General features: G+C 32.4%; 43 protein-coding genes and 1 riboswitch (1 of these 44 running past the window's edge). Of the genes, 25 read left to right on the top strand and 18 right to left on the bottom strand.

What is annotated here, in order from left to right; translation table 11 throughout:
* Positions 1 to 65: 65 nt before the first annotated feature.
* Both OM075_RS10500 and OM075_RS10505 read right to left on the bottom strand, forming a co-directional pair.
* Positions 66 to 575: a sigma-70 family RNA polymerase sigma factor gene (locus OM075_RS10500; protein WP_301190464.1), complete on the bottom strand. Its 510-nt coding sequence runs from the start codon at positions 573 to 575 to the stop codon at positions 66 to 68.
* A 690-nt stretch (positions 576 to 1,265) separates the two neighbouring features.
* Positions 1,266 to 3,494, bottom strand: a complete 2,229-nt coding sequence (locus OM075_RS10505) for a RelA/SpoT family protein (RefSeq protein WP_301190465.1) — start codon at positions 3,492 to 3,494, stop codon at positions 1,266 to 1,268.
* Between the two features lie 193 nt (positions 3,495 to 3,687).
* On the opposite strand from OM075_RS10505, the gene OM075_RS10510 reads away from it, so the two are divergent.
* The 3 genes from OM075_RS10510 (at position 3,688) to OM075_RS10520 (ending at position 4,702) form a co-directional block, all read left to right on the top strand.
* Positions 3,688 to 3,975 (top strand): YtxH domain-containing protein, encoded by a 288-nt coding sequence (locus OM075_RS10510; protein ID WP_301190466.1) that lies wholly within the window; start codon positions 3,688 to 3,690, stop codon positions 3,973 to 3,975.
* A gap of 108 nt (positions 3,976 to 4,083) precedes the next feature.
* Entirely contained in the window at positions 4,084 to 4,458 is a 375-nt protein-coding gene (locus OM075_RS10515) for a phage holin family protein (RefSeq protein WP_301190467.1), read from the top strand.
* The gene (locus OM075_RS10520; RefSeq protein ID WP_301190468.1) at positions 4,445 to 4,702 is read left to right on the top strand and encodes a hypothetical protein; all 258 of its coding nucleotides are present in this window, start codon (positions 4,445 to 4,447) and stop codon (positions 4,700 to 4,702) included. The genes OM075_RS10515 and OM075_RS10520 overlap by 14 nt, the downstream gene beginning before the upstream one ends.
* A gap of 75 nt (positions 4,703 to 4,777) precedes the next feature.
* Here the strand turns inward: OM075_RS10520 and OM075_RS10525 are convergent, their stop codons facing one another.
* Together OM075_RS10525 and OM075_RS10530 are read right to left on the bottom strand one after the other, a co-directional pair.
* Positions 4,778 to 5,830, bottom strand: coding sequence for a YncE family protein (locus tag OM075_RS10525; protein ID WP_301190469.1), 1,053 nt, complete (start codon positions 5,828 to 5,830; stop codon positions 4,778 to 4,780).
* Positions 5,831 to 5,841: 11 nt separating this feature from the next.
* Positions 5,842 to 7,743, bottom strand: a complete 1,902-nt coding sequence (locus OM075_RS10530) for a TonB-dependent receptor plug domain-containing protein (RefSeq protein WP_301190470.1) — start codon at positions 7,741 to 7,743, stop codon at positions 5,842 to 5,844.
* A 90-nt stretch (positions 7,744 to 7,833) separates the two neighbouring features.
* Positions 7,834 to 8,058: riboswitch (cobalamin riboswitch) on the bottom strand.
* A 97-nt stretch (positions 8,059 to 8,155) separates the two neighbouring features.
* On the opposite strand from OM075_RS10530, the gene ligA reads away from it, so the two are divergent.
* From ligA to OM075_RS10620, 18 genes are all read left to right on the top strand, one after another.
* Positions 8,156 to 10,192, top strand: a complete 2,037-nt coding sequence (gene ligA / locus OM075_RS10535; RefSeq protein ID WP_301190471.1) for an NAD-dependent DNA ligase LigA — start codon at positions 8,156 to 8,158, stop codon at positions 10,190 to 10,192.
* Between the two features lie 22 nt (positions 10,193 to 10,214).
* The gene (locus OM075_RS10540; protein ID WP_301190472.1) at positions 10,215 to 10,742 is read left to right on the top strand and encodes a DUF6913 domain-containing protein; all 528 of its coding nucleotides are present in this window, start codon (positions 10,215 to 10,217) and stop codon (positions 10,740 to 10,742) included.
* A gap of 59 nt (positions 10,743 to 10,801) precedes the next feature.
* Entirely contained in the window at positions 10,802 to 11,389 is a 588-nt protein-coding gene (locus OM075_RS10545) for a penicillin-binding protein activator LpoB (protein ID WP_301190473.1), read from the top strand.
* A gap of 82 nt (positions 11,390 to 11,471) precedes the next feature.
* Positions 11,472 to 12,869: a COG3014 family protein gene (locus OM075_RS10550; protein ID WP_301190474.1), complete on the top strand. Its 1,398-nt coding sequence runs from the start codon at positions 11,472 to 11,474 to the stop codon at positions 12,867 to 12,869.
* 110 nt (positions 12,870 to 12,979) lie between these two features.
* Positions 12,980 to 15,694 (top strand): PAS domain-containing hybrid sensor histidine kinase/response regulator, encoded by a 2,715-nt coding sequence (locus tag OM075_RS10555; RefSeq protein WP_301190475.1) that lies wholly within the window; start codon positions 12,980 to 12,982, stop codon positions 15,692 to 15,694.
* 143 nt (positions 15,695 to 15,837) lie between these two features.
* A complete protein-coding gene (locus OM075_RS10560) occupies positions 15,838 to 16,635 on the top strand; it encodes a YoaK family protein (protein WP_301190476.1) in 798 nt (265 codons plus the stop codon).
* A 427-nt stretch (positions 16,636 to 17,062) separates the two neighbouring features.
* On the top strand, positions 17,063 to 18,703 hold the full coding sequence (locus OM075_RS10565; protein WP_301190477.1) for a SulP family inorganic anion transporter: 1,641 nt from the start codon (positions 17,063 to 17,065) through the stop codon (positions 18,701 to 18,703).
* Positions 18,704 to 18,738: 35 nt separating this feature from the next.
* Positions 18,739 to 20,844, top strand: coding sequence for a tetratricopeptide repeat-containing sensor histidine kinase (locus tag OM075_RS10570; RefSeq protein ID WP_301190478.1), 2,106 nt, complete (start codon positions 18,739 to 18,741; stop codon positions 20,842 to 20,844).
* A gap of 146 nt (positions 20,845 to 20,990) precedes the next feature.
* A complete protein-coding gene (locus tag OM075_RS10575) occupies positions 20,991 to 21,545 on the top strand; it encodes a DUF1599 domain-containing protein (RefSeq protein WP_301190479.1) in 555 nt (184 codons plus the stop codon).
* Positions 21,546 to 21,553: 8 nt separating this feature from the next.
* Positions 21,554 to 22,786 carry a BT_3928 family protein gene (locus OM075_RS10580; protein ID WP_301190480.1) on the top strand — a complete coding sequence of 411 codons (1,233 nt, stop codon included), beginning with the start codon at positions 21,554 to 21,556 and terminating at the stop codon, positions 22,784 to 22,786.
* A gap of 24 nt (positions 22,787 to 22,810) precedes the next feature.
* Entirely contained in the window at positions 22,811 to 23,566 is a 756-nt protein-coding gene (gene tpiA / locus OM075_RS10585) for a triose-phosphate isomerase (protein WP_301190481.1), read from the top strand.
* 103 nt (positions 23,567 to 23,669) lie between these two features.
* Positions 23,670 to 24,512: a 50S ribosomal protein L11 methyltransferase gene (gene prmA, locus OM075_RS10590; RefSeq protein WP_301190482.1), complete on the top strand. Its 843-nt coding sequence runs from the start codon at positions 23,670 to 23,672 to the stop codon at positions 24,510 to 24,512.
* Between the two features lie 6 nt (positions 24,513 to 24,518).
* Positions 24,519 to 29,054 (top strand): hypothetical protein, encoded by a 4,536-nt coding sequence (locus OM075_RS10595; RefSeq protein WP_301190483.1) that lies wholly within the window; start codon positions 24,519 to 24,521, stop codon positions 29,052 to 29,054.
* Positions 29,055 to 29,178: 124 nt separating this feature from the next.
* Entirely contained in the window at positions 29,179 to 30,237 is a 1,059-nt protein-coding gene (locus tag OM075_RS10600; RefSeq protein ID WP_301190484.1) for a hypothetical protein, read from the top strand.
* Between the two features lie 15 nt (positions 30,238 to 30,252).
* Positions 30,253 to 32,031 (top strand): aminopeptidase P family protein, encoded by a 1,779-nt coding sequence (locus tag OM075_RS10605; RefSeq protein WP_301190485.1) that lies wholly within the window; start codon positions 30,253 to 30,255, stop codon positions 32,029 to 32,031.
* A 17-nt stretch (positions 32,032 to 32,048) separates the two neighbouring features.
* A complete protein-coding gene (locus OM075_RS10610) occupies positions 32,049 to 32,954 on the top strand; it encodes a glycosyltransferase family 2 protein (protein WP_301190486.1) in 906 nt (301 codons plus the stop codon).
* Positions 32,951 to 34,369 carry a TlpA family protein disulfide reductase gene (locus OM075_RS10615; protein ID WP_301190487.1) on the top strand — a complete coding sequence of 473 codons (1,419 nt, stop codon included), beginning with the start codon at positions 32,951 to 32,953 and terminating at the stop codon, positions 34,367 to 34,369. The genes OM075_RS10610 and OM075_RS10615 overlap by 4 nt, the downstream gene beginning before the upstream one ends.
* Before the next feature lie 8 nt (positions 34,370 to 34,377).
* Positions 34,378 to 35,373, top strand: a complete 996-nt coding sequence (locus OM075_RS10620) for a DUF4465 domain-containing protein (RefSeq protein ID WP_301190488.1) — start codon at positions 34,378 to 34,380, stop codon at positions 35,371 to 35,373.
* Here the strand turns inward: OM075_RS10620 and OM075_RS10625 are convergent.
* The 11 genes from OM075_RS10625 to OM075_RS10675 form a co-directional block, all read right to left on the bottom strand.
* Positions 35,363 to 37,558: a T9SS type A sorting domain-containing protein gene (locus tag OM075_RS10625; RefSeq protein WP_301190489.1), complete on the bottom strand. Its 2,196-nt coding sequence runs from the start codon at positions 37,556 to 37,558 to the stop codon at positions 35,363 to 35,365. The genes OM075_RS10620 and OM075_RS10625 overlap by 11 nt on opposite strands.
* 78 nt (positions 37,559 to 37,636) lie before the next feature.
* Complete coding sequence (locus OM075_RS10630; protein WP_301190490.1) at positions 37,637 to 38,920, bottom strand: cation:proton antiporter domain-containing protein; 1,284 nt, start codon at positions 38,918 to 38,920, stop codon at positions 37,637 to 37,639.
* Between the two features lie 102 nt (positions 38,921 to 39,022).
* Positions 39,023 to 40,099 carry a butyrate kinase gene (gene buk / locus OM075_RS10635; protein WP_301190491.1) on the bottom strand — a complete coding sequence of 359 codons (1,077 nt, stop codon included), beginning with the start codon at positions 40,097 to 40,099 and terminating at the stop codon, positions 39,023 to 39,025.
* Positions 40,100 to 40,198: 99 nt separating this feature from the next.
* A complete protein-coding gene (locus OM075_RS10640; protein ID WP_301190492.1) occupies positions 40,199 to 41,095 on the bottom strand; it encodes a bifunctional enoyl-CoA hydratase/phosphate acetyltransferase in 897 nt (298 codons plus the stop codon).
* Positions 41,096 to 41,241: 146 nt separating this feature from the next.
* Positions 41,242 to 42,459 carry an acetate/propionate family kinase gene (locus OM075_RS10645; protein ID WP_301190493.1) on the bottom strand — a complete coding sequence of 406 codons (1,218 nt, stop codon included), beginning with the start codon at positions 42,457 to 42,459 and terminating at the stop codon, positions 41,242 to 41,244.
* Positions 42,460 to 42,519: 60 nt separating this feature from the next.
* Entirely contained in the window at positions 42,520 to 43,476 is a 957-nt protein-coding gene (locus OM075_RS10650; RefSeq protein WP_301190494.1) for a 3-hydroxyacyl-CoA dehydrogenase family protein, read from the bottom strand.
* 106 nt (positions 43,477 to 43,582) lie between these two features.
* Positions 43,583 to 44,587 carry a phosphate acetyltransferase gene (gene pta, locus OM075_RS10655; RefSeq protein ID WP_301190495.1) on the bottom strand — a complete coding sequence of 335 codons (1,005 nt, stop codon included), beginning with the start codon at positions 44,585 to 44,587 and terminating at the stop codon, positions 43,583 to 43,585.
* A gap of 481 nt (positions 44,588 to 45,068) precedes the next feature.
* Positions 45,069 to 47,294: an NADP-dependent isocitrate dehydrogenase gene (locus tag OM075_RS10660; protein ID WP_301190496.1), complete on the bottom strand. Its 2,226-nt coding sequence runs from the start codon at positions 47,292 to 47,294 to the stop codon at positions 45,069 to 45,071.
* Positions 47,295 to 47,428: 134 nt separating this feature from the next.
* On the bottom strand, positions 47,429 to 48,028 hold the full coding sequence (locus tag OM075_RS10665) for a DUF8439 domain-containing protein (RefSeq protein ID WP_301190497.1): 600 nt from the start codon (positions 48,026 to 48,028) through the stop codon (positions 47,429 to 47,431).
* 38 nt (positions 48,029 to 48,066) lie between these two features.
* Positions 48,067 to 49,173 carry a DNA polymerase III subunit gamma/tau gene (locus tag OM075_RS10670; RefSeq protein ID WP_301190498.1) on the bottom strand — a complete coding sequence of 369 codons (1,107 nt, stop codon included), beginning with the start codon at positions 49,171 to 49,173 and terminating at the stop codon, positions 48,067 to 48,069.
* 94 nt (positions 49,174 to 49,267) lie between these two features.
* Positions 49,268 to 51,631 carry a type IA DNA topoisomerase gene (locus OM075_RS10675; RefSeq protein ID WP_301190499.1) on the bottom strand — a complete coding sequence of 788 codons (2,364 nt, stop codon included), beginning with the start codon at positions 51,629 to 51,631 and terminating at the stop codon, positions 49,268 to 49,270.
* A 174-nt stretch (positions 51,632 to 51,805) separates the two neighbouring features.
* Here OM075_RS10675 and OM075_RS10680 point away from each other — a divergent pair, with 174 nt between their 5' ends.
* From OM075_RS10680 to OM075_RS10695, 4 genes are all read left to right on the top strand, one after another.
* Positions 51,806 to 52,276 carry a hypothetical protein gene (locus OM075_RS10680; RefSeq protein WP_301190500.1) on the top strand — a complete coding sequence of 157 codons (471 nt, stop codon included), beginning with the start codon at positions 51,806 to 51,808 and terminating at the stop codon, positions 52,274 to 52,276.
* Positions 52,277 to 52,408: 132 nt separating this feature from the next.
* Positions 52,409 to 53,029, top strand: a complete 621-nt coding sequence (locus tag OM075_RS10685) for a DEAD/DEAH box helicase (RefSeq protein WP_301190501.1) — start codon at positions 52,409 to 52,411, stop codon at positions 53,027 to 53,029.
* An 89-nt stretch (positions 53,030 to 53,118) separates the two neighbouring features.
* Positions 53,119 to 53,586: a MaoC family dehydratase gene (locus OM075_RS10690; RefSeq protein ID WP_301190502.1), complete on the top strand. Its 468-nt coding sequence runs from the start codon at positions 53,119 to 53,121 to the stop codon at positions 53,584 to 53,586.
* Positions 53,587 to 53,715: 129 nt separating this feature from the next.
* Complete coding sequence (locus OM075_RS10695) at positions 53,716 to 54,900, top strand: MFS transporter (protein ID WP_301190503.1); 1,185 nt, start codon at positions 53,716 to 53,718, stop codon at positions 54,898 to 54,900.
* Positions 54,901 to 54,916: 16 nt separating this feature from the next.
* Here OM075_RS10695 and OM075_RS10700 read toward each other — a convergent pair whose 3' ends face one another.
* From OM075_RS10700 to folP, 3 genes are all read right to left on the bottom strand, one after another.
* Positions 54,917 to 55,774 (bottom strand): TIGR01777 family oxidoreductase, encoded by an 858-nt coding sequence (locus OM075_RS10700; protein ID WP_301190504.1) that lies wholly within the window; start codon positions 55,772 to 55,774, stop codon positions 54,917 to 54,919.
* 394 nt (positions 55,775 to 56,168) lie between these two features.
* The gene (gene cdaA / locus OM075_RS10705; protein WP_301190505.1) at positions 56,169 to 56,942 is read right to left on the bottom strand and encodes a diadenylate cyclase CdaA; all 774 of its coding nucleotides are present in this window, start codon (positions 56,940 to 56,942) and stop codon (positions 56,169 to 56,171) included.
* A gap of 7 nt (positions 56,943 to 56,949) precedes the next feature.
* Positions 56,950 to 57,671 carry the 3' portion of a dihydropteroate synthase gene (folP, locus tag OM075_RS10710; RefSeq protein ID WP_301190506.1) on the bottom strand. It continues 142 nt past the right edge of the window, so only the last 722 of its 864 coding nucleotides appear in the window; the start codon falls outside the window, past its right edge — the gene reads right to left on this strand; it ends in the stop codon at positions 56,950 to 56,952.

Here is a 57,671-nt window from a genome sequence, read left to right on the forward strand (position 1 = left end):
CTTCTCAATAAAGCTTTTGAGAATTGGTTTTAAGAAAAAAGATAATTTAATTTGAATAATCTAAATCAATCAGACAGAGTTATACTTACATATCCGTGATTGGCATTATTGATATGCTTTTTAACGGTATTGACCGAAATATCCAAGTCCTCAGCAATTTCCTTATACTTCTTCCCATTAAGCTTTTCAATATAAACCCTTTTGGTAGCATCAGACAGTTGACTAAAAGTTTGATTTACCAATGCATATATTTCAGATTCTATAATCTTGGAACTGATATCTTCCTCAAATTCATCAATAAGTATCCCGGCCTGATATTCACCTTTTTTAGTGGAGTTTCTGATCTGATTCAGAGCAGCGTTTCTTATGGATTGATATAAATAGGCTTTAAGCTGATGTTTATTTTCAAATACAGGTTTTTTATCCCACACTTTAATCCATACGTCCTGAATAATATCTTCAGCTTCGTCTTCTGAATTCAGTAATTTTGTGGCAAAGTACTTTAAGCCCGTATACATTTCAGAATACAATCGATGATAATTACTTTTCTTCCCTAAATCTAATTCATTACTCATACTTACATCAATATTTCTATAGCATCCCCAATTTCAGAAGACTCTAAAATTAAATATTCGATTATATTCCTGTTACATCCCATTTTTTTTTTGGAGCGTACAAAGTTTCTGAAAAAATACAATTATACAAAATCATTTATAAATGATTTTATAGGATATGTCATAACTATTTATTGCTTCAATAACCAATAAAACTATAAAGACCGCACTAGAACATATAATTTCTTAATCATTAAGCATAACCTAATCGCATTATCTACCTACCTGCAAAGGACCTGATACGTACCATAGTCGTATCAGATGCGGATGTCACTCACTATTCCCTCACTTATCATTCACTATTGGCTCACTATTGGCTCACTGATTAGTGAATCAGATGTGAATCATACCTGAATGATATGAACTATATATTTGTGGAATATCCACATTTGGTACGTTGCTGTTCCCTATTTGGTACGTCTCTGATTCATATCAAACTATACTAACAGCTTTTATACTTAGCTCCATAAACAATAATATTGGTGTTTTTCATTAAACCGTCTCCTTGCCAAGGCCTATCTGGAACATAATCGATCCTTTGGCTCAAAAAAAGAATTCTTACCAATACATTTATTTTTTTTCGGACTATTTGAATAAAAAAAAGGTTGCTTCGCTATCAGGAAACAACCTTTTTTAAAAACTATCTTTTGTTTATCTGGAGAATGAATCAATCCTTGCTACGGAATAAACTCCTTTTACATTCTTTATTTTCTTAATCATGGTGTCGAGCATACTTGTGTCATTTACAAATACAGTTACTGTGCCCTCAAAACTACCTTCCTGGGAGTCAATTGAAATTGATCTCATTTTTAAATGAAGATCTTTTGTGATCACCTGACTGATATTACTTACAATACCAATATCATCTGTTCCGGTAATTTTAAGTGTAGCCTGAAAATTAGCAGAAGCACCTGTAGTCCATTGAGCTTTTACAATACGATACCCGAATTTTGTACGCATATCCGGTGCATTAGGACAGGATTTTCTGTGAATCTTAATTCCACCTAAAACTGAAACAAAACCAAAAATCTCATCTCCAAATATAGGATTACAACATTTTGCCAATGAATAATCTACATTTTTAAGATTTTTATCAATCATTAAAACATCAGTCGCCCCTGTTAGCTCTTCATCTACATTGGCCACAAAGTTTGTAGCACTCTTTTGTAAAGCAACCTCGGCCACATCTTTCTCAACTTCTTTCTTTTCCAGACCAACGATATACTCCTTAATGCTGGAAACATCTATATTACCAATAGCTATTTCCCTGTAAAAGTCGTTAATGCTTTTCATTTTAAAATGCTTCACCATCTGATGCACTAACGAATCTGTTAATTCCAGCTTCCAGTTTTTAAGTCGCCTAACTAAGGTTTCTCTACCAAACTCCGATTCTTTATATAATAAATCCTTTAAAGCCTGCTTTAATTTTGATTTGGCTCTGGAGGTAACTACAACATTTAACCATTCACTTCTGGGCTCCTGAGTATTTGATGTAATTACTTCAATATGATCTCCATTTTTAAGCTCTTGCTTTATGGAAGCATGTTTACCATTTATTTTAGCTCCAATACACTTTTTACCTACTCCTGAGTGAATATCAAATGCAAAATCCAGAACGGTTGCTCCCTTTGGCAAACGTCTTAAATCTCCTTTAGGCGTAAATACAAAAACTTCTTCATCATAAAGATTAAGCTTAAAATCATCAATAAAATCAATGGCATTTCTTTCAGGGTTTTCAAGTACTTCACGAATGTTTCCTAACCATTGATCCATACCTTTCTCACCCTTTCCACCTTTGTATTTCCAGTGTGCAGCAAGACCTTTTTCTGCAACCTCGTTCATACGATTGGTTCGGATTTGTACTTCGACCCATTTTTTTTCAGGACCTAATACCGTGGTATGCAACGACTCATATCCATTTGATTTAGGAATGGATAACCAATCTCTCAATCGTGATGGATTTGGCTGATATTTATCGGTTACAATAGAATAAACTTTCCAGCAATCGGCCTTTTCATCTTTTTCCTTACTGTTTAATATTACTCTGATCGCAAACAAATCATACACTTTCTCAAAAGGTGTATTCTGCTTTTTTATTTTATTATGAATAGAGTGAATGGTTTTTGTTCTACCCTTAATTTCAAACTTCAAACCAGCTTCTTCCAATTCCTTTTTTAACGGTGCTATAAAGTCTTTAATATACTTATCTCTGGCTCTTTTGGTATCATTTAGCTTTTGTGCTATATCATCATAAACCTCTCTCATGGTGTACTTCATCACCATATCTTCCATCTCTGATTTAATGGTATATAAACCTAAACGATGGGCCATTGGAGCATACAAGTAACCAACCTCAGAAGCAATTTTCTGCTGACTTTCTATATCGTAAAGCTTAAGGCTACGCATTGTTTCAAGCCTGTCTGCCAGAATTATTAGAATAACACGAACATCCTTAGCAAATGACAGCAATAGTTTTCTAAAGTTCTCAGTCTCTATTGAGGTGTCTTTATCATACAGATCTTTTACCTTTAAAAGTCCGCTAATGATCTCTTCAACACTTTTACCAAAGATGGCAGACACTTCATTTAATACAATATCTTCGTGCTGAATAACATCATATAATAAAGCACAAATAATTGATGTACGCCCTAAACCTATTTCAGAAGCAACAATATTGGCCACTTCTAATGAATGTATAGCAGATAATTTACCTGAAGGTCGCCTGTATTCTTTTTTACGCTCAAGAGATATTTCTATAGCCTTTCGAATTTCAGTAACATCTTCATTACTTAAAATATTCCTACACGCTCTCAAAAGATTTCTGTAGTTTCTTTTGATTTCTATCTTTTCAGCGTCACTTATTAATACGGGGTTTTCCATAAAATTGATATAAGATGTAATAATCTTGTATAAATATTATTCATTTCAATCGTTAGTCTCCAAAAATATATCACAAATACGTTTAAACAAAACATTCTGTCAAATCCTTTTGCATAAAAGTTGACATTTGTTGCTATTTATGGTATATTAAATATCGATAACACATTGTTTAACAGCTTAAAAAATAGGAGTTATGAGAAATAGTGGTCTGTTTTTTGGAGGAATGATTGCCGGAGCAATAGTTGGAGCTGCTACCGCATTATTATTTGCTCCTCAAAAAGGTTCAGAAACTCGTGATCAATTAAAAAACAAGTTGAATGAACTAGAAAAAGAAATGCAAAACACCAAAGACAAACTAAAAGTTAAAGGTGGAGAACTAAAAGAAGAATTAAAAGAAAAAATTCACAACATTGAACAAAGAATTGAAAAACTTCTTGATGAGTACAAAAAAACTTTGGAACCAACCAGTAGTGCAAATTAGTAGAAAATTTGATTTTTTTATTGTAGCCTGAAACTAATTTCTTATTTTGAAAAAAGATTAGCTTCAGGCTTTTTTATCTCTATCATATTTCAATATATCTAATTTATTATGGACAGGAAAGAAACTATTTCAGAAGAGATTTCTGATATAAAAAAAGAGATCAACACCTATTTCCAAAGCAAACTTGATTTAACAAAACTTCAGGCTGCAGAAGATTTAAGTCGATTTGTTTCAGGCATTGCTGTAAAGGTGGTTTTATTTTATATCGCCATGTTTGTATTAATATTTGTATCAATGGCAGCAGCCTTTGCAATAGGTACTTACACCAAAAGTAATGAGCTGGGATTTTTAATTATTGCCGGAGTATATGTGCTGGTTGCAATAATCTTTTACTTACTCAAGAGATATTTAATTCAAACTCCGGTTATCAAAGCATTCATCCAAATATTTTTTCAAAATTTTAGTAAGTATGACAAGGAATAGATATAGCCACATCAAATCTTTTAAGGATTTTGAAAATGAAAAGATTCAACTACATTATCAAATCCGGCTTTCAGAAAAGAAATTACAGATAAAGCAACTTGAATTAAGAGAGTACTTAAATCCTTTCAGGTTTTTTTCTTCGATGCTAAACGAACTATATAAACCTGTTTTTGATTTAGCAAAATCAATTATTATGCATTTTGTAGAAAAGCATAAGGCAAAGAGCAATACTTCTGAAGAGTAAAAGTAAAATATAAAAAAACGGCTGTTCATTTATATCATGAACAGCCGTTTTACAATTATCTTATACTAGAATATCTTACCAAAACATACAAGAATTAGGACTCACTCCTACAGTATATTCAGCTTTAAATGCACCTTCTTTAGAATAACATTTAACAACACTTGGATCAGAATAACTTAATTGGTCACATACCCAAACATCTCCATTATCAGGATTTACATCAATACCATAAAAAGTATCATCAATAAATTTAGCAGATGGTAAAGTTGATGATGAAACCTCCATTGCATAAACTGCATCTGATACAAAATAAATTGTACTTCCATCAGGACTTACTGCCATATTTTTTACTGTTCCTGAAGGATTAGCAATTGGCCATGAAGTGACACTATTATCTTCAGTATTAATTTTTGATAACCCAGCATCTGTATATGATACATTTGGATAATTTGAGTAATCAGGAGCTCCACCACAATTAACCCATACATTTCCATCTGCATCTACAACCATATCCTTAGGACAAGCTTTTACCGTAATCGTGTTCTCTACAGTAAGTGTATTCAAATTAATAACCGAAACAGTATTATCATCATTTAACCATCCACCACTATTGGCTACATATAATTTATCATTAGAAACCACCATTTTTTCAGGTCCATGTCCAACAGCAATTGAAGTACTGTTCATTGTTAATGTTTTTAAATCAACAACATATACAACACCTTCTCCACTTCCATTTGTAACATATGCTTTATTATCATATATGGTCACTTCTCTTGGATAGCTTAATTCGGTAAATGCAGCAACACTCAACATTGTTTCCTTGTCAACAATTTCAATAGATCCGGCTCCATTTGAAGTGGTTACAACAATGACCAAATAGTCCTTAGAAAAAGCCATTGACTGTGGATATTGACCCAATGGAACACCATTATTAAGGGCAAATATTCCATTTGTAACATCATCGTTATCTGTATTTATATAGGATACGGAACCACTTGCAGAACCTTCATTTAGCACATAAACACCTTTTCCATATAATCCATAATTTTCTTCATCATCAGTACATGATACTACTAATAATGAAAAGATAAGGGCATAAAATGCCAATTTTGCAATCTTTCTCATTTTTATGTTTATTAAAATTTATAATTTATTCCGATATAATAGTTTCTACCCGGCATTGGATAAGCATAAACCATCTGATACGATTCATTAAAAACATTTTCAACCTTAAACTGCCCCTCTAAGTGCAATGATTTAAATCTGTAATTACAGATAACATCAGTTAAAAACACCTCTTTCATCAGCCACCCACTTGTAGCTTCTGTTTTCGACTGAAAAGAATTATTTAAAGACAAGTCCAAATTCTTCAGTCCATATACAACATTAGTTCTAATGATATGTTTTGGTTTATAAGCCAGATTTTGTTTATAATTTACATCTGATTCATCGTTATAATAACTATCATTAAAACCGTATCTTATATAGAAATTTAAATCTGACTTACCCAAAGTTTTCAACCAATGAAAATCAACTTCAATACCTCTTGACATTACCTCACTGGAGTTTTGAGGCTCTGAATTACCGCTTAGTGTAGGCATCCATAAAATCATTTCTTCATTATTAGTTAAAAAGAAGGATGTTTTTAGCAATACAAAATCTGATGCATTAATATTTTTCTTCCAGTCTGCTCCAAATTCAAATCCATAACCCTTTTCAGATTTTAGATTTACATTTCCTCCCGGAATCCAATAACGCTCATTAAATGTAGGTCTTCGATAATGTGTCCCAAACTTTCCTCGTAAAGTAATATGCTGAGATAATAGTTGGTGTAATCCTCCCAAACTAAACATAAGCGGAGGTGAAGTTTCTGTATTTAAATCCTGACTTAATGATATATTTATCTTTGAATGATCAAAAAGATATCTCCCGGAAACAGAAAGCCCACCCTCATGTTCATATACTTTTTTCTGATAAGCAGTAACATCACCAATTAAATAATTATATCTGAACAGCACATCAAAATCAAACCTGTCATTTAAGTAAAATCTAGTATTTATTGAATTTAGCCAACGATAAGATCCTATTTCGGAATAAGTTCTATAATTCATAGTTACAGGATCCTTATCTGTATATAACATATAATCTCTGATCCATCCGGATTGATATTCAGCTTTTATATTATTAAAAACCCTTTTGTAACCCCAGGCTATTTTTAAAGTTGAATCGATTTGATTCTGATAACTCACAGGCTTTCCTCTACCCATAGTGCCTGGAATATTATTATCCTTTACCTGATACCATAATCCGACGTTCAAATAGTTTTTTCCCAACTTAAAATTGGCATTATGAATCATTCCATAGCCCTCTGTTTGGTTATGCGTTAATGTCTCTGTTGGATGACCCAATTCAAGCTGATCGGTATACTTAAAATCATTCTTTATTTTAGAAACAAACAACTGACCGGAGTAGGTTACCTGACCACTGGCAACCCTGGCCTGAAAACCATATTTTTGGTTTGAGAAACTGCCATAACCGGCATTAACATTAAATTCTTTTTTCTTATGAAAATCTAAAAGATTATTTAGCTCAACCACACCACCAAAAGTACCACTACCATATACACTTCCTGAGGCTCCATAAATCACATTTATTTCATCAAATCCACGTACATTCACCATGGATAAATCTGCACCGCCTGTTGTTAATGAGTTAATAGGCAAACCATTCCACAACACACTTGTATGCGAACTTCCCCCACCTCTTATACTAATAGAAGACTGTGCTCCTTCTCCTCCATAATTTAAAATATTAACCAGTGAAGTTTTTGACAAAAGATAGGATACATCAGTAGATAAATAGTTGTGCATTTGGGAAGTATCTATTGTAATTTTCCTTTCTGTATCCGACAACAACTCTCTTCTGGACTCGATAATCTCAACTTCAACAATATGCATCGTATCCCTTGCCATATCCTGTGTTAATCCAACAGAATAGTGCCCAATAAAAATCACAAATAAAAACAGCCAGTTTTTCATCCCCTCAATAATAATTACATCAATTATTCACAACAATTTCAGGGATACAAAAGAAAGAATTGTACCATGATATCTATTCCGAATAACATGAACATACTAAACAAATTGGCAGGTCTTCTGACTTATTCCGACTTACTATCGCCTTCCCATCCATAAAACAGACAGTGGCATTTTGATAGTAAGCATACTATTTTGAATTAAACTCAAAATCGAAACTTACAGCAGCGGATACTGTTGTCGAATTTCACGACATTCCCTATTAAATTGATAATTATATAACTCTATAATTATCAAACCAATTTCGGAACAAAAATACAACTTATTCCATGATAAAAAACTATTAGTCACTTTTTAGTTTTATCCAAAGTTGTATTTTTACACTTTTCTAGGCATAGAAACTTATAAAACTACGATGGCAACAGATATTCAAGAAAAAATTAATCTTTTAAGAGATACTTTAAATAAACACAACCACAATTATTACGTACTCAATCAACCTCAAATAACTGATTTTGAATTTGATCAAATGATGAAGGAATTGATTGAGTTGGAAAAGTCACATCCGGAATTTGAAGATCCCAACAGTCCAAGTCACCGGGTTGGAAGCGATTTATCAAATGATTTTCAGCAAATCGTTCATCAATATCCTATGCTATCCTTAGGCAATACCTATAACGAAGGTGAAATTGCTGATTTTCATCAACGCATTACCAAAGCGATTGGAGAAGAGATTGAGTATGTATGTGAATTAAAATATGATGGTACATCTATAAGCTTAACCTATGAAAACGGAAGACTTGCACAAGCTGTTACCCGGGGAGATGGTGAAAAAGGTGATGATGTAACTGCCAATGTAAAAACAATTAAAAGTGTTCCCCTTAGTATTCAAGGAAATTATCCTGAGAGATTTGTGATACGTGGAGAAATCTTATTACCCAATGAGGAGTTTATTAAACTGAATGAGACAAGGGAACTAAATGGCGAATTACCATTTGCTAACCCTCGAAATGCAGCTTCAGGCTCATTAAAAATGAAGAAAAGCTCAGAGGTGGCACAAAGAGGATTAGATTGCTATTTATATTACCTTTTAGGAGAAAATCTTCCTACTGAAATACATTCAGAAAATTTAGAAACAGCACGTTCATGGGGTTTTAAAATCCCCACTCACTATAAGATATGTAAATCTCTGACTGAGATCAATGGTTTCATTGAATACTGGGATAAAGAAAGATTCAATTTGCCTTTTGAAATTGATGGTATTGTTATTAAAGTAAATAACATCAATCTGCAAAACGAACTTGGCTATACCGCAAAATCACCAAGATGGGCTATCTCTTATAAATTTAAAGCTGAGGAAGCATGTACTAAACTATTATCTGTGAGTTATCAGGTTGGCAGAACAGGAAAAATTACACCTGTAGCAAATCTTGAACCTGTTCAATTGGCAGGCACTACAGTTAAAAGAGCTTCACTACACAATGCAGATATTATTGAGCAATTAAACCTTCATGAAAATGATATGGTTTTTGTTGAAAAGGGTGGTGAAATAATTCCTAAGATTACAAGAGCAGATGAGAGCGCTCGTGATGCTCAAGCTCCCAAAATTGAATTTATAAATGAGTGCCCGGAATGCAGCACACCATTGATAAGACCAGAAGGAGAAGCTGCTCATTTTTGTCCAAACGATAAAGCCTGTCCTCCTCAATTAAAAGGAAAGATTGAGCATTTTGTGAGCAGAAAAGCAGTAAACATCGACTCTTTCGGAGAGCAAATAGTAGATCTTCTTTTTGAAAAAGGATTAGTAAAAGATGTCAGTGAAATTTACGATCTGACTTTTGATACATTGAATGGTTTATCAAGAATTGTTGAAGACCAGGACGAGAATAAAAAGATTTTTACTTTTCAGGAAAAATCCACTCAAAATCTTTTGGCAGGAATAGAAGCTTCAAAAAACATCCCCTATCCTAATGTGCTTTTCGGATTGGGAATCAAACATGTTGGTGCTACAGTAGCTAAAGTATTATGTAAAAACTTTAACACCATTGATAAATTAGCATCTGCAACATATGACGATCTTGTTGCTATTGATGATATTGGACCCAAAGTTGCCGAAAGTGTAATTACATATTTTAGTGATGAAGAAAATAAAAATTTAGTCACAAGACTAAAAAACACTGGTTTACAGCTGGAAATTGCTGAAGAAGCATTGGAAAGCGACAAGTTTAATGGCTTATCTTTCGTTGTAAGTGGAACATTTACTAATTTTTCACGCGATGAACTTAAAAGCATTATTGAATCTAATGGAGGAAAGAACCTGAGTGGTGTTTCTAAAAAAACATCGTATCTTGTGGCAGGAGAAAAAACCGGTCCCAGCAAACTTGAGAAAGCGGAAAAACTAAACGTTAAGATCATTAACGAAACTGATTTTATTGAATTATTAGAAAATTAAATCTGTGAATTACTTTAAAAAATTGAGGATAAAAATTGGTAACTATTTATTAAATCGTAAGCTTAAAAAGCGAAATTACAAACCTATTATTTGCAATTTAAAACATGCTAAAAAAATAGGAATTATATACGATTCATTATCTAACGAGGATTTATCTGCCATTAAAAAAGTTGAAAAATCCTATATTAATCAAAACATTAAGGTTGAATTACTAGGTTTTTCCAATGCAAAAATCATTCAGGATAATCTAATTGGGGACAATAACCATCATTATGTCTGTATTAAGGACTTAAATTGGTTATTTCAGCCAAAATCAGAGCTTTTAAAGGAGTTTATTGCTAAGGATTTCGATATTTTAATAAATTTATATACTAACGAAGATTTTTGTACAGAAGTGATAGTAAGATCTTCTTATGCTAAATTTAAGGTTGGCCCTGCCCATCTGAACAAAAATATGCATGATTTAATGATTGATGGTGGAGAAAAGAAAAATAATATTTTATATCTGAATGAACAAATCAGTTATTATCTTGGTATAATAAATAGCTAGTGGCATAATAATTGACTGGTTAAAAAGAATAATAATTAATCATCCAAAATATTATCATCATGAATACCAAATTATTACTTCCAATAATATCTTTTCTTTTTATTTTATCATCTTGTATGACTCATAAAGTAGAAAGAGTTTCTGTAGATGAATCAATTGATTTAAGTGGTAGATGGAATGACACAGATTCCAGAATGGTAGCAGAAGATATGGTGAATCAAATATTGGGTGGAGCCTGGATCGATAATCACTTAAAAGCAAATAATGGTACTAAACCCGTTGTTGTTGTAGGATTGATATATAATAAGTCTCACGAACATATTAGTTCTGACACTTTTATAAAAGATATTGAAAAGGCTTTTATAAACAGTGGCAGAGTAAGATTAGTTCAGGCTGGAGATAAAAGAGAAGAATTAAGAAAAGAAAGAGCTGCTCAGCAAGAATTTGCATCGATGGAAACAGCTAAAGCATGGGGAAAAGAATTGGGTGCTGACTTTATGCTGAACGGCGACATCAATTCTATTGTGGATACATACAAAAAAGAAAGAGTTAACTATTATCAAACAAATCTTGAGTTATCAAATCTTGAAACGAATGAAATTGTTTGGATGGGCGATAAAAAGATTAAAAAGTATATTGTCAAATAACTCTTTAATGTAAAATTCTAATAATTAAACCTTTCTATACAGTAGCAGAAAGGTTTATTTGTATCACTTATTCTGGTATTTCATGGTTTTTCCATCAAAATATAATTATATATTTTTTGGTCTGTTACTTACTCTGTTAACAAGCTGTGCAACTTACTATCAAAAAAACTATCAACTTCAAAATTATATAGTCAGTGGTGATTTTAATGCCGCTGAAAAACTTTTAAACAAAGACACTAAATCCGAAAAGGGAATTAACAGAGTTCTTTTTTACATGAATCAGGGTATGGTAAACTTTACGCTGGGAAATTATGAAAAAAGTAACTACTATTTAAATAAAGCGGATTTATATAACGAAGACTACAAAAGTGGTTATGGAAATGAGGCTCTGGCGCTGATTTCTAACCCAATGGTAAAGCCATATAAACCTGAGGATTTTGAAAATGTAATGGTGCATTATTACAAATCCTTAAACTATTTAATGCTACAAAATTACGAAGAGGCTCTTGTTGAATGTCGTAGGGTGAATATTATACTTCAACAATTAAACGACAAGTATAAGAAAACAAAAAACAAATATTCAAACGATGCTTTTGCCCATAATCTAATGGGAATGATTTATGATGCCTCCGGTGATAAAAACAATGCATTTATTGCCTACAGAAATGCTTATGAGGCATATGAAAACAGCTACAGTAAACTCTTTAATGTAAAAACTCCAGACCAATTAAAGAAAGACCTTGTCAGAACTGCATATCAATCCGGATTAGAGCAGGAATACTCAAATTTCAGCAACCTGTTTAATTTAGAGTATAATCCGGAATCAGAACCAGATGGAAGTCTTGTATTTTTATGGATGAATGGATTTGGACCTGTAAAATCAGAGTGGAGTATAAATTTTATCAATTCAGGTTATAACGATGGTTGGATTACCTTTGCTAATGAAGAATATGGCTTAAACTTCCCTATTTATATTGGTAATCGAAAAAAAAATGAGCAAAGTGCATTTAGAAATTTATCCTTTGTTAGAATAGCTTTCCCAAAATACATAGAAAGAGAACCAGTATATAAACAAGCCTCTGTTCGAATTGATAGTTTGCATTTTAATCTTGAATTATCTCAGGATATAAATGCGATTGCTTTTCAATCTTTACAGGACAGAATGGTTCGGGAATTAGCTAATGGGATTGCCAGATTAGTTACTAAAAAAGCTCTTGAACAAATCGCTAATAGTGAAAATAAAAATCTGGGTAGTGTCATCAGCATTATAAATGCAATTACTGAAAAAGCAGACACCAGAAACTGGCAGTCACTTCCCTACTCTATTTATTACTCCAGGATTCCCCTAAAAGAAGGTAAAAACAAAATTGAATTAGAAATTGGTCAAGGCCAACAAAAGGAGAAGCTTGAATTTAACATAAAAAAAGGAGAAGATATTTTCTTTACTTACCATCAGCTGGAAAGTTACAAATTAGATTAATTGAGAAAAAAATACACTTTCATCAATAAAAACAAGGCATTCAAATAAAATAGCAAATAAAAGATATGAAAATGCATAACTTTAAATGTTTGTAATTTTATTGTATAGTAGTGAACATAAATAAGCACAATTATAATCCATATCTAAAACGATGGAAAACTCAGTTTAGTCTGATAGCTGAGTTATTGGATGGGTGTATCATACTTGCAACTGAAATAGAATTAAATAAGATTATTGCCATAGCCTATAATCATCCTAATGAAAATACTCTTTTTCAAGGAAATACAAATGAAAACAGCATTACCAGAAAGATTATTCAAGACGGAAAAAATCGTTTTATATCTAACCTTCAATTAAACAATAAATACAATAAAAGTACAGAGTTTGCTTCTGGATTAAAATGCTTTTACGGAATAACCGTAAATAATCCTTCAGGAGACATTTTTGCTGCATTATGTTTATATTCAAGAGTTAAAAACAACTACCCTGATGACAAAATTGCTCAAATAAAGAAATTAAAACGAATCATTGAAGATGATCTTAAATTCATTGAAAAGTCAGATAAAACACCTGAAATAATAATAGATCCATTACCGGAAGATGAAATTAAGTTTAAACAGTTTTTTCAATCTTCCCCCCTGGGTATTTTTTATTGGGATACCAATTTGACAATTACTGATTGTAATGACAAATTCTGTGAAATATTAAAATCAAACAAAGCGATTCTAACAGGATTAGATCTTAATCTGCTTCATGACAAAAGAGTACTACCTTGTATACAAAGTGCTCTAACAGGAGTTGAAGGAGAATATGAAGGAGAATATAACACTACAACCAGTCACGAAAGTACTTATGTTTTATTAAAATCCTCCCCTGTTTACAATAAGGACAATGTAATATGTGGTGGTATTGGAATTGTTGAAGATCTTTCGGAGAAGAAACAAATTCAGGATGCCCTAAAAGATAGTGAATTAAAATACAAGGACCTGGTTGAAAAGATTAACGATGTTATTTTTACTCTTGATGAAGAAGGAATATGTACTTACATCAGTCCTGTAGTAACTACAATTATAGGTTTCTTACCTGAGGAAATAATTGGACATCACTTGATCAACTTTGTTCATGAAAATTATAAAGTAAGATTTTATGATGCACTAAATAGTGTAAAAACAGGATCTACTGTATTAATTGAAATGAAGATTAAGGATAACATCAACCGGTATCACTGGATAAGAACATCTCTCAGACCTACTGAAGACCACAATAGCAGCTTTTCCGGAATTCATGGCGTTGCTCAGGATATTGGAGAAACCAGAATTGCTGAATCCTCTTTAAAAGATAGTGAGGAGCAATTTAAATTAGTAGCAACACATATTTCGGATATCATATTTGAATGGAATCCAATTACAGATGATCTGATATGGCATAGTAATCCCAATATCATATCGCCATCACTAAATAATATAAAAACATATACTGGTTTAAATCAATTGATTTTAATTGAAGATAGAGACAAAATCAATCAATACTGGAAGAATGCTTTAAATAAATTAGGTGCATGGAAATCTGAGTTTAGATTAAAAATTGATGATAACAATATTAAGCACGTATTAGGTAACGGAATTATTTTATTTAAAAATGATATTGCCTACAAAGGAATTGGGACTATTACAGACATATCAAAAGAAAAATCCCTAATTGGAAATTTAAAACAAAGCAATGAAAAACTTGAACTGAACATTGCCAAGTTAAATGGTCTGCTTTCTGTTATTCCTGATATGATGTTTGTTTTTAATAAAAATGGCACTATAATGGATTATCATACTAATGATAGTACACAGTTATTTCAGGAAGGTACATTTTTTATTAATCGACGTATTGACGAAACCCTACCCGAGGATATTTCAAAACTAACTCACGAAAAAATTAAACGAGTACTTGAAACAAAAGAAACCAATACATATAACTACGAAATAACTCTCGGAGATCAAAACAGGATCTATGAGTCACGAATGGTTTATGTAAATGAATATCAAACATTAGCTATTGTAAGAGATGTAACAGAAAGAGAACATGATAAATTAGAACTTATAAAAGCTAAAGAACATGCAGAAGAAAGCGATAGATTAAAATCATCTTTCTTAGCAAATATGAGCCACGAAATCCGTACTCCAATGAATGGTATTATTGGATTTTCGGAATTACTCAGAGCAAAAACGCTAAATCCTGAAGAAAGAGAATATTACATCTCTGTAATTGTTAATAGCGGAAGACAATTACTGGACATTATTAATGATGTTCTTGAAATATCGAAAATTGAAACTGGACAAATAGAACTCAATATTACAGCAGTAAATATAAACAAACTAATCTTGGAAATTTCTGAAGCTTTTTCGCAACGTATTCAGAATTATAACAACACGCTTAAAATAGAGAATCCGCTTAATGATGATGACGCCTCAATTTATACTGACGAAAATAAATTAAGGCAAATATTAACCAATCTGGTAAGCAATTCTATTAAGTTTACTCAAAACGGAACAATAGAAATTGGCTATAAAGTAGTGAACCATAGTTATCTGGTTTTTTATGTAGAAGATACAGGTATTGGCATTGCTGCTGATGAACAATATAAAATTTTTGAACGTTTTGCCCAAGCCAATCCTCAAATTACAAAAACACATGGTGGAACAGGTTTGGGACTTTCAATTTCTCAAAGCTTAGTTGAACTACTTGGAGGTAAAATATGGGTAGATTCTGAGATTAACAAAGGATCTAAATTTTCATTTTCAATTCCTATTAAATACAAGCAACCTCATAAATAATTATACACTTATTAACATATAAACCACCAAAATTTATTTTCTTATTTATGAATTATTAATTTCTCTTAAAATATTTTCATTACAGAATAACGAGGAACGCTTTTAAATACATTTGCAATTTAATAATGCAAATATATTAGTGAATGTTTAGACATCAAGGTAAAAGCAGGACATTAAAACAAAATATACAAATCGCTACACTTTTGTCATTTGTAGCAGGAATAGTAAATGTAGTTGGTTTTTTATCCTTTGGAAGATTAACAACAAATGTAACAGGTCATTTTGCATTGTTTATATATGATGTTGCAGACTTTGACTTTTGGAAAGGAACTATCTATTTCGTATATATATTTTCATTTTTCTTTGGATCATTTACTTCCAGCTTTATGATTGAAATATTCAGGGAAAATAAGAAACTTAATGTCTTTTTATTGCCAACAATTCTTGAAAGTCTGATTTTAATTAATATTGCTTTAATTACTAATTACATTGTTATTGTACATCCGGATATTATTGTTTGTCTGCTTCTATTCGCAATGGGACTTCAAAATTCTTTTGTAACAAAGATTTCAAATGCAATTGTACGAACAACACACTTAACAGGACTTTTTACTGATCTCGGTATAGAAATATCTCAATTATTTTTCCCGAAATCGAACAATGATAAAATAAATTTAACCTCGACTATTAAACTGCGCATTTATATAATTATCTTCTTTTTTTCAGGAGGTTTAACAGGTTGGATTATATATTCTAAAGTGGACCTGAAGCTTAATACATTATTTGTTGGTGCATCAATTTTAATATTTGGTGTTTTTTATGATGATTTCAGGTACAGAATAATTCGTAACAGAAGAAAATATAAGGAAAAGAAAATTGCCAACCATATTGCTAAAGAAATTACAATTAATGAAATTAAGAAGCAGAACAAAATTGCATAGGTTATTTGTATAGATAACCTATTATTCCAATTTAATCATCATAGAGCACCATTACAACTCTATAATGGTATAATGAATATAAATAAACGCCATTTGACACACTTAATATAATATCATCAAGTTCTCTACGCAAGAGAATTTATTAAGGCAAACACCAAATACACTCTTAAAATATTGATTATATAATATTTAAGACTATAAAAGTATATTGTAATCCGTTTTTATACTATCTACTTTCATTAATGACTTATGCTCTTTATATAAAATAGTGTAACTCTTCATCATAGTTTAATAAAAAGGATTTGTATTTTTAAGCTTTTCTAGACTTCAGGTGCATGATAATCATAAAAAAGGTCTTTGTATGAAATTTTAAACATACAAAATGCATTCGCACATAAACCACTGATATTATATAATATACAAATTAATGGATAGTATTTTTAAACCAAAATTTTTTAGTCTTTTAAAATCAGGAATTAACCATAAACAAATTACTTCTGATATTTTAGCTGGAATTATAGTTGGTATTGTAGCACTACCCCTTGCTATTGCTTTTGCTGTAGCTTCAGGAGTTTCTCCTGAAAAAGGCTTAATTACAGCAGTTGTTGCAGGGTTTATCATCTCATTACTTGGTGGCAGCAGAGTTCAAATTGGTGGTCCTACCGGAGCCTTTATTATTATTGTATTTGGTATTCTTGAAAAATATGGTTTGAATGGTTTAATTATTTCCACCATAATGGCCGGAGTAATTCTAATCATCTTTGGACTGTTGAAATTAGGTAATGTTTTAAAGTTTTTTCCTCAGCCCTTAATTGTTGGTTTTACAAGTGGCATTGCTTTAATTATTTTCTCTACTCAGATTAAAGATGCTTTAGGCATTGATGTTGGTAAAGCTCCTGCTGATTTTATTGAAAAATGGTCTTTCTATTTTACAAATCTAAATCACGTAAATTATAGTGCAATTGCTATTACTTTAATTACTATTGTTATCTGTGTTTTTTCAAACAAAATCATTAAGAAGATACCTGGATCTTTCATTGCAATTGTATTGATAACTTTTGTTGTGTTTATATTTAAAATACCTGTAAGTACCATTGAAACATTTTTCGGGGATATTCCAAGAAATATATCGCTTGATATTCCGGAATTTCAGTTTTCTGAGTTACACAATTATTTTGCACCTGCCATTACAATAGCTTTACTTGGAGGTATTGAATCTCTATTATCTGCAGTGGTCGCTGATGGAATGATAAGTGGAAACCACAGATCCAACACTGAGCTTATTGCACAAGGAATTGCCAATATTATTACACCTTTTTTTGGTGGTATTCCTGCAACTGGTGCTATTGCCCGAACTGCAACTAACATTAAAAATGGTGGCCGGACTCCAATTGCAGGAATGGTTCATGCAGTAACCTTACTACTTATCATGTTATTTATTGGTCCCCTGGCAAAACTTATCCCAATGTCTTGTCTTGCTGGTATTTTAATTGTTGTAGCCTATAATATGAGCGAATGGAGATCATTTGTTTCTATACTTAAGGGATCCTTTTTTGATATTATTATTCTTTTAACCACCTTTATTCTGACTGTAATTGTTGATTTAACAATAGCCATAGAAGTTGGAGTTGTTTTATCTGCTTTACTATTTATGAAGCGGATGTCTGATATTGCAGATAAAAGAATCGATAACATTGTAGATACAGATGTTATTGAAGATTACTCCCTATTACCACAACATGTTGGCATATATGAAATAAGTGGCCCTTTATTTTTTGCATCCTCAAAAAAATATGCTCAGGTAATTGAACGTATTGGTCTTGATTACAATACTATTATAATCAGAATGCGACATGTATCTTTTGCTGATCAAACAGGAATTCACAATTTTAAAAGCTCTGTTAAATCACTGACACAAAAAAATGTAAATATTGTATTATCAGGAATAAACAACGATGTATACAGTGATTTTACCAAATTTGGTATTATAGATTTAATAGATTCTTCCAATATTTTTGAATCTTTTGAAGAAGCTGTGTCGTATGTGAATCAACCAGAAAACAATTAAAAACAATCATCAAAGAATAAAAAGTATTGATATAAATGAAATTTTTACACAATTGCATACGAATAAGTCTGATATCAATACTTTATATTATAAGCAATAAAGTCTACTGTCAAACTCAGCAACAGCTAGACTCTCTTAGGGAATTTACAGCATCAATTGCTGACCCCCAGTTGCAAGTTGACAACCTCAATAAGCTAGCCTATTGGTATGGAGGTAACAATCTCGACAGTTCTCAATATTATAGTTCAAAGGCCGCAGAAAAAGCTATAAACATTAATTATAGAAACGGGCAAGCTCTTGCCTACAATTACAAAGCCAGAGCATACATTGAACAGGGGAAGTTCAAAGAATCAATTGAGTATTTTGATAAAGCAACAGATATCTACTCTGCACTGCAAGATACAGCAATGTTGTTAGATTGCTACAAGGGAATGAGTTATGTTTATTCATTCAGCTCCAACCAAATCCAAAGTCTAAATTTAAGTCTCAGAGCCTTAAAAATTGCACAAAATTTTAATGACACCTTAAGTCTTGCAACTGTATACAATAACATTGGTGTTATATACAAAAAGTTAAATGATTTTGATTTGGCACTATTTTACTTTCAGAAATCTTTAAATTACGATAAATTAAGCTCCACTACAAGTTCAAGAGAAATAGCAGTTTCATACTCAAACATTGGTTTATTAAAAGTAAGAAACGGTAAAAGTAATGAAGCCCGTAATGATTACGATGAACTGTTCAAACTTCTGCCTAAATTAAACAGTAATTATTTAAAAGCTCATTTCTATTTATCCATTTCAGAATATTACAATTCATTAAACGCTATTGATTCCTCTAAATATTATATTGACCTCACAGCAGAATTAAGTAAGCAACTTAACATTCCTCAAATTCAGAGTAAACTATATAAACGAAAGGGGGAACTATATTTTGGACTTAAAGAATATGATAAGGCCATTCAATTTATAGATTCCTGTATTGAGATTTCTGAAAAAGCTGATATTCTAAATCATCTTCCTGAGGTTTTTCAACTTAAAGCTAAAGCGCTTGCTACTCAAAAAAAGTATAAAGCAGCCTATGTTGCATCTCAGGAATCAACGAATCCCAAATATCTATATAAAGCACAAAAAGTAGCTAGCTTATTGGGTGAATTTGAAAAGGAAGAAAAAACAAAAGATGAGTTAGAAAGATTATATCTTAAGCAAGCATTAGAAAACAAGCAATCTGAACTTGAAAAGACTACCATGCGGTCCAAAATATGGTTTGCCATAGGAACCATAGGAATTCTTTCGATATGTGTTATCACAATTATATTTTTTCTAATCAGATTAAGAAAGAAAAACAACGAACTTCACTCTCAGCATCAACTTATTAATAATCAAAAGGAACAACTCGAAAACAACATTGAATTAATAAACTTAAAAACAGAATCTCTCCATAAACTAAATGCTACCAAGGATAAGTTTTTTTCTATTATTGCACACGATTTAAGAAGCCCTTTTACTGCTATTATTGGATTATGTAATGATTTAGCCCTATCCTATTATGATTATAATGATGAAGAAAGAATCAAGCATATTAAATTAATTGAAGAATCTTCCGAATCTACATTTAATTTGCTTGAGAACCTCTTGTATTGGGCAAACTCTCAGCAAGATTTTATTAAAATTCAAAAAAAAGATTGCTTACTCCATGAAATAATGAATGACAGTATCTCGGCCTATTTGGGAACTGCTCAGATAAAAAACATTCAGGTTGAAAATAACATTAACAAGAACGAAAAAATCTATGTTGATGTTCCTACAATTAAAATAGTCTTTACTAATATTTTTAACAATGCCATAAAGTTCACCCATAAAGGAGGTTTAATCAATATATCATGTTGCAGAGAAGAAAATAAAGTGGTGATCTGCATAAATGACAATGGTATTGGCATGAATAAAGAGGTTATGGACTCATTATTTAAAATAGAAAAAGATGTTCACAGAAATGGCACTGAACAAGAAAAGGGAACTGGATTAGGATTGATATTATGTAAAGAGTTTATTGATAAAAATAATGGTAACATATGGGTTGAAAGTGAAGAATCCTTAGGAAGTAGTTTTTTCATTTCTTTACCAGTATCTGCTAATAACTAATTACAACGGTTTGTTTCATTCCTGCTGAGCCTTTATTTTATGCTTTTCTAAAGCTTATTTATATTTTTTTTAAGCAATCCAACCTTGATATTTTACCGTATTAATTGAATTTTTGATACTTTTACGGCTTAATTTTAAAAATAACCATGTCGCAAAAAACAGATCAGCAATTTGAGCATGTAATAGCTATATGCAAAGATATTTTCGAAAAAAAAATGAAGGATTATGGAACTGCATGGCGCATTCTAAGACCTTCATCAATGACTGATCAGATATTTATTAAAGCACAACGAATTAGAAGTATAGAAACTAAAGGTGTTTCAAAAGTTGATGAAGATATCAGATCCGAATTTATAGGAATTATTAACTACGCTTCTATGGCAATTATCCAATTGGAATTGGGTCCTTCTGATCAGCCTGAAATGAATAATGAAAAAGCATTAGAATTATATTTAAAGAACATATACAATGCTAAAGATCTGATGCTTAATAAAAATCATGATTATGATGAAGCCTGGAGAAGTATGAGAATTAGTTCATTTACTGATCTGATATTAATGAAACTTCACAGAACAAAACAAATTGAAAATAATCAAGGTAAAACAATCATTTCGGAAGGCATTGATGCAAATTATCTCGACATGATCAATTATGCAATTTTTGCTATGATTCATTTGGATTTTCCTGAAAATGAAAACTAAAGTATTACATGACTAAACTATTTTATTATTTAAGTAGATTAATTGTAGGATTAACATTTATTTTTTCTGGTTTTGTTAAAGCTGTTGATCCTGTAGGAAGTGCAATTAAATTTGGAGACTACCTAAGCTCTTTTCATTTGAGCGATTTTTCCTTTATTGTAATTCCATTATCATTTATTGTTTCAGCACTTGAGTTTTTAACCGGTATTCATATATTACTGGGCATTAGAATTAAAACTTCGTCTATTATTGCGATGCTTTTTATGGTAATATTTGTTCCTCTTACACTTGGAATTGCAATTGCCAACCCTGTAACTGATTGTGGATGTTTTGGTGATGCTGTTAAACTAACAAACTGGGAAACCTTTGCTAAAAATATAGTACTTTTAATTCCTACTTTATTTTTATTTATCAATCGAAAGAAATTCGTTAATACCATAAGTATTCTCAATAAACTTACTTTTTCTTTTGCAAGTACAGCCATCATACTAAGTGTTTCTTTTTACTCATATTACCATTTGCCAATTATAGATTTTCGACCTTATAAAATTGGTAACAACATCACCGAAGGAATGATTATTCCGGAAGGTGCTGCTCAGCCGGAATATGAAACCAGCTTTATTATGGAAAAAGATGGTGTTCAAAAAACATTTGAAGCTTCTAATTATCCATACAATGATTCAACATGGATATTTATTGATAGTGAAACAAAAGTAATCAGTAAGGGATATGAGCCACCTATTCATGACTTTGTGTTAACAAATGATGAAGGTGAAGATATTACTAAGGTACTTCTTGAAAAAAGTACACCTACTTTATTGGTTATTTCTCCTCAAATCAATAAAGGAACATGGGGTGCGAATATCGATAGCTTAAAAAGTTTAAATAAAGCATTATTTCAAAAGGGATTTGACACTTTTTTTGTAACTGCATCTACTTCTGAAGATATCACAAACTTTGAGTTTAGTACTGAAGCTGGTTTTAACTACTTAACAGCTGACGAGACCATGTTAAAAACAATGATCAGGTCAAACCCTGGTCTGGTATTAATTCAGGATGGAAATGTAATTGGTAAATGGCATTACAAAGATATTCCTAATGCCAAACAGTTTGCCAACCCAACTTCTTTTGCATTGAAGCAATTAAAGGATAAGAATGAAAAAAATGTCATTTACATCATCATACTACTGAGTATATTAATGTCATTTTTAATACTTTATAAAAAAAATAATTCAATATAGTTTTAATTACAAACATTTATTACGATGAGACAAAACATTGTTGCCGGAAACTGGAAAATGAACAAAACTCTTCAAGAAGGAGTTGAGTTAGCATCAGAATTAAACAGCATTCTTGCTGGAAAAACACCTAACTGTAAAGTTGTTATTGGTGTTCCAGCTACTCACATTACTGAAGTAGTAAAAACTGTTGATGCTAGTAAAATTGCAGTTTCTGCACAAAACTGTGCTGACAAAGAATCAGGAGCTTACACAGGTGAAACTTCTGCTGCTATGGTAAAATCTACAGGAGCTGAGTGTGTTATCTTAGGTCACTCTGAAAGAAGAGAGTACTATGGAGAAACAAACGAAATCCTTAAAGAAAAAACTAACTTAGCATTAGCTAATGGTTTAACTCCAATTTTCTGTATTGGTGAAGTATTAGAAGAAAGAGAAGCTAACAAGCAAAATGAAGTTGTAAAAACTCAAATCGAAGAAGCTCTTTTCCACTTATCAGCTGAAGAGTTTGGTAAAATCGTTCTTGCTTACGAACCTGTATGGGCTATCGGAACAGGAAAAGTTGCTACACCAGAGCAAGCTCAAGAAATTCATGCTTATATCCGTTCAGTAGTTGCTGACAAATTTGGTGCTGAAGTTGCTGACAACTGTTCTATTCTTTACGGTGGAAGCTGTAAGCCTAGTAACGCAAAAGAATTATTTGCTAATCCAGATGTTGATGGTGGTCTTATTGGAGGTGCTTCATTAAATGCTGAAGATTTTGTAGGAATTATCGATGCATTTTAATCGATAACCACAAATAAATAATAGAAAAGCCGTCATTGCCGACGGCTTTTTTTATGCTGAACTAATTGTTAATTTTGTCCGAATAAATAAAATATAATCTCAAATGCAATACACAAAAGTCTCTTTCACCATTAGTCCGATAAATGATTTTATCAGAGATATATTAACTGCTGAACTAGCGGAATTTGAATACGATAGTTTTGAAGAAACTCAAGAAGGCATCAATGCCTATATTCCAACAGCCAGTTTTTCAACTGATGATATAAACAGTCTACAAATATTACAAAATAAAGATTATACAATTAGCTATACTCATGAAGAAATGCCGGATCAAAACTGGAATGAAACCTGGGAAAAACATTTCTTTAACCCTATAATAATTGATGACAGATGTATTGTTCGTAGTCCTTTTCACCAGGAAATCCCCAAAACTGATTATGACATTTTAATTGAGCCTAAAATGGCTTTTGGAACCGGACATCATGAAACTACCGGATTAATGATAAAACATATTTTAGATGCTGATTTTTCAGGTAAAACAGTATTAGATATGGGATGCGGAACCGGAATTTTAGGTATTCTGTGTGCTATGAAAGATGCCTCTAAAGTAATCGGAATTGACATTGAAGATTGGGCCTACAATAATGCCAATGAAAACATTAAACTTAACAACATCAATCAGATGGAAGTATTTTGTGGTGATGCTTCTCTGCTTGGAAATGAAACTTATGATGTAATTCTGGCAAACATTAACAGAAATATTTTACTGGCTGATATTGAAAAATACGTAAGCGTTTTAAACAACAATGGATCATTGTATTTAAGTGGATTTTATAGTTCTGATATTGACGTTATTGATGCTAAATGTACTCAGTTTAATTTAAAGAAAATTTCAGTTAAGGAGGATAACAATTGGGTAGCGATTGCGTATACGCATTCAAAATAATAACCTATGAGAATATTTTTACTATTATTTTTTTTTACAAGTTTCTTAATTTCAGGATATTCACAAAATACTCAGAAGTTATTTAGTGATAATCCTGAGGAGTTTATTCCTACGATAGAAGAAATGTTTAAATCTATCGCGGATAAAAAATATACAAAAGAATATATTGAAGAGTTGACCGTTTTCTGGACTAATCCTGATTTAAGCAGTGAACTTAAACTGGTCATTATCGATAACTGTAATGAACTGGCAATAAAAAGAGCCAGACCAGTTCCTGATTATGTTACCTATTTATCTACTGTGCGTGAATTTGTTTCATCAGATATTTCTGAAAACAGCTTTAATGCCTGGAATAATGCAATAACTGATTTGATTAAGAAAAAAAGGTACCCATTAAGAAAAATTAATCAACTTCTTAATACAACTAGTCAGTTACTTAGCGAAAATACCATATATTCTACTCCTTCTACAAAATGGAATTCAAGTAACAGCAACTGGGAATTAAGTTATAACGAAGACTTAATTGGCTCATTTACAGATTTAAATTTAACTTGTTTTTCTAAAAATGATAGTATTAAAATATTCGATACTTCAGGAACTTTTAATTACACTACCAATATATGGCAAGGTGATAAAGGAAAAGTAACCTGGGAAAGGGCTGGTTTTTCAGCTGATACACTTTATGCCACTTTTGGTAAATATACCATACCTTTTAAAGATGCCATGTTTGAAATAGATACAGTAAAATTTTATAACTATATCTATTTTGATCATGCTTTAACCGGGACATTAAAGCATAAGGTTATGAATATTAACACTCCGGAAGCAGCCTCCTACCCTCAGTTTTTATCTACAGAAGAACGTTTTAATTTAAATAACATTCATCCAAACATTAATTATGAAGGAGGGTTTGCACAAAACGGAGCTAAATTTCTTGGTGCAGGAACGTATGAAAATCCTGCTACCATTACTATTTTTCGTCACGATACACTCTTTATTACTGCAAAATCTCTGTACTTTGCACTACGTAAAGATCAGATATTAAGTACAGATACTGAAATTAAAATACAACTGGACACAGGATACATATATCACCCTGGTCTTACTTTTAAACTGATGGCTGATATTAATGAACTTCACTTGATCAGAGATGGCGAAGGTTTGGCCATTAGTCCATACTTTAACACATTCCATAACGTGAGTATGGATATTGAGCTATTAAGCTGGAATCTGGATGAAGATGTGATCAACCTAAAAATGGTATCCGGAGCTGCAGAAAACCACGGTTCCTTTGAATCATTAAGTTATTTTAGGGAAAGTTTTTATAACCAACTACAAGGGATGGACGCCATGCATCCTTTACAAGGACTTAAAAACTGTTCAAAGATGTTTAAAGGGAAACCATTTACAGCATATGATTATGCGCAAATGATGGGTTTGCCTGAAGCTCAGGTTCGTCAACAAATCATACAACTTTCTTTTTACGGATTTATAGGTTATAATGTAAATACCGATGAAATTGAAATAAGACAAAGACTCGATGACTACCTCCTGTTCCGATTAGGGAAAAAAGATTATGATGTAATTCGTTTTGCTTCAAATACACCGGGACGGGTTGAAAACGCCCATATCGATTTACTTAATTATGATTTAAATATAAATGGTGTTAAATCTATTTCCATATCCGATAATCAAAATGTTGTATTCTTTCCTAAAGATGAAAAAATCTTACTTAAGAGAAACCGAAACTTTATTTTTGACGGAACAATCAATGCAGGGATGTTAAATCTGTACGGAGCTGGTTTTAAATTCAATTACGATGATTTCCAGATCGATATGACCAACATTGACTCCTTGAGAATGCAAGTTCAGACTGGTGAATTAGATTACTTTGGTCACCCCAAGCTAACATACGTACAAAATGCTATTGAAAAACTTTCAGGAACCTTACGAATTGACAAACCAGATAATAAATCAGGAAAAGATTACTATAGCGAATTTCCAATTCTTCACAGTACTTCAGAATCATATGTTTACTACGATAAACCTGAAATACAAAATGGAATTTATGATCGGGAAAAATTTTATTTCAGGTTAGATACTTTTTCAATGGATAGTATTAGTGAATTAGCTCGTAAGAACTTTGACTTTACTGGTACATTTGTTTCAAACATCTTCCCTACTTTTAATGAAAATCTTACTGTTCAAAAAGATTTTTCTCTTGGGTTTAACAGGGAAACACCTCCCGACGGCTATGATATTTACGATCACAGAGCTAAATATATTGCTAATATAGATTTAAGTAATAAGGGTTTACGGGGTAATGGTACATTGCAATACTTAGCATCAACTTCAAAGTCTGAAAACTTTTTGTTCCTACCTGAAGAAACAAAAGGTCAGGCCTACGACTTTACCATTGCCAAGCATGAGGATGGCATTGAATATCCTGATGTTTCAGGAAAATTTTCTTCTGTAACATACCTCCCATATAAGGATAAATTAGAATCAAAGAGTCAGGAGGAAAGTTTTACCATGTTTAATAACGAAGCTTCACTTGAAGGTACTATTACTGTAGGAATAGGTGGTGCCACAGGTAAAGGTACATTCTATATGGAAAAAGCAAATATTGTATCGCCTGCAATGACTTTTGGCGGCCATACTATGTTAGCAGATTCATCTGACTTTAATCTTGTAAGTGGCGATATGGGTGATGTATCGTTTAATACAACAAACTTAATTTCAAATATTGATTTTGAGACTCGCAAAGGTAATTTCGTATCAAAATCAGGAGGAAGTTTGGTTAATTTCACAGACAACAGATATGTATCATATATCAGTGAATTTTCATGGGATATGGACATAAACAACATTTATATGGGTGCAAGTGGTTCAGAAGGTAACCGATTTGTTTCCACACACAGACGTCAGGATTCACTAGACTTTAGAGCACCTTTAGCCAGGTACGATGTTGAGAAAAAAGTAATTTATGCTGAGGAAGTTAAGAATATCAACGTTGCCGATGCTGATATCCAGTTAAATGATGGCCGCATTACAATTTATGAAGATGCAGAGATGGCTCCTATTGATAGTGCTACCATTTTATTATCAGATTCAACATGTTCTCATACGATTTATAATTCGCATTTAAATATCGCAGGTAAGTTTGAGTATACCGGATATGGGGAATATGATTTTATAAATGGTAATGGTAAAAAGTTTACCATACAAATGAGTGAAATAAAACTAGATGAAAATAAAAGTACAACTGCTTCAGGTACCATAGTTGAAACGGAACTGTTTACTTTTGATAAAAACTTTACATTTAAAGGAAAATCGACTTTAAATGCAAAGCAACCACACTTAACATTTGATGGAGGTGCACAAATGCTTCATCAATGTAATGGAGGACCACAAACATTTGTTTATTTCAATTCAGTGATTGATCCATCAAATGTGTTAATTCCTATTGGAGAAGAACCGGTTAATTACGAAAGAGAAAATATATACAGAGATTTCTTTATAACTAAAGATTCAGCTCATGTTTATTCTTCTTTCCTTCAATCCCGCAAGGATTACAGTGATATTCCGATTATTTCAGCCAATGGATACCTGCATTTTAACAGCACTGACAATGCTTTTGAAATTGCTCCAATGCATAAAATAAATAATCAGGATACCACAGGTATTGTTTTCCAATATTCAAACTCCAGATGCGATATCAAAGCAGAAGGACCATTGGACTTTGGAATTGATTTAGGAGCGTTTAAATACAAAAATGTTGGAACAATTATAGATGATCCTAAAAAAGAAAAAATAAGCATTACAACCCTGATGGGTATCGATTTCTTTTTTGATGAATCGATCACAAACATGATGGTAACTGCTATTTTAGCGTCAAAAGCTCCTGAAAGTAAACTTAGTGATGCTACTTTACAAAAAAGAATGGCTGAATGGGTTGGAACTAAGGAGGCTAAATCTATTATTGCAAAAAAGAAAGCATCTAAACAAATTGAAAATCTAAATCCTGAAGTAAACCAAATGTTTACTTTTGGAAATTTAGATTTTACTTTTGATGGTCCGGGACATGCATATGTAGCTGATGGAGAGGCAGATTTAACCTTCATTAAAAACTATGTGATCAACAAAAAAGTTGATGTAACTACTGAACTTGTAAAAAAGAGAAGTGGAAATATAATTGATATCATTATAAAATTTGATGATGATACCTGGTTCTATTTCTCACACAGAGGAGAAATGATGCAAACATTATCATCAAGTCCGGAATATAATGAAGCTGTAAAAACATTAGATGAAGACAAACGAAAAGTTAAGGGTGGCTTAGGTGAAAAATCATTTACATATATATTAGCTCCTGCTAGTAAGTTAAATCGCTTTTCAAAAAAATTCGGTTATGCACCAATTAAATCAAGTGTAAGTGCTGCCGGTCAAAAATTAATAAAAGGAAATGTCGATGAAAATTCTGAAGATAACAATTCTGAAGAGGAAGATGTTTCTGAAGAAGAACAAACTGAACAACAATAAAATAAAATGAGTGATTCTTTTAATAATTTAATTTAGAATCACTCATTTACTTTGTTAAGTCTCGAAAATTTTCCGAAACAACTCTTTTTAGCTACTTTTACATGCACACAACTCAAATAGAAATATGAATAATTTTAAAATTGGAATTGTAATCAGTTTAATCACACTTTTAAGTAACTATAGTTTTTCTCAAACTAAAATAACTACTGATTTTAAGGATTACAGTTTAGATATTTTTGAAACAACTGATATTAATAATCTTGATATCAGAGGTAATCATGCACAAATCAATATTCTGAATTGGGATAAAGACTCAATCAGTGTTGAAACTTCGTTAGAAATCTTATCTGATAAGCCAAACTTATCTAAAGAAATGCTTGACGAGATAAGAATTAAAGTGGTTACATACAGCAAAACACTTCAGGTTAAAACAACATTTACGGAGGATTTTAACAGGACAATACCGTATAAAATCATGTACAACATTTTTTGTCCAAAAGAAATCTCACTACAAATAAAAAACTCCAATGGACAAGTTAATATTGCTGAAATAACAGGTAAAACCGATGCAAAACTTGATTACTGCCAAATAAATATTAAGAATCTATCCATAGACAATGATTCTATTAGCAATAACATCGAATTAAACTATTGTAACGGTACTATTAATAAATTTGGTTATGGTAAAATAGTTATTAATAACTCTACAATTCAAATTCCAAGCGCCAATCTCATTGATTTAACCTCAAATTACAGCATCATTGAAATAAATAAAATAGATAAGTTAAAGAGTATATCAAAAATTGACAACTTAAAAATTGGCAATTCTACACAAACGGAGCTTAGAAGTAACAGTTCTACTATTCAAATAGCACAAATTGGAACTGAAAGTTTGTTTGAATGTACTAATGGAAATTTAACCATTAATAATTCATCAAACGACCTAAAAAAGTTAACCATTAACAATAATAATACACATACATCAGTTAAATTAAATGAGCTGGTTTCATACACCATTAACGGAGAAATTTCTAAAGGTAAATTAATTCACCCTTATTTAAACAAGATCCAACTGGTTAAAGAGATTGAAAAGGTATCATTTAATGGGGTTATTGGAAATAATCCTCAAAGTGATTCAAAAGTTATTGTTTTTAACACCAACCAGAACGTTGAGTTCAAATAATTAAAAGTTAGTATTATGTCCACAGCTGATAAAATTTTCTTATTGCGTTCAAAGATGCTAAGCATGGGAATTGACGCATATATTATACCCGGGAGTGACCCTCACATGAGCGAATACACTGCCGCTCATTGGAAAAAACGAGAGTTTATTTCAGGTTTTACAGGTTCGGCAGGAACCGTTGTTATTTTGGCAGAAGAGGCTGGTTTATGGACGGACAGCAGATATTTTATCCAGGCAGAAAAAGAATTAGATGGGAATGGGATTGATTTGTTTCGAATGGGTGAAGCCGGAACTCCTGACTATGCAGACTGGATTGCTGAAAGATTAAATCCGGGAAGTACTTTAGCTTTTGAAGGCGAAGTATTTTCAATTGAAGATGCCAGAAAACTATCAAAGAAGTTCAAGACTTATGGTATCTCAATCGACCCCAATTTAACATTACTTGATGAAATCTGGGAAGGACGTCCTCCTATTCCGGAAAAACCAATTATTCTGCATGAAACAATACATGCCGGTTTAAGCAGAATTGAGAAGATTGAAAGGATCAGAGAGGAAATGCGTAATCAGGATGCCTCTCACTATATAATTACAGCGCTTGACGAAATTGCATGGACTTTGAACCTTAGGGGTAGCGATGTTTCTTACAATCCGGTGTTTCATGCATATTTAATCATCTCTCTTGATGCGGTTTATTTGTTTATCGACACCCATAAAATTACTGCTACAATTGGAAAACAATTAGCTATTGACGATATCTCAATACATTTGTATTCAGATATTTTTAAATGGGTTAAAGATATGCCAATTGACTCTGGTTTAATGTTTGATCCTTTTACTACCAACGCAAAAATATATTCATTAATTCCACGAGAAGTTATTAAAATTGAAACTGAAAGCGTTGTAAAAGACCTTAAAGGAATTAAGAACAGCACCGAACAAAATGGATTTAGAGAAGCCATGAAAAAAGATGGTGTTGCAATGGTAAAATTCATTCACTGGCTTGAAAATCAAGTTCCACAAGGAGATGTTACAGAAATATCAGCAGCAAGAGAGTTAAAGAAATTCAGAGCAGAAGCAGATAGCTTTGTTGGAGAGTCTTTTGCTACAATATCTGCATTTGCTGAACACGGCGCCATCTGTCACTATACCGTAGATGAAAAAAGCAGCATCCCTTTAAGTTCTGATAATTTTTATCTGGTTGACTCTGGTGGCCAGTATTATGAAGGTACTACAGATATTACAAGAACCATTCATTTGGGTACACCAACTGAACAACAAAAAGTAGACTATACGATGGTACTTAAAGGTAATATCGCGTTAGATACTACAAAATTTCCTGTAGGCACGAGAGGTGTTCACCTGGATATTCTGGCACGCAAAGCACTGTGGTCTCAAGGTCTAAATTACGGTCATGGAACAGGCCACGGAGTTGGTTGCTTTTTAAATGTACACGAAGGACCTCAGGCTATACGCCCCAATGATAATGGTGTTGCATTAGCTGAAGGAATGATTACATCTAATGAGCCAGGTTTATATAGAGAAGAAGAATACGGTATTAGAATTGAAAACCTCATTTTAACAAAAAAGGCTGTTTCAACTGCTTTTGGAGACTTTTTAGGTTTTGAAACTTTAACCCTCTGCCCTATTGACCTAAAACCAATTGAAAAGTCTCTTTTGACTCATGAAGAAATTGATTGGCTAAATCAATATCATCAGAAAGTATATGATATTATTTCACCTTTATTAAGCGAAGAGTTAAGCAATTGGTTAAAAGAAAAAACAAAAGCGATATAATCAATCAAGACTATTAGATGCTATCTGTTTGTATACCTGTTTATAATGTTGATGTTACTTGCTTAACCGAAAAGTTAATCAAGCAGGCAGATGAATTATCCATTAATATAGAAATACTTATATATGATGATGGTTCAAAGAATGATTATAAAATAATAAACAGATCTCTAAAGAGTTTTGATCAAATCAGATACAAAGAACTTAAAAAAAATATAGGGAGCGCAGCCATTCGAAACAGAATGGCTGTTGATGCTTTATACAATAGTCTTTTATTTATCGATAGTGATTCTGAAATTCCTGTTGATTACCTGGAAAAGTATTTACCGCATATTACCAATTCTAAAATGATTGTTTGTGGAGGAAGAGTACATCCCAAACAGCTACCATCTTTAGATAAAAGTCTAAGATGGAAAGTTGGCAAATTCAAAGAAGACTTCAGTGCAGCACATAGAAACAAAGTTCCTAATAAAAGTTTTATGTCGAATAACTTTTTAGTAAAGAGAGAACTTTTCAACAAGATCCAATTTGATGAAACTATTGAAAGATCTGGCCATGAAGACACTATGTTTGGCATAAAACTTGAGCTGCTGGGTATCCATATTTTCCATATTGATAATCCTATTGTTCATATTGGATTAGAAAGTAATATGGAATTTATTACTAAAACAGAACAAAGATTAGAAACATTAAAAATCATAGAATCAAAAAATGGAGACAACCATCTGCTTTATGACAGGATAACAATTTTAAGATATTACAGGATTTTAAAAAAATTAAAACTTATTGGGCTGTCAGGTGTTTTGTTTCTTCGAAGTAAGGATTTTTTATCCGGATTACTTCAAAACACTAATCCTAGCATGTTAATCTATGATCTATACAAATTAGGATATTATTCTCATATTTCTAAAAAGATAATACAATGAATACAAAGTTTATCATCATACTATCTGTATTTTTCTCATTAACCTTATTTAAGGTAAATGGACAAGGTTATAAAATTGATGTTACTATTAATGGATTGAAAGATACCACCTTAATACTGGGACATTATTTTAACAAGAAAATGTTAGTAAATGACACCATTATGGTTAACCATGAAGGTAAAGGAAGTTTTACTGGAGAAGAACCATTACCAGGTGGTGTTTATATCATTTATATGCCAGATCAAAAGTACTTTGATATATTTATTGATGATGAACAACATTTTAGCATTTCAACCCAAAAGACAGAACCAATACTAAACCTTACTGTAAAAGGAAATAAACAAGAACTGGCTTTTAATGAATACCAAAAATACCTGAACAAACAACAACAAAAAGCGGTTGCCCTTCAAAACAATATTAAAGAAAAAGCTCAATCACAAAAAGATTCTGTGGAAATATGGAAGAATCAACTAAACGAATTAACTGAAGAAATTAATGGCTATTGGAATAATATATTAACCAAATATAAAGGCACATTCCTGGCTAATTTTATAAGAGGTATTAAAGAAATTAATGTACCCGATTTTAATGAAAATAAAAGTTTACCAGACTCGGTAATTCGATGGAAACGATATGAATATTATAAAGATCACTATTTTGATAATATTGATATGCAAGATGACAGAATGTTACGTACTCCATATTTTACAAATAAACTAGAAACTTTTTTTACAAAGACTGTTTTCCAAATTCCTGACAGCATTGTTAAAGAAGCAAATAGAGTAATTGAAATGGCAGGTGATAATAAGGAGATGGAAAAATACCTTATTCAGTATACATTCAACACTGTAAATGACAGTAAAGTGATGGGAATGGATGCTGCTATGGTAGCTCTGGCTGAAAGATATTATTTATCTGGATATGCAGACTGGGTAGATGAAGAATTCCTTACAAAACTTGAAGAAAGAGTAACAAAACTTAAACCTAATTTAATTGGAAATAAAGCTCCAGATTTAAAGTTACTTTCACCCAATAACGAATACTACAAACTTAACGAAGTATATGCAAAATTAACCATATTGGTTTTCTGGGAACCGGATTGTGGTCACTGTAAAAAAGAGATTCCTAAAATAAAAGAAGAAATATGGGATAAGTATGGTGATCAGGGTGTTAAAATATTTGCAGTTTTCACCCAACACGAAAAAGATAAATGGACTGAGTTTATTGAGGAACACCAATTAGAGGAATGGATTAATGTTTGGGACCCATATAACCAATCAAATTTTAGAGATTTGTATGATATTTATAGTACTCCGGTTATTTTTGTTTTAGACGAAAATAAAAACATTATCGGAAAAAGAATCGGTACAGATCAACTTCCTGGATTTATTGAATATCATTTAAAAAAGAAATAAAGCCAATTATGCAAAACAATATATTTAAAACAGTTTTTATTGGTTTAAGCATCTGCTCTGTATTATTTTCATGTGCTAACGAGGAAAAAGATTTACCCATTTCTGAAATATATTTAGATATTCCAGAAGGTGGTTATGAAATAAAAGTAAATGATACGATAGTTATTTCTCCTAAAATCACTTATGACTACGGATCATCTTATACCTGGTTATTAGATGATGAAATTATTTCAACGGATAAAGACTATAAGCTCATACCTAAAGAACTAAATACATTTAATTATACATTTATTGTTGAAAACCAAAGAGGTACTGTATCCCGAGAAATATTTGCACAATCCATGTATAATAGTGATTTTGAAGATTTAACCCTTGAGAAAGATACATTTTCTGTTGGAACAGTTGGTACAACTCAATTTTCTTCTGGACTTTTAAGTTTTGAAGTGAATGGAGATCCTAAAGAAACTTCTTCTTTTGATGGATTCGTATACTCAGATATAACAGGTAGTAATACTAATGTATTATACCAATTATATGGAGAATACAGATCAACGGATGATTATGACTCTGAAAATTATGTTGTTTTAGGCCTTAATGATCCAAATAAACATGGTACTATTACAACTCTTGATAGTGAGGATCACTTATTTAAAAGCATGTATGTAAATAATACCTACTATAACTATACTGCCATTGAGCAAGGAATAGGGTCTATTGAAAAGTTTGGCGGTACAGAAGGAACAGATCCGGACTGGTTTAAAATGATTATCAATGGATATGACACTGCTGGAACTCTTAAAGGAACTGTTGAGTTTTATTTAGCTGATCATACTGCCATAACCAATAAGGATGATTATACAATAAGAGAATGGACCAATGTTGATTTGACAGAATTAGGTTACATATCACGTATTGAAATAAGCTTTTTATCAACTGACATTTTCAATGGTGAGATGTTAACACCTGCTTATGTTTGCATTGATAATATCAAGGTTATTGACTAGCCTTAACAATCTTTTTATAGATTGTACCCGTTTCATGATTGATTTCAATAATATATAATCCATCAGGTAAATCACTCAAATCAATATTAATTGGAATCACAGTGCTATTTGTGAAACGCTGTTTATCCAATACGCTGCCATTGATATCTATAACGGAATAACTTTCAACAAACAATCCTTTTGTATCTAACTTAGCAATCGAGGTAGATACAAGAGGGTTGGGATATAATTTCATTTCTTTTACTGAAGGAATATTTACTTGAGTATCTCCTAATACCACCATATCTGCCAATACATCAATCCATAATGAACGCATCTCTCCACCATAAACATCACTTGCCATTTCCCAATTATTGTGATACTCTACCATCATGGTATTTTTTGTTTTTGTAACAGAACCATCCTGAGTATGATAAACGGCAAAACTATCTATTGGCGAACCAGAATAGTCAATCTCATATCCAACATAGAATGTTCCATTGGTTGATACAGGATTAGAAAACTTCCAAAATATTTCTCGGTTAGCTCTTAATTGGCCTATATTGATATTTTCCTCTTTGTAAAGTACATTTTCTGGATAAACACTCCCCTCCCACACTAATAAATTTATAGTCTGATCTGCTCCAAAAGGGCTTTGTCCGGGCATTATATATACGCCATTTAGATTCGCTGATTTTATTCCTGTAAACTTTTCAGCATACCTTGTAATACCATAAATATTATGTCCGCTTTCATACCCAAATTCAGTGGATTTATTGATAGCCGGTAGTTCCCCTACTTCAACATTAGAAATACGTTTATATGATTGTTCTTCATACGGATCAAATCCATCCAAACTTTGAACTCCAGTGTTTAATGGATCCAGCCATGTTGAAAAATGACAACTATCTAAAGGATTTTGATCCCACCCCTTATAAAAACGGGTAAAATAATCATTTCTAGGCCAGGAACAAGTTCCTTCTCCCCCAGTGAGCGTTCCTATTATTTTATAATTGGCATCAAATAAAGCCGCCCCGGAAGATCCTCCTTCGGTTGTTCCTAAATTCCATTCAGGTACTCTCCAGTGAAAATCATATTCCTGGGCATAAGGATAATTTCCACCTTCAACAAATGATGTCGCCTGAATCGTTGTTATTGATGTTGAAACCTTTTTCACATCTCCCTGAGGATGATGAATACATGTATAAGGTTGTGCAGGTTGAGTTTCAAGCGTCCAGCCGGCAAAATAAGGTTGTGCATTGGCATCAGGCTCTTCCTGCATCAGTAAAAGCGCTATATCCAGTTCCTCAGCATAAACTTTAGTGTCTGCACCGGATATCGTCTGAATCTTGGATCCATCAATTATTTCACTACAATAAGGTGATTCGTAATTTACAAAGGCCACAATAGCATCTGCGCTTCCCGGATTAGAACTATTCAAGCAATGGGCAGCAGTAATAACATATGGCTCTCCATCTTCATTTGTATTATTAATAAAGGTTCCTGTGCAATATAAACTACCATTATTTATTAATCCTACAACAGATCTTCTAACATCAATAGAGTTTGTTGGATCATAACAAGATGCATCTTCTTCGCAATAACCTGATTCTCCAAATATACCTGCCTTACTATCCATATATTTAAAAATACCTACATAATCATGGTTCACTGCCCCGATTAATAACTCACCTTTAAACTCAGGTTGAGCAGGTTCCTGATACTCGACAATAATCTCATCTCCTGATACAGGAGCTGTAGCCAGTATACCTGATTTTTTGTTATTCTTTGATGTAAAAGCTCCAAGGACTTGGGATTGATCGACATTATATATCAGAAGTTTTGCACCCTCAGGAAGTACATATCTATCGAAAATTAGGTTTATTGAATATGCTCCAGGTGAACTTATTCTTAACTTCCATATTTTAGTCCCATCTTTTAATGTAAACCAATTTCCACAATTTTGAGGTGTATAATTTACAGTAAACTGATGTGCAAATTCCAATGCTCTTCCTTTCTGAAAAGAAGATTCACTTTTTGTACTTTTATACTGGAGCACTTTTAACTCAATACCTTCATCCTCCAAAATGCTATTATGAAGTTTAAAGTCCGTTATGCTTTTCTGAGCAGAAACATTTACTGAGGATATAACCCACAGAAACAACAATCCCCAAAAGCATGATAAATATTTTAACTTGATTTGCATTTAAACAAATTACGACAATTAGTATTTAGATATTTAGACGAGATATATAAAAAAAAGTTTATTATTTTATTCTTCTTTTTATACTGCCTTTCTATTTGATCCCATAAATATGCTTCTTACGGTTGCTATTTTTCTTAATCTTCCGGTTTTTCCTAACTTAGAATGAACTAATGCCCAAGCCATAACAACACTTGTTCCTAATATTACAAATAATAATATTCCTGATTCAAAATCATTAATTAAGAAATCATCTGGTATGGCAAAATAAAGTAAAACAGAGATTAATCCTCTTGGTGCAATAAAGACCTGAGGCATAAATGATTTTTTCATTATTACTTTAAACAATAACCATCTGACCAGAAACATTATAAGTAAAAACACCAAAGCTCCAACAACCACTTTTGTTTTAAATATTCCGGCAACTGTAATACTTAATCCAAAAACAAAAAAGAAAAATGTACGTACCATAAAGGCACTTTCTCTGGTTAATAACTTAAAGTCTGACAATACGCTTTTTACTTTCTCTTCTTTTAAAAATTTACTCATAAAACCAGAAAAGAAAATATGTCTGTTTTCTAGTATTAATCCAAATACCAGGATAATGAGCAAGGATGATAAATGAAATACTTTACCAATTGCATATAACATCAATAATACTGATATAAATAGAAACAGCTTTACCTGTGTTTTAACTCTTTGAAAAAATATAATCATCAAATAAGAAAGAACCACTGATAATATTAAGGTTCCTCCAATATTTGAAATAACATTTAAACCAATTTTAGCAGCCTCACCTGTATTGACATTATTAATGACGGTATAAAACAATATTAAGCCAAAAATATCAGATAAGGTACTTTCATAAATTAAAAATTCCCGTCTTTCTTCATCTAAACCTTCTACACTGGGAATAACAATGGCGCTACTTATAATAGACAATGGTATAGCATAAATAAAGGCAGTTAGGAAATCCAGATTTCCTATAATAATCTGAATTCCATATGTAAATATAAATACGTTGATAAAAAGCGACAATAAAGCTATTAAGCCAGATTTCCATATTATAGGCCATCGCTGCCACGATAACTTTAAATCTAATGCACCTTCTAACACAATGAGCATTAAACCCACAATACCCAAAATTTCAAGTGGAAACAACCAATCTACATCTGTAACACCTATACTGAATAACTTTTTTGAAGAAAAGCCTAATGCAATTAGTAAAATCACACTTGGTATAGCTGTTTTCTTTGAAAAAACTGAAAATAAATATGACAACACCACAATTAATGAGGCAGCTATAATAAGCATATAAGCTATATTATCCTCATTTATAAATCCCTGAATAAAATTTAAAACCATAAATCAATATTTCGATCAATTTTGAGTTGTCAAGATATAAAAAAAGGTTGTCAATACTCTGATGACAACCTTTATATTATATTGTTTTAAGAATTATAATTGTTATTTATATTCCTTACATTGAATTTCGTTTTTAAGAACCATTAATCCATTTTGCATTAAAGCGTTCATTTCATCCTCACCTGGATAAACTGCCACCGGAGCAATCCAATCTACCATATTCTTAACGTAATCTACTACAAAAGTATTATTTGCAATTCCTCCGGTTAAAATAACCCCATTTACTTTTCCTTTTAAAACAGCTGCACAACCACCAATTGCTTTACCTATTTGATATGACATCGCACTTAATACTAACTCAGCTTTTTTATCCCCCGCCTGAATTCTTTTGTAAGCTTCATACGCTTCATTTGTTCCTAAATGTGCAACCAGTCCACCTTTTCCATTAACAATTTTCTTCATTTCTTCCAAGGTGTACTTACCGCTAAAACAAGCTTTAATTAAGGCTCCTGTTGGCAATGTACCAGCTCTTTCAGGAGAAAATGGGCCATAACCATCAATGGCGTTATTTACATCTATAACTTTTCCTTGTTTGTGTGCTCCAATGGATATTCCACCACCCATATGAGCAACAATTAAATTTAATTCCTCATAAATAAATCCTCTGGTACGGGCAAATAATCGTCCAACTGCTTTTTGATTTAATGCATGAAAGATAGATTGACGAGGCATTCCCGGACACCCTGTTATACGAGCTACATCTTCCAATTCATCAACCACAACCGGGTCTGCAATAAACGCTCTTGCATTAGGTAATGACTGTGCAATATCATCAGCAATTAATCCACCTAAATTACTGGCGTGTTCACCAAGTACTCCAACTTTTAAATCTTGTTTTAAAGCTTCATTAACCTCATAAACACCAGATTCAATAGGCTTAACTAAACCTCCTCTACCTACAACTGCATCAATTTTATTAATATCGACATCTGCACTTTGCAGTTCTTTCAAAATCACTTCTTTCCTAAATGCATATTGATCAGCTATTGTTTTAAATGCTGCTATTTCATCAGATGAATGTTTAATATTTTTTAGAAAAACAGATTTTTCATTCTCATAAACGGCTATTTTGGTAGATGTTGATCCTGGATTTAAGACTAAAATATGAAATGTTTCCATAGGTGTGTTTTACATTTAATTATACATGATTTGCTGAATGCACCGCTAACATAGAATAATTTACTTAATTATTAAAATTTAAGACTCCTATCTCCTAAATTATCCTAAAATAGCCAATAAAATACTATGATATTTTGATTCCTCTGAATCACTTCTGGAAGTCAGTACAATTGGAGATTTAGCGCCTAAAATCACCGAAGCAACCTTAGCCTTTGCAAAAAATATCAGGGTTTTATATAATACATTTCCCACCTCAATATCGGGCATTAACAATAAATCTGTATCTCCGGCCACTGAGCTCTTAATATTTTTATGACGCGCACTTTCAAAACTGATAGCATTATCAAAAGCCAATGGTCCGTCAATAATACAGTTTTTAATCTGATCCCGTTGATTCATTTTTGATAACAACGCAGCATCTAAAGTAGCCTGCATACTCTCATTAACCATTTCTATAGCCCCCAAAACAGCAACTTTAGGTTTATGAATACCCAACTTATTCAAATAGCCAACAGAGTTATTTATTATTGCGATTTTATCATTTAAGTTTGGACCAATATTCATGGCCACATCAGTAACTGCAATTAATTTATGGTAGGTCTCCACTTCAAAAAGTGCAAAATGAGAAAGTAATTTACCTTCTCTAAGTCCCCATTCTTTGTTCAACACCGCTTTTAATAGAACCGGAGTAGCAACCTTGCCTTTCATTAATACATCAGCTTCTCCTCTGCTCACCATCTTAACAGCCCTTTCCACACAGAGTTCCGGATCAGATTCATCAATAAATGTTGCTCCTTCAAAATTATAGCCGGCTTTCTTAATAATGCTTTTAGTTAATTCTACATCACCTATTAATACAGGTTTTATGATTCCAGCATTATAAGCTTTACATACAGCCGACAAAGAGTCTGCATCCTGCGAAACAGCTAATGCCAAAACCTTAACTACTTTATTTTTTTTTATAAGCAGTTCAAGTTCTGATAGTTTCTTAAACATATCCCAATATTTTTTCGATTTTGCTAAATATAAAAGTATCAAGCTTATGTAAGGATAACAAGAACTTTAATCATAAAAAAACCGCAAAACCTAAATATACATTTAAGCTTTGCGGTTTATATTGTAAAAGATAAAACTGACTATTTTTATCTGTTTGCTAACTCTTCAACAATTCTTTTTGTATCCTGAGCAATCATAAACTCCTCATCTGTAGGTACAACCATAACAGTAACTTTACTATCACCATTACTAATAACAGATTCTGTTCCTAAAGCTGCTTCATTAGCTGAAGAATCTATCTCAATACCCATAAAACCAAGTTCCTCACAAACTGCTTTTCTGATATAGTGAGCGTATTCACCAATACCTCCTGTAAAAGTAATGATATCAACACCACCCATTGCAGCAGCATAAGAACCTACATATTTCTTAATTCTGTATGAATACATTTCCATACCAAGAATAGCCAATGGATTGTTTTCTTTTGATGCAGCTAATAAATCACGCATATCAGAAGAAACGCCTGTAATACCCATTAAACCACTTTGTTTATTGAATAAAATGCTGGCAGATTTAGTACCAATCATTTCTTTATCCATAATAAATGTAGCAGCACCAATATCAAGGTCTCCAGCTCTGGTTCCCATCATTAAACCTTCTACCGGAGTAAATCCCATTGAAGTATCTACTGATACACCATTTTTAATTGCAGCAATAGAAGCTCCGTTTCCTAAGTGACAAGAAATGATTTTTTTATCTTTATACTCTTCTCCTAATATTTCACAAGCTCTTGCTGATACATATTTATGACTAGTTCCGTGGAATCCATATCTACGTATTCCGTATTTCTTATATAAAGAATAAGGAATTGCATACATATATGCATGTTTTGGCATAGTTTGGTGGAAAGCTGTATCGAAAACACCAACCTGAGGCACACTTGGTAACAATGATTCAATAGCAGAAATACCACTTAAGTTTGGTGGATTGTGTAAAGGAGCTAACTCAATACACTCATTCATTTTCTCAACCACTTCATTTGTAATGAATACACTTGAGTTAAATGTTTCACCTCCATGTACCACACGGTGACCAACAGCATCAATTTCTTCAAGTTTTTTGATACATCCGTGTTTTGCACTTGATAATACACCTAAAATATAATCGATACCTGTTTGGTGATCCAAGATTTCACCTTCTAGTAAAACCTTTTCACCATTTTCTTTTTCGTGCTTTAAAAATGAACCTTTAAGTCCGATTTTTTCAATACCTCCTTTGGCCAATACGTCATGACTTTCAGCCTCCATATTGAACAATTGATATTTAATTGAGGAACTACCACAATTTAATACTAATATCTTCATTTTTATTGATTTAAACTTTTCTTAATTCTTAATTATACCAGGATAAAAAACTACAAATGATTAAGAAATTACATTCCCATTTTCATCATACTTGTAGAATCCTTCGCCTGAAACTACTCCTAAATGTTTTGCTCTCACTAATCTTTTAATTAGTGGAGATGGCTTATATTTAGAGCTACCAAACTCCTCATATAAATTATCCATCCATTTAGTTATTTTGCTTAAACCAATAATATCAGCAGTTCTAAAAGGTCCAAATCTCATTCCTAAGCCTACCTTCATAGTTTTATCAATATCGCTCATAGTAGCAATACCTTCCATAAGAACCTGGCAAGCTTCGTTTAATAAAGTAACATATAAACGTACACTTACTAAACCTGCAGATTCTTCAACAGGAATAACATCTCTGTTAATTAATTTAACAAAAGTACATACTCTGTTATACACTTCTTCTGAAGTATATAATCCTTTAACAACTTCAATAATTCTAGCTTCAGGAGAAGTAACAAAAAAGTGTAAACTAATACATCTCTCTGGTTTTTTCATTTCTGATGCTAACTCAGTGATAATAATTGTTGTTGAGTTTGTTGCAATAATAGTATCCTCACGAACAATTGCTTCAATACTCTTAAACACTTCTTTGCGAGCATCAATACTTCTTGCGCCTTTATCATCTGAACGAATTGCTTCAATAACAAAATCACATTCTGCAAGGTCCTGATAGTCCATAGTACCTTTAATGCGACTCATGATTGCTTTCTTCTCACTAGGTGTTAATCCCCAGTTTTCAATTCTATTATCAAGCTCTTTGCCAATATTAGCAATAGCTGTTTCAATTTTTTCTTCAGTAAGCTCAAGAAAAACAACCTCCATACCATGCCAACTGGCGATACGAGCGATACTTTGTCCTTCTTTTCCACAGCCTACAACTCCTACTTTTGAAAATAAAGTAGTTCCTTTCTTTTTGTTTTTACTTAGCGCATAACCTTCTATAGGTTCTACTAGAATTTCAGCCATTTATTTATAGTATTTACTTATTATAAACTTCTTTTACCCTAATAAAGTTATAACATTATATAGTGCTAAACTTTATTATAGAAAAAAATCCTTTCTAATGAAAGGATTACATATTACCTGCAGCTTGATTTGCTGTAATTGCTACTAAATTTACAATATCACTTACAGAACAACCTCTTGATAAATCATTGATAGGTGCTGCCATTCCTTGTAGTACTGGTCCGATTGCTTCAGCATGTCCCATGCGCTGTACCAATTTATAAGCAATGTTTCCTACCTCAAGAGTTGGGAATACAAGTACATTAGCCTTACCTGCAATCTCACTACCTGGAGCTTTCTTAGAACCAATAGCTTCAATAATAGCAGCATCAGCCTGAAGTTCTCCATCAATTTTTAATTCTGGAGCCATTTCTTTAGCTAATTTTGTTGCTTCTACAACTTTGTCAACCATTTCATGTTTTGCACTTCCTTTAGTTGAAAAGCTTAACATGGCAATACGAGGTTCAATACCTGCAATTGATTTGGTTGTTTTACCTGTTGTAACAGCAATTTCTGCTAACTCACTTGCTGTTGGATTAGGATGAACTGCACAGTCAGCAAATACCATCATACCATTATCACCAAACTCATCATCAGGGAAGATCATAATAAATGCGCCTGAAACAACACTAATTCCCGGTAAAGTTTTTACTACCTGAAATGCAGGACGTAAAACATCACCTGTTGCATTTTCGGCACCAGCAACCTCACCATCAGCATCTCCATTTTTAATCATTAATGTAGATAGATATAATGGCTGTACAACTAATTTTTCTGCTTGCTCTTTAGTTAAACCTTTTTTCTTTCTAAGTTCAACCAACAAATCGATATAAACTTCTTTCTTTTCGTGATTTTCAGGATCAACAATTGTTGCTTTATCCAAGTTCTTTAAACCTAAGCGTGCAGCCTCTTCAGCAATTTTAGCAGGATTACCTATTAAAATCACATCAGCAAAATCTTCGCTAACAATAATATCTGCAGCCTGAAGTGTTCTTTCTTCTAATCCTTCAGGAAGAACAATTCTTTTTTTGTTTTCTTTTGCTTTGGCTTTAAGCTTGTTTATAAATTCCATATCTAGAAAGTATTTTATTATTAATTAAAATGTAAAATTATTGCATAATATTTCGCTTTAAAATGCGATTCATCATTTATCTTATAATTAACGATACAATTCGATAAACTTTAATGTTTAAAGGATACATCATTAATTCATTTTCAGGAATATTTAAATAAAATATCAACTCGTATTTAAATTTTTCAATTTAATACACAGTTTTATTCCTGGAAGTACATACAATTTTAAGAAAACAAATAATGACGTGCTTGCCAAAGCTTTTGAAGTTTGAGCTTACAAAGTAAATGCAAATTATTGACTAATTAAAACAAATAGCGTTAAAACGTACTAAATTTTAAGAAAACATTGAATCTTCCATAATTTTGATTTCAAAAAACTTAATTCAAACTATTTGCCCCCTATTTATATAAACAAAAGTCATAAAAAAACCGGATTAACAATTAATCCGGCTCTATATCAATATCTTAATTCTTCATTTTTACAATGCTGCAATTGCATTATTAAAACTATCACTTGGTCTCATTGCTTCAAAAGCTAATTTTTCGTCTGGTTGGAAATATCCACCAATATTAACTTCCGATCCCTGACATTTAATCAAATCATCAAGAATTACACTTTCTTTTTCTTCCAGCTCTTTGGCAAGCTTAGCAAATCTCTCTTTTAACTCAATATCATCATTTTGCTCAGCCATTGCTTTTGCCCAATATAACGTTAAATAAAAATGACTGCCTCTGTTATCCATTTCATTTACTTTACGAGATGGAGATTTATCATTTCTTAAAAACTCGCTATTTGCTTTATTTAGCGCATTAGCTAAAATAACAGCTTTCTTATTTTCTGATTTAATACCTATATCTTCCAGAGAAACTGCTAAAGCTAAAAATTCACCTAATGAATCCCAACGTAAGTGACCTTCACTTAAAAACTGTTGAACATGCTTAGGTGCAGAACCTCCAGCTCCTGTTTCATATAAACCACCACCTGCTAACAATGGTACAATTGATAACATTTTAGCACTTGTACCAAGCTCTAAAATTGGGAATAAATCAGTTAAATAATCTCTCAACACATTTCCTGTAACTGAGATAGTATCTTTACCCTCTTTAACTCTTTTAAGGGTATATTGCATCGCCTCCACCGGAGTCATTATTTCTACCTCTAGTCCTGCTAAATCATAATCTTTTAAATACTCCTGAACCTTGGTAATCAAATTAGCATCATGAGCTCTGTTATTATCTAACCAAAAGATAGCCGGATTACCTGTTGCCTTAGCTCTGTTGACAGCTAATTTAACCCAATCCTTAATAGGTAAATCTTTGGTTTGGCACATTCTCCATATATCACCCTCTTCAACATCGTGTGCAAAAACAACTGTTCCATCTGTAGTAGAAACTTTAACAGTTCCTGCAGCAGGAATAATAAATGTTTTATCATGTGAGCCATATTCTTCAGCCTTTTGAGCCATCAAACCTACATTTGAAACATTACCCATTGTAGTCACATCAAAAGCACCATTTTCTTTACAGAAAGAAATCACTTCCTGATATATTCCGGCATAACATCTATCCGGAATCATAGCTTTTGTATCTTTCAAATTACCATCTGGTCCCCACATTTGTCCTGATGTTCTTAAAGCAGCAGGCATTGATGCATCAATAATAATATCACTCGGAACATGAAGGTTGGTAATTCCTTTATCGGAGTTAACCATTGCTAACTCAGGATTTGTTGCATAAACTGCCAAAATGGCCTCTTCAATCTCTTTCTTTTTATCTGCAGGTAATGTTGCTATTTTAGCGTAAACATCTCCAAGTCCATTACTTGGATTTACGCCTAATTCAGCAAATTCTGCAGCATATTTTTCAAATACATCTTTATAATATACAGTAACTGCATGACCAAACATAACCGGGTCAGAAACTTTCATCATAGTTGCCTTTAAATGAAGAGACAACAATACATCTTCTTCTTTTGCAGCTTTAATTTCTTTAGCATAAAAAGCACGTAAAGCACTTTTACTCATTAAAGAACCATCAATTACCTCGCCAGCTAACAATGGTGTTTTTTCTTTTAAAACAGTAACATTGCCATCTTTTTGAACCAACTCAATTTTTACCACATCTTCTTTTGGAGAAACATATGATTTTTCACTTGAGTAAAAATCCCCATCTTCCATGTGAGCTACATGAGATTTAGAATCTTTACTCCATGCTCCCATTGAATGAGGATTGTTTTTGGCATATTCTTTCACTGCGTCAGCAACTCTTCGATCTGAGTTTCCTTCTCTTAAGACAGGATTTACTGCACTACCTAAAACTTTTGAATATCTAGCTTTAATTTCTTCTTCTTCCTTAGTTTTTGGTTCCGTTGGATATTCCGGAACATCATAACCATGTTCTTTTAGTTCAGCAATTGCTGCAACCAACTGTGGAATTGAAGCACTAATGTTTGGTAACTTAATAATGTTTGCTTCTGGTTGTTTTGCTAACTCACCTAACTGTGCCAAAGCATCTGGTTGCTTTTGTTCATCAGTCAAGTTTTCAGGAAAATTAGCTATAATTCTTCCTACTAAAGAAATATCTTTTAATTCAACCTCAACATCAACTGCCTCAGTAAAAGCTTTAATTATTGGTAAAAAAGAATAGGTTGCTAAAGCCGGTGCTTCATCGGTTTTAGTGTAAATAATTTTTGATGTTTTTGTCATAATCAAAAAGTGTTTTCAGATTTAGAGTTTAGGTAATTTTTATCCAAATCTCTTTAATATAAATGGTTATGTTATTTAAATATGTAATAAAACGTTTAATTAACAAGCTGAAATTTATATTGTTTATTCAAAACTTAAATTTCAACATCTAAATCAAACTTTTTAGTTAAAAGTAATAAGGATGGATTTTTCTCCGCCATTAATTTAGCTCTTTCTGCTGCTGTAAATGCTTTTTTAACCGCTCCTTCACCCAAAACAATTTCTGTTTCAAGGCTTAAGTTAGCATTCCTTAATTCACGTTTTAGAAATCCAAAAAGTTTACTTTTTTCCTCATTAAGTTCTTTCTCCTGAGTAACATTTTTCAGTCCTACATGTAATACTGTTCCATTTTTTAACTCAGGCATATGATTAGACATAATACTACTTAATCGTGCATTTGTGCCTTGAATTCGATTTCGGTATTCTAACCAACAATCTTTTATCTTTTCCTGACTTACAGGTTCATTCCAGCTAGGATCTACATAAACGTCAACAACTTCTTCTTTTGTTTCTTTTTTTACTGTATTAGATCTTAGCAAATCAGAATCTCCGGACAATGCCGCCTTTAACGAAATGGTTTTAAGCGGATTTTTAGTTTCTGTTTTAATTCCCCCCTGATATGGCTTTGTTTTAGTAACGGAAGTAGCAGTATGTGATCTACTGCCAGACGGAGCCCCGGTTGATGCTTTCCCCACACTCTTACCGGAACCGTTTTGAGACTCTGTCTTTTTCTTTACTTTTTTCTTTGTTCGTCAAGAACTCGAGCCACTTTCAACAGGGCGAACTCAACATGTAATCGCTTATTTTTTGCAACACGATATTGAAGATCACATGTATTGGTTATTTCCAGCGCATCAATTAAAAAGTTGATGGTACTGCTTTGTGCCTGACTGGCATATTTTTCTTTTACTTTAGCTCCAACATCTAACAACTGAACAGTAGCTACATCCTTGCACACCAGCAAATCGCGCAAGTGAGAACTTAAACCTGAAATAAAATGATGTGCGTCAAAGCCTCGTTTTAGTATTTCATCAAAAATTAATAATGTCTGGGTTGTATCTTCAGCTAAAAATGCATCAACTAATCTGAAATAAAAGTCATAATCCAACACATTAAGATTATCTATAACCTGCTGATAAGTAATACTTTTACCTGAGAAAGCTACAATCTGATCAAAGATTGATAATGCGTCACGCATGGCCCCGTCAGCTTTCTGTGCTATTACGGTTAAACCCTCTTCTTCTACACTAATGCTTTCGCTTTGTGCAACATATTTTAAATGTCCTACTGCATCCTCAATTGTAATTCTGTTAAAATCATAAATCTGACAACGAGATAAAATGGTAGGTAATATTTTATGCTTTTCTGTAGTTGCTAAAATAAATATAGCATGTTTGGGTGGTTCCTCCAGGGTTTTAAGAAATGCATTAAATGCTGCCTGAGATAACATATGAACCTCATCAATAATATACACACTGTAACTTCCTATTTGAGGAGGAACGCGTACTTTATCAATCAGGCTTCTGATATCTTCTACTGAGTTATTTGAGGCACCATCCAATTCATGAATATTGTAAGACCTGTTTTCATTAAAAGACTTACACGATTCACATTCATTACATGCTTCAAAGTCATCAGTAATATTTGAACAGTTAATCGTTTTTGCAAAAATCCGGGCACAGGTAGTTTTACCAACTCCTCGTGGTCCACAGAATAAGTAAGCATGCGCCAACTGGCTTCCTTTTATTGCATTCTTTAATGTTGTTGTAATATTTTGCTGCCCAACAACTGAAACAAAAGTTGAAGGACGATACTTACGGGCTGATACAATATAATCCATGTATATTTTTTTGATGAACGCAAATATAAAATTTTAAAACGGGCAAAGGAAATTTAGCTTATGATATATTATAAACTGATCATTTTGAATATAATTATTCATTAAATCTTAGATTATAATTTTCATCCCAATCAATAAATCCTTCAACATTATTTTTATTATCGCTTAAGCTAAATCCTTTTAACTTGCTTGTTTTTCCTTTTAAAACAAGCGCTTCCATATGCGTATCCGTTAATTTCTTCTTTAAAAATTCAAACGGTATAATTACTCTGCAGCCATTAGCATAATTGGAACATCCCCATGCTGAATTTCCTTTAAGAATTTGGCCTGTTTTACATTTTGGACATAACAGAGGTTTCTTTTCTTCTTCTTCCAGCCTCAATTCAAAATTATCGTCAAAGCTCACTACTCCATTAACCTTCTTACCATCAAGGCTAAAGCCTTTAACTGTTGGGGTTTTCCCTTTTAATATTAAAGACTCAATCTGTTTATCCGTTAATTTTTTTTCAAGGAATTCAAATGGAATTAGGGTTTTACATCCTGACGAATAAGCAGAACACCCCCATGCAGAATTTCCTTTTACCATTATGCCTGCTCCACATCGGGGACATTTAAGTTCCTTTGCAGCCTTGGGCTTAGGTGCTGCCTTGGGCTCCGGTTTTTCTTTCTCCTCTTCCTCTAATACAATCTTTCCTTTTGAATAATCGTTCTTTACCTGAAACACAATATCAGAAACCATTTGCTTTAACTCTGCCATAAAATCTTTGACTTCATATTCGCCAGTTTCAATTTGTCTCAGTTTTTTCTCCCACAGTCCTGTAAGCTCAGCTGATTTTAATAAATCATTAGATATAAACTCCATTAGCTTAACACCCATATCTGTAGGGAGCACATTTTTTCGAACTTTATAAATATATTTTCTTTTGTATAAGGTTTCAATAATATTTGCTCTGGTAGATGGACGACCAATACCATTCTCTTTCATCAATTCCCTTAATTCATCATCATCTACCTGTTTGCCTGCAGTTTCCATTGCTCTTAACAATGTTGCTTCCGTATAATATTTTGGTGGTTGGGTTTCCTTTTCCTGAAAATCAGGTTCATGAGGTCCCGATTCACCCTTTATGAATTCAGGCAGAATTTTATCATCAGTATCCTTTTTACCGGCCATCGATTTATAAACAACCCGCCAGTTTTCCTTAATCACCTGTTTTCCTGAAGTTTTAAAATCAACATCTTCAACTTTACCAAGAATTGTGGTGGTAGATATTTCACAATCAGGGTAAAAATTGGCAATAAAACGTCTGGTTACCGTATCGTAAATCAACTTTTCATCGCGCGAAAGATTGTCTGGAGCCGGCACTCCTGTTGGAATGATAGCATGGTGATCTGTTACTTTCTTATCGTCAAAAACCTTTTTACTTTTCCTGATTTTAGATTGTAATAAAGGCTCTACCAAATTTTGATATTGCTTTAAACCTTTAAGTATCCCTCCAATTTTAGGATAAATATCATTACTTAAATAGGTAGTATCCACACGTGGATAGGTTGTTAGTTTCTTTTCGTATAAAGACTGAATGCCTTTGAGTGTTTCATCTGCCGACAAGGCAAATTTCTTATTACATTCAACCTGTAAGGAGGTTAAGTCAAACAACCTTGGAGGTGCCTCTTTTCCTGGTTTTCTGCTAAAATCTGTTATTTCAAAAGGTTTATCCTTAATTTTTTCAAGAGCAGAACTTCCCTCCTCCTTACTTGAAAATTTACCCTGACTGGAATTAAATGTAACATCTTTATAAACTGTTTTTAATTCCCAATAAGGTTCCGGAACAAAATTTTCAATTTCAAGATACCTGTTTACAATCAAGGCTAAAGTGGGTGTTTGAACCCTTCCGATTGACAAAACAGTTCCGGGTTGACTATATTTTATTGTATATAAACGTGTTGCATTAATACCCAACAACCAATCGCCAATAGCTCTTGAACTACCGGCTGCATAAAGTGGATTAAATTTATCATTGTCGTAAAGTTTCTCAAATCCATCACGAATAGCTTCTTCTGTCAAAGAAGAAATCCACAAACGTTTAATTTTCACTTTACATCCAGCTTTTTGAAGTACCCAGCGTTGAATTACTTCTCCCTCTTGTCCGGCATCACCGCAATTTATAACCTCTGTGGCTGCCTGTACCAATTTTTCTATTACACTAAATTGTTTTTCAACTCCTTTATTCTGAATGAGCTTAATTCCAAAATGCGAAGGTATAATAGGTAAAGTACCCAAATTCCATCTTTTCCATTCTGCTAAATAATCATGTGGTTCTTTAAGAGTGCATAAATGCCCAAATGTCCATGTTACCTGATAGTTATTACCTTCATAATAACCATCTTTTCTGGAAGTTGCACCCACAACTTTTGCTATTTCTCCTGCTACACTTGGTTTCTCCGCTATACAAACGCGCATATCTTCTTTTTATAAATTTTCTCTGGATGCACGAAGATAATATTTCTAAACAAAAATTAAATTCGAATTTTCATGACATTAACATTCATTTTTCTTAAATTATAGTTATAGAAAGTTAATCTATCGAACCATTTGGTTGATTATGTTGTTTGTATTATAAAAAACCAGGAAGCCATGACAAGAGAAAACAAGGATTTTATAAATAGATTAAATCTAAAATTTGGGGAAATTGATAAACGTGCAGAAAACTTTATAAATAAGTTCAGTAAAATTGTAAAACCAATGGTTTTAGCTGAATTTCCCAATATTGATTCAGAAGAGTCACTCATGTTATCCATTAATGATTATGCTATTGAATTATTTAGTTTTACGCATTCATCAATAGATAAGGATAATGAGTATTCGGATTTTAAAAAAAATGAAGAACTAAAAGCTTTAACTTCATTAGTTAACAGATTGTCCAATGACTTTGACGAAACTGAATTTAGTACCACGTTACACAATAAAGCCAAGAGCCTTATTATTGACGAATTTGCAGAAATTTATGATTTGTCCTCATACGGATTTTTAATTCTGGAGAGGTACGCTAAACTTAAAAACATGGCCTTTATAGCTGTTATTAAAAGACTTATTGATAACCAATAGATAGTTTATATAAAAAATATTTATTTAACAATAAAGCTATAGCTATAATATTAAAGGCTAAATATTAAATCGTACACTGGTTTGTAAGGTAAGTTTTATTGATTTGTTACTTTTGTAGCAAAATAATGAACCATGAAACTTAAAAAACTAATTCCCGAATTAGCATCTGGGATTATTGATGCTGGATTTGATAAAGAACCTAAACAAATTCAATCGTTAGTTATTCCAAAGATTAAATCTGGTGCTGATATTTTCATGATTTCTCCAGACGGTACAGGGAAAACTACAGCCCTTGTTATTGGAACAATACAACAATTAAAAGAGGAGTTTGAAGAAGCTCCCAGAGCAATTATAGTAACCTCTACCAAAGAAAAGGCCTTTGAAATTGAGGAAACAATAAAACTACTTGGAAAAAACACATCTCTTCGTTCATTTGTAGCTTTTGATCAGGGTATTCTGCAATATCAAAAAGATGAAATTTATGATGGATTGGATATTTTAGTTTGTACACCTAAAAGATTAACAGAACTGGTTAATGTTAATGGAGTTCCAATGACCAAAATAAACCTGATTGTGGTGGATGATGCCGATGAAGTGATGTCAACTCCGTACCATTCAATCATTCATAGAATTGGAGATGGTGTTAAAAAGGCTCAAATCGTATTTTCATCAAACAAGTGGCACCAAAGATTTGACACTGTAGAAGAAAACCTGATGAAAAACCCTGTTTTTATAGAATCTGAAGAAGAATAATCTGACTAGATTGAGAAACACGTCCTAAACTTTGATAATAAAAACCTATATTTGCAGCGATTTATTAATTCATTAAAAGCTAAATACTAATGAGTCAAACAATTATAACAAGCTTCGAAGATTTAGAGGCTTTAATAGGAAAAGAATTAGGACAATCAGAATATCATACAATTACACAAGAGCAAATTAATTTATTTGCCGATGCAACTTTAGATCACCAGTGGATTCATACTGATCCGGAAAAGGCAAAAACAGAATCACCATTTGGCGATACCATTGCTCACGGATATTTAACTATTTCATTATTACCACACCTTTGGAGTCAAATTGTTGAAGTACAAAATTTAAAACTTCAGGTAAACTATGGTATTGAAAGTTTAAAATTCAACAAGCCGGTAAAAGTTAATTCTAAAGTTCGTTTGGTAGCCAAGGTTGCTGATGCAAAAAACTTAAGAGGAACAGTAAAAGCAACTATTGCTGTTGTTTTAGAAATTGACGGAGAAAGAAAACCTGCATACGAAGCAGATGTTGTATTCTTATACCATTTCAATAACTAAAAAATAGTGTCTCAATACTTTTGAGTACTATCAATATTAAAACACAACTCTATTTAATAGAGCAACAATATTAAAACGGTTCTTTACTGCAAAACTGCATAAAAGAGCCGTTCTTTTTTTGAGTAAAACATGGGAAGAAGCCTGGAATCAAATATTACAAAACTTTACATTATTAAAATAGCCAAGTGGTTTATGCTAACCATGCCCATTTTAATGCTATTCTATAAAGACATGGGCTTTAGCGACAAAGAATCATTTCAGCTTAAAGCTTTTTATTCAATCGCTATTGTAATATTTGAAATTCCATCGGGATATGTTGCTGATGTTATAGGACGTAAAAAGACTTTAATTATTGGATCAATACTTGGTACTCTGGGTTTTGTTGTTTACGCAACCACCAGTGGTTATTATTATTTCTTAATTGCTGAGGTGATCCTTGGTATCGGACAAAGTTTTGTATCAGGAGCAGATAGTGCTTTACTTTATGATTCATTAAAAGGATTAAACAGGGATCAGGAATACATAAAGTACGAAGGAAGAAATTTTACTGTAGGTAATTATGCCGAAGCTATTGCCGGTTTATTAGGAGGTACACTTGCTGCTTTACACATGCGATTACCTTTTATTTTACAATCAGGTATTGCATTTATGGCTGTTCCTGCCTCTATAATGTTAATAGAACCAGCACTTTCAAAAGTTCGTCAGAAACCCGGAATAAAAGATATTATAAATGTAGTTTGGTATGCACTGGTAAAAAATGCAAAGCTCAGATATAACCTGATCTATTCGAGTATTTTAGGTACTGCCACACTTACTATGGCATGGATTTATCAATTATATTTAAGTAATATTGGGTTTACCTCTTATTATATTGGTGCTACACATACAGTGTTAAATCTAATTGTAGGAACAACTACCCTATATGCCTATCGTATTGAAGCAAGATTAAAACCCAAACTAACTATTTGGTTTACTTCTATTATTATTACCGGAAGTTACATTGTTGCAGGGTATATTAATTCTGCATGGATTTTAATCGTATTGGTAATTTTCTATTTTAGCAGAGGAATAGCAACCCCTGTATTAAAAGATTATATTAACAGGATTACATCGAGTGATATACGAGCAACAGTACTATCTATCAGAAGTTTATTAATCAGAGCCTTTTTTGCTGTAATTGCTCCTTTGGTTGGATACCTTTCAGATAATTATAACAGAGCTTTTTCCATGAAAATGATCGGAATCGCATTTACTGTAATGGTTGGATCTGTTATCTTCTTATTTTTAAGATCTTTGGATACAAACGAGTCCTGATTTAATTAACACCAAACTAATCAAGTAAATCTGTTAGTGCGGCATCTGCTGTAGGAAACTGAAATGGAAAATCGAGTTCTTTTAATCTTTTAGGAATTACTTTCTGTCCCTGCGATAAAACAGTTGATCCCTCGCCCTGCAGAAGACTTAGTAACTTTACTCCCACTTTTAAAAACACAGGTCTTTTTAGTTTTTTTCCAAGTAATTTAGAAAATTCACGATTCGACACCATTTCCGGGGCAACCATATTGTATATTCCTTTTGATTTAGGATTTTTATAGATATACCAAATAGCAGATAATAAGTCTTCAATATGAATAAAAGGAAAAGGTTGAAAACCATCACCAATAATAGCCCCAGCTCCTAATTTAAAAGGTAATATCATTTTAGCCAATGCTCCATTATTACGATCTAAAACAACTCCCAGTCTAATTATAGCTAATCTTATTCCTTCATGATGCACCGGCGCAATAGCGGCTTCCCAATCCTTACAAACTTTAGCCAAAAAGTCACCGGAATAATGATCTGAAAATTCATCATGAACTTCAAATGTATCATATATACCAACTGCTGATGCAGATAACACAATGCTAGGTTTCCCCTTAACCATTTTTATTGCTTCAACCAATTTACGGGTAGAATTAATACGGCTATTATATATTTCCTTTTTATATTCAGAAGTCCATTTATTAAGGATACTAGCACCTGCCAGATTGATAATCATATCTGATCCTTCAATCTTATTAGCCATTTTAGATATATCAGCATTTAAATCAGCTCTTGTTATGTTCTCAACAACAAAACCATTTTTTGTAAAAAAATCTGATATCTTACGACCTAAAAATCCGGTACCTCCTGTTAAACAAATCTTCATATATACACTATTTGGTTCTAATAAAATAAAGCATCATTGCATTAAATTTCAACATATCTCTTGTTGAATACAATAATGTGTCAGAGCTAGATTGAATGTAAGATTTTTGATTGCTGCATGCACTATGCTATCAATGGAGTTTGAATTTAATAATATTTATATCAATTACAGCTAATATAAGAATTTATCATTCAAAAATTTCGAAAACTTTATATACGCCATATAGAGAAAGAAGCGTAAATAATATTTGAATAACCAGGATCACTCGCTTAAACGCTTTATTCTTTTTTAGTTTTAATTGCTTACTTATTATCCATGGAAAAATAATCCATACAAATAAGTTAAGTATCACAAAAAAGGCTATAAAAAATTCTCTCATAATATGTTATTTAGGCTAATTGGTTTCTTTTTCCAACAACTTCTCAAGCTCTTCAGGCGTTACTCCATGATTAATTTCGCCTGCATGAAAAAATGATATTTTCCCTGTTTCTTCTGATACAACAATGGCTGACGAATCAGTTGATTCAGTAACTCCTAAGGCAGCTCTGTGTCGAAGCCCTAATTTTTTGGGTAAATCAAAACTCTGAGATACCGGCAAAATACACCCTGCTGCTTTAATTTTGTTTTGAGCCACAATTACAGCTCCATCATGTAACGGACTGTTCTTATAAAATATATTTTCCAGTAGTCTGGATGAAATCACTGCATTTACCAACTCTCCGGTCTGCACATAATCCAGCATTTCTGATTTCTTGGAAATTACAATAATAGCTCCAGTTTTTGTTTTGGCAAGATTTTGACACGCACGAACAATAGGCTTATTGTAAAAATTCATCACACCTGTTGATGGTGTCGAAAATATCTTTTCAAATGAAAAACGGTTGGCAATGTTATAACGGGTCCCCAATAACAAAAAGAAACGACGAATTTCTTGCTGAAATACAACAATCAGCGCAATTACTCCCACATTGACAATATTATCAAGAATAGTTGCTGATAATTCCATATTTAGTGACTTGATTAAAAGCCACAATACGATAAAAGCAAACAATCCAAAAAAGATATTTTGAGCAATAGTACCACGTATTAACTTATACAAGCGATACATTAAATATGCTACCACTGCAATATCTATGATGTCAATAAACCTTATATCTAAAAATGTCATATTAAGCCTATTTTACGGACTGAAGTTTATTATATATAGCAACACATTCCCGGGCCTCTTTAACATCATGAACTCTTAAAATAGACGCTCCATTTTGTAAAGATATCATATTTAATAGTGATGTACCATTCAAAGCCTCTTTTGGTGTACAATCCAGCAGATTATAAATCATTGATTTTCTGGATAAGCCAATTAAAACAGGTAACTCAAAAACATCCAATTCCTTCATCCTGTTTAGCAGTTCATAATTATGATCTAAAGTTTTGCCAAATCCAAAACCCGGATCTAATATAATATCATGAAGACCACGTTGCTTTAATTCTTCAACTTTTTTGGAAAAGTAATCAATTATTTCATAAACTACATCATAATTATAGTTAGGATCATTCTGCATATCCTGCGGTGTTCCTTTCATATGCATGATAATATATGGTACATTTAAATCAACCATAGTATCAAACATCTTTTCATCCATTTCACCTGCAGCAATATCATTGATGATATCTACCTGGAAATCTTTTACCACCGCTTCTGCAATTTTCGCCCTAAAAGTATCTACTGATATAATAACCTCAGGATATGCTTTACGGATAATATTTAAAGCTTTGGCTAACCGGTTTAATTCCTCCTCTGTTGAAATGTGCACTGCTCCCGGACGCGAAGAATAAGCCCCAATATCAATAATATCAGCTCCATCGGCTAACATATCCTGAACCCTTTTTAATATTG

The sequence above is a fragment of the Plebeiibacterium sediminum genome, from assembly GCF_026013605.1.
Taxonomy (GTDB): Bacteria; Bacteroidota; Bacteroidia; order Bacteroidales; family Marinilabiliaceae; genus Saccharicrinis; species Saccharicrinis sediminus.

Excerpts from the sequence above, each read along its gene's own strand:
- OM075_RS10500 (WP_301190464.1), bottom strand. The coding sequence starts at position 575 with ATGAGTAATGAATTAGATTTAGGGAAGAAAAGTAATTATCATCGATTG.
- OM075_RS10505 (WP_301190465.1), bottom strand. The coding sequence starts at position 3,494 with ATGGAAAACCCCGTATTAATAAGTGACGCTGAAAAGATAGAAATCAAA.
- OM075_RS10510 (WP_301190466.1), top strand. The coding sequence starts at position 3,688 with ATGAGAAATAGTGGTCTGTTTTTTGGAGGAATGATTGCCGGAGCAATA.
- OM075_RS10515 (WP_301190467.1), top strand. The coding sequence starts at position 4,084 with ATGGACAGGAAAGAAACTATTTCAGAAGAGATTTCTGATATAAAAAAA.
- OM075_RS10520 (WP_301190468.1), top strand. The coding sequence starts at position 4,445 with ATGACAAGGAATAGATATAGCCACATCAAATCTTTTAAGGATTTTGAA.
- OM075_RS10525 (WP_301190469.1), bottom strand. The coding sequence starts at position 5,830 with ATGAGAAAGATTGCAAAATTGGCATTTTATGCCCTTATCTTTTCATTA.
- OM075_RS10530 (WP_301190470.1), bottom strand. The coding sequence starts at position 7,743 with ATGAAAAACTGGCTGTTTTTATTTGTGATTTTTATTGGGCACTATTCT.
- ligA (WP_301190471.1), top strand. The coding sequence starts at position 8,156 with ATGGCAACAGATATTCAAGAAAAAATTAATCTTTTAAGAGATACTTTA.
- OM075_RS10545 (WP_301190473.1), top strand. The coding sequence starts at position 10,802 with ATGAATACCAAATTATTACTTCCAATAATATCTTTTCTTTTTATTTTA.
- OM075_RS10550 (WP_301190474.1), top strand. The coding sequence starts at position 11,472 with ATGGTTTTTCCATCAAAATATAATTATATATTTTTTGGTCTGTTACTT.
- OM075_RS10560 (WP_301190476.1), top strand. The coding sequence starts at position 15,838 with ATGTTTAGACATCAAGGTAAAAGCAGGACATTAAAACAAAATATACAA.
- OM075_RS10565 (WP_301190477.1), top strand. The coding sequence starts at position 17,063 with ATGGATAGTATTTTTAAACCAAAATTTTTTAGTCTTTTAAAATCAGGA.
- OM075_RS10570 (WP_301190478.1), top strand. The coding sequence starts at position 18,739 with ATGAAATTTTTACACAATTGCATACGAATAAGTCTGATATCAATACTT.
- OM075_RS10575 (WP_301190479.1), top strand. The coding sequence starts at position 20,991 with ATGTCGCAAAAAACAGATCAGCAATTTGAGCATGTAATAGCTATATGC.
- OM075_RS10580 (WP_301190480.1), top strand. The coding sequence starts at position 21,554 with ATGACTAAACTATTTTATTATTTAAGTAGATTAATTGTAGGATTAACA.
- tpiA (WP_301190481.1), top strand. The coding sequence starts at position 22,811 with ATGAGACAAAACATTGTTGCCGGAAACTGGAAAATGAACAAAACTCTT.
- prmA (WP_301190482.1), top strand. The coding sequence starts at position 23,670 with ATGCAATACACAAAAGTCTCTTTCACCATTAGTCCGATAAATGATTTT.
- OM075_RS10595 (WP_301190483.1), top strand. The coding sequence starts at position 24,519 with ATGAGAATATTTTTACTATTATTTTTTTTTACAAGTTTCTTAATTTCA.
- OM075_RS10600 (WP_301190484.1), top strand. The coding sequence starts at position 29,179 with ATGAATAATTTTAAAATTGGAATTGTAATCAGTTTAATCACACTTTTA.
- OM075_RS10605 (WP_301190485.1), top strand. The coding sequence starts at position 30,253 with ATGTCCACAGCTGATAAAATTTTCTTATTGCGTTCAAAGATGCTAAGC.
- OM075_RS10610 (WP_301190486.1), top strand. The coding sequence starts at position 32,049 with ATGCTATCTGTTTGTATACCTGTTTATAATGTTGATGTTACTTGCTTA.
- OM075_RS10615 (WP_301190487.1), top strand. The coding sequence starts at position 32,951 with ATGAATACAAAGTTTATCATCATACTATCTGTATTTTTCTCATTAACC.
- OM075_RS10620 (WP_301190488.1), top strand. The coding sequence starts at position 34,378 with ATGCAAAACAATATATTTAAAACAGTTTTTATTGGTTTAAGCATCTGC.
- OM075_RS10625 (WP_301190489.1), bottom strand. The coding sequence starts at position 37,558 with ATGCAAATCAAGTTAAAATATTTATCATGCTTTTGGGGATTGTTGTTT.
- OM075_RS10630 (WP_301190490.1), bottom strand. The coding sequence starts at position 38,920 with ATGGTTTTAAATTTTATTCAGGGATTTATAAATGAGGATAATATAGCT.
- buk (WP_301190491.1), bottom strand. The coding sequence starts at position 40,099 with ATGGAAACATTTCATATTTTAGTCTTAAATCCAGGATCAACATCTACC.
- OM075_RS10640 (WP_301190492.1), bottom strand. The coding sequence starts at position 41,095 with ATGTTTAAGAAACTATCAGAACTTGAACTGCTTATAAAAAAAAATAAA.
- OM075_RS10645 (WP_301190493.1), bottom strand. The coding sequence starts at position 42,459 with ATGAAGATATTAGTATTAAATTGTGGTAGTTCCTCAATTAAATATCAA.
- OM075_RS10650 (WP_301190494.1), bottom strand. The coding sequence starts at position 43,476 with ATGGCTGAAATTCTAGTAGAACCTATAGAAGGTTATGCGCTAAGTAAA.
- pta (WP_301190495.1), bottom strand. The coding sequence starts at position 44,587 with ATGGAATTTATAAACAAGCTTAAAGCCAAAGCAAAAGAAAACAAAAAA.
- OM075_RS10660 (WP_301190496.1), bottom strand. The coding sequence starts at position 47,294 with ATGACAAAAACATCAAAAATTATTTACACTAAAACCGATGAAGCACCG.
- OM075_RS10670 (WP_301190498.1), bottom strand. The coding sequence starts at position 49,173 with ATGGATTATATTGTATCAGCCCGTAAGTATCGTCCTTCAACTTTTGTT.
- OM075_RS10675 (WP_301190499.1), bottom strand. The coding sequence starts at position 51,631 with ATGCGCGTTTGTATAGCGGAGAAACCAAGTGTAGCAGGAGAAATAGCA.
- OM075_RS10680 (WP_301190500.1), top strand. The coding sequence starts at position 51,806 with ATGACAAGAGAAAACAAGGATTTTATAAATAGATTAAATCTAAAATTT.
- OM075_RS10685 (WP_301190501.1), top strand. The coding sequence starts at position 52,409 with ATGAAACTTAAAAAACTAATTCCCGAATTAGCATCTGGGATTATTGAT.
- OM075_RS10690 (WP_301190502.1), top strand. The coding sequence starts at position 53,119 with ATGAGTCAAACAATTATAACAAGCTTCGAAGATTTAGAGGCTTTAATA.
- OM075_RS10695 (WP_301190503.1), top strand. The coding sequence starts at position 53,716 with ATGGGAAGAAGCCTGGAATCAAATATTACAAAACTTTACATTATTAAA.
- OM075_RS10700 (WP_301190504.1), bottom strand. The coding sequence starts at position 55,774 with ATGAAGATTTGTTTAACAGGAGGTACCGGATTTTTAGGTCGTAAGATA.
- cdaA (WP_301190505.1), bottom strand. The coding sequence starts at position 56,942 with ATGACATTTTTAGATATAAGGTTTATTGACATCATAGATATTGCAGTG.